This window comes from Curtobacterium sp. UCD-KPL2560, assembly GCF_001705035.1.
Lineage (GTDB): Bacteria > Actinomycetota > Actinomycetes > Actinomycetales > Microbacteriaceae > Curtobacterium.
The window spans coordinates 1-55152 of sequence record NZ_MCIG01000010.1; the positions used below are offsets into that span (position 1 = coordinate 1).

Below are 55152 nucleotides of genomic sequence, written 5' to 3' on the forward strand. Positions count from 1 at the left end.
GTCCTACGTTGGGACGTGGCCGCGCAGCCGCGGCCCACCCCACCCGGAGGAACCCCACGACTGCCATGCCCCCAGAAGCACCGGCCACCACCGCCGACGCGTACAAGGCCGCCTTCCGCGGTCACCCTGCCGGTGTCGCGGTCATCACCGCCGAGGGCCCCGACGGACCCACCGGCCTGACCGCCTCGAGCGTCGCGAGCGTGGCGGTCGACCCGCCCGTGCTCGTCTTCTCGCTGTCGACCAAGTCCGGCTCGGCCGGGGTCGTGCTCGGCGCCGACGTCTTCGTCGTGCACCTCGTCGACTCGCTCAGCGTCGGTCTCGCGAAGCGGTTCGCCGCGACCGGGAGCCCGGCCGCCGACGACCCGATGTGGGGCACCCTGCCGTCGGGCGAGCGCTACCTGCCGGGTGCCGCGACGGCCCTGCGCTGCCGCCCGCGGTCGACGACCGAGATCGGCTCGTCCACCGTCGTCGTCGCCGAGGTCCTCGACATCGTCGTCGGCCAGGCGCACGGCGAGCCGCTCGTCTACCACAACCGGGAGTTCCACTCCCTCTCCGAACGTTCCCGGCTCTCCTGAGCCGCGGAGCCCACACCGCCAACCCCAGATCGAAAGGACCTCGCAATGGCTGAGTACACCCTGCCCGAGCTGCCGTACGACTACGCCGCCCTCGAGCCGCACATCAGCGGCAAGATCATGCAGCTGCACCACGACAAGCACCACCAGGCCTACGTGACCGGTGCGAACACCGCGCTGCAGCAGCTCGGCGAGGCGCGCGAGTCCGGCAACTTCGGCGCGATCAACAAGCTCGAGAAGGACCTCGCCTTCCACCTCGGCGGCCACGTCAACCACTCGATCTTCTGGACCAACCTCGGCCCGGACACGAAGGTCCCGGAGGGCGAGCTCGCCGCCGCGATCGACGAGTTCTTCGGCTCCTTCGAGCAGTTCCAGGCCCAGTTCGCCGCCGTCGCGAACGGCATCCAGGGCTCCGGCTGGTCCGTCCTCGCCTGGGACCAGGTCGGCCAGAAGCTCGTCACGTTCCAGCTGTTCGACCAGCAGGCCAACGTGCCGCTCGGCGTCGTCCCGATCTTCATGCTCGACATGTGGGAGCACGCGTTCTACCTCGACTACCTCAACGTCAAGGCGGACTACGTCAAGGCCGTGTGGAACATCGTCGACTGGGAGAACGTCGCGGCGCGCTTCGCCAACGCGAAGTCGCAGTCGTTCGTCACGCTCTGACGTGACCCGGCGGGTCGCCTCGGGTGACCCACCACGGACGGGAGGCGCGGTGCCGGCTGGCACCGCGCCTCCCGTCCGTCGTCGTGGCGCGTGACGACCGCGACCCGGGTGCACTGACCGGGTCGCGTTCCGTCAGGCCGGCCGGGCCCTGCCCGCGCGGAGCGGCCGGGTCAGGCCGCCGTCAGGCGGGCGCCGGCCGTGACGTCGCGCGCGAGCGCGCGCAGTGCGGCGTCGACGTCGGTGTGCTCGGGGTCGACCAGCGCACCCCACTGGGCTCCGCGAGCCGCCTCGACCAGCGCGCGTGCGGTGCGTTCGGCCTCGTCCGGGCAGCGGCCGTGCGCCCGGCACCAGGCCGCGAGCTCGTCGACGCGACGGCGGTGGCAGCGCGACTCGTGGTCCCGGCCGTCCAGCGACTCGACACTGCCGAGCTCGAAGGTCAGGCGAGCGGCGAGGGCCCGCTCGCGGACGTCGAGGCCGCCGAACACGGCGACGAGGTGGTCGGCGAGGGCGTCGGCGTCGGCGCAGGGCTCGAGCGTGCGGGCCTCGACGTCGGCGGACAGGTGCTCGACGACGGCCTGGACGAGGGCCTCGCGCGACCCGAAGTGGTACACGATCGGGTACGCGCTCGTGCCGAGGACCCGCCCGAGGCTGCGGACCGAGACGTCCTCGAGCTTGGTGTCCAGGAGGTGTCGGGCGACCTTCTCGATGATCGCGGGCTTGAGCGTCGGGTCGGGCTTCCTGGGCATGGGGTCTCCGGAGGTCACGGCAGCGGATGCCCGACGGCGAGTGCGAGCATCTGAAATGTTACACGGCTCTGCCGGGGATCCGCTCCGCGCTCAGGACTCGGCGGGCTCGGCGGTGACCGTGAAGGTCTGCACGAGCCCGTCCGACGGGGGTGCCAGGGCGACGTCGACCCGCAGCCGTCCGGCGGTCCCGGGCAACCACCAGCGCAGGGACGACGGGGTCGCCGCGTGCTCGTGGACCGCGTCCGCGTGGAGGTCCGCGCCGACCCGGGCGACCGCCTCGGCCACGCGCCGACGGCGCTGCTCCCACGGCAGGTCCATCGGGACGTTCGGTGCGCACAGCTGCGCGGCGAGGACGTCGCCCCGTGCGGCCGCGTCGGCGTCGGCGGCCTGCCAGGTCCCGAGCACCTCGGTGACTCCGACCTGCGCCGCGCGGACGGCGGCGCGGGTGCGCTCGACGCCCGGCACGCGGCCGAGCGGTGCACCGGTGGGCGGCGCGGCGGTGTCGGACGCTGCGGCACGACGGCGGGCGTCGGCGAGCAGCAGGTCGAGGGCGCGCTCGGCCGGTGCGGACACCTTGGCGCGCGTGGCGTTCTCGAAGGCCACGACACCGAGTCCGGTCTCGGTGGACCACCGCACGTGCGCGGAGAACCCCGGGTAGCCGCCCGAGTGCGAGACGAGCTCCCCGGACTCCGCGTCCTGCTCCACGAACAGGCCGAAGCCGTACGCCGTCGCCCGGGTCGAGGACGGCACGACGCTCGGCGGCACGACCCGTGCGGCCTGCTGCGCGAGCCGTCGGTCGGCGGGGGAGAGCGGTCCCGGTTCGGGCTCGGTCGTCCACGCGGACGCGAGGTGCCGGGCCCAGCGCGCGAGGTCGCCGACGGTCGAGAACAGGCCGCCGATCGCCGAGAACGCACCCGGGCCGGTCATCGGCTGTGGGGTCCAGGAGCCGTCGTCGTCCCGGAACCCCGTGACGACGTACCCGCGCGCGTCCTCGGTGCGGAACACCGTGTCGTCGAGGCCGAGCGGGCCGAGCACCCGCTCGTGCGCCGCCCGCGTGAAGGACGTGCCCGCGACCGCGGCGACGGCACGTCCGAGCAGGGCGTAGCCGGTGTTCGAGTACGCGAACCGGGTGCCGGGCACGGAGTCGAAGAGCAGACCGCCGCGGAGCACCCGGTCGAGGTCGTCGTCGGTGATCGCCTCCTGCCGGTCTGCCCACGGGTCGTCGGTCGGCAGCCCGCCGGACATCGTCAGGAGCATCCGGAGCGTCGGCACCGGCGCGTCGTCGGACGGCAGCTCCACCGCTGCGAACGCGGGCACGAGGTCGGTGATCGGCGTGTCGAGGGTCACCCGGCCCTCCGCCACGAGGGTGAGCAGGGTCGCGGCGGTGATGCTCTTGGTGCAGGACGCGATCCGGTAGACCGTGTCGGCGTCGGGTGACCGGCCGTCACCCCGGTCGCCGTGGCCGCCCGAGGCGACGAGGCCGGTGCGGTCGAACACGCCCCACACGCTGCTCGGGGCGGTGCGTGCGGCGACCCTCTCGCGGAACAGCGCGTCGACCTGCCCGAGGACGTCGTCCGACGGGCTCATGCCCGGCGCATCTCGGCGTAGGCGTCGAGGGCGCGCTGCCGACTCGCCTTGAGGTCGACCATGGGCTCGGGGCGGTCCTCGTCGGCCGGGACCCAGCGCCGCACGTACTCGCGGTGCGGGTCGAAGCGTTCGAGCTGTCGGTCCGGGTTGAAGATGCGGAAGTACGGCGCCGCGTCGAAGCCCGAGCCCGCGACCCACTGCCAGTTCGCGGCGTTGTTCGCCGGGTCGGCGTCGACCAGGGTGTCCCAGAACCACTGCTCGCCGATGCGCCAGTCGACGAGCAGGTTCTTCACCAGGAAGCTCGCCGTGGCCAGTCGGACGCGGTTGTGCATGGCCCCGGAGTGCCAGAGCTCGCGCATGCCGGCGTCGACGAGGTCGATGCCGGTGCGGCCGTACCGCCACCGGTCGAGTTCGTCGTCGTCCACGTCGCGCCACGGGAAGGCGTCGAACTCGCGGCGGACGTTCACCGTCGCGATGTCGTCGCAGTGGAAGTACTCGTTCCAGTTGAACTCGCGCCACGCGAGCTGCCGCAGGAAGGCCGGGGCCTGTCGACGCTGCTCGGGTTCGAGCTCGCCGTGCAGGCGGTGCCAGACCTGGTACGGGCTGACCTCGCCCCAGCGGAGGTGCGGGGACAGGTCGCTCGTCGCGGCCATCGCCGGTTCGTCGCGCTGGTCGTAGTCCTCGAGCGACTCGTGCACGAAGTGCTCGAGCCTGCGGTGCGCACCGGTCTCGCCCGGCTCCCACGCGTCGCGGAGACCGCCGGCCCAGTCGGGGGCGGTCGGCAGCAGCCCCCAGTCGTCCAGGTCGTCGCTCGCCACGTCGGCGGGCGCTGGCAGGTCGCGGGGCTTCGGCAGCGGGTGCCGCGGCTCGGGCATGGCCTGGGCGGCCCGCCAGAACGGCGTGAACACCTTGAACGCCTCGCCCTGCCCGGTGAGCACCGTCCACGGCTCCCAGAGCAGGTTCGCCGCGAAGCTGTGGGCCTCGGTGCCGGCGTCGGTCAGGGCGGTCTTGATGCCGGCGTCCAGGTCGCGCTCGACCCGGCCGTAGCGGCGGTTCCAGTAGACGGCGTCGGCGTCGGCGTCGGCGACCAGGCGGGGGACGACCTCGGCCGCACTGCCGCGCCGCAGCACGAGACGCGACCCGCGTGCCCGGAGGTCGGCGTCGAGGGCGCCGAGGGACTGGTGCAGCCACCACCGGCTGGCGGCACCGATCGGGCGGATGCCGGGGGAGTCCTCGTCGAGGACGACCACCACGGTCACGGGGCCGCCGTGGTCGATCGCGGCGCGGAGCGCGGGGTTGTCGGCGAGGCGCAGGTCCTCGCGCAGCCAGACGAGCGCGCCGCTCATGCGACGACCGCGTCCGCCGTGGGACGGGTGCGACGGGCCGGTCGGTCACCGGCGGCGACACGGAGCTTCGTGCACAGCTCGGTGAGCGTCCGGAGCTCGTCGTCGTCGAGACCGGCGCCGACCTGGTCGGCGATGGTCTGCGCGTGCTGCACGGCCACCGAGCGGTAGACGTCGAACCCGTGCGCGGTCAGGGCGACGATGACCCCGCGGGCGTCGGACGGGTCCGGCTGCTTCTCGACGATGCCGCGAGCAGCCAGGCGTTCCACGAGGCGGCTGACGCTCGGCTGGGTGAGGAGCAGGTGCCCGGTGAGTTCGCGCATGCGGCAGCGGCGCTCGGGCTGGGTCGACAGGTTGAAGCACACGTCGTACTCGTTGAACGAGATCTCCCCGCCGGGGAAGTCGGCGTTGAGCGCACGCATCACCGTCACCTGCGCCCGGAACAGTGCTTCCCAGGCCGCGACGGCTGTCGCCTTGTCGCTGCGGCGTGACTCGTCCACGATCGCGTTCCCTCCGGTCCAACGGTCGTTCCACACTACCGAGGGGCGGGGACACGACACCCGGCTCGGCGCGGCGACGGGGGACAGGACCCGCGGGGACCGGAGCGGGACGCGAGCACGGGCACGACCGCGCGGCGGGGGCCGGGGCGTGACGGGACGACCGGCACGCGACGGGGCGGCCCGGGCCGTGACGGGGACCCCGGGACGTGACGAGGGCCGGTCGCCTTCTGAGCGACCGGCCCTCTCCCTTGCACCAAGAGTGTCCTGCAATCACATTCCACAGGCCGTGCCACAGCAAACACTGCCTGCGGAACCGACTGTATAACGCTGCGGTAACGGCGCGCCAGCCTTCGTGGCGGTCGTTCGCTGCGAGTTCACCGGGAGCGGCCCGTACGGACCATCAGCGCCCGGCCGCGTGCCGCCCACGGACCGTCGCCGAGCACGGCGGCGCACCGCGGGCAGCGATCGAGCGCGTCGGAGGTCGGCGGCTCAGAACAGGTCGGGGGACGGGGTGGAGGCGTAGCGCACCGCGACGTCCGCGTGCCGGTCGAAGCGGTAGCCCACGCCGCGAACGGTGCGGACGATCTCCTCGAAGGCGCCGAGCTTGGACCGGAGGCGTCGCACGTGCACGTCGATCGTGCGCTCGTTCGGCGTCTCGTCCTCGTCGTCCGACCACAGGCCCTCGATGATCGCGGCCCGGTCGACGGTCTGGCCCTCGCGCAGGACGAGGAACTGCAGGAGCTCGAACTCCTTGTACGTCAGCGGAGCGGCCTCGCCGTCGAGCGTGACGCGCTTGCGGGAGATGTCGATGACGACGCCCGTCTCCTCGGGCTCCGGCTCGACGGCCTGCTTGCGCGCGGCCACCGCGGACCGGTCCTGGAGCGCGAGGCGGACCACGTCGACGTCGCGGCCGCCGCTGCCCTCGGCGGCCACGGCCACCGCGGCGTACGTCTGCGCGGACGGCACGAGCTGCGCGGTCAGGGCCTTGAGCTGCTCGACCACGGCGGCGAGCGTCGTGCCGGCTGCGGCGGCGGCCGCCTCGTCGATGCCGACGTACAGCGCGAAGCCACGTGCCTCGGTCCCCTCGGGCAGGGCCCGGTTCCGCTGCGGTGCGACGACGGGGCTGGTGGGCACGGCGCTCGGTGCGGGCGGCGCGGCCGGCGTGCGGCGTGCGCGGATCGGCGTCACGGTGCCGAGGTCGGTCGCGGCCGGGGCTGCGGTGCGGAGGACGGTGCGGGGCTGGGTGAGCGTGAGCGACATGGTGGTTCTTCCCTGCGGGAGCTGCGCGGCGGTGCTGCGCGGCGGTGCGGATGCGTCGGTCCGGGTGCGGCTGGTCGCCGCGGTGCCCTGCGGTCCGGACGGGACCGGGGCACACCGGGAGTACGGGGACGGACCGACGTCGAGGATGGCTGTGGTCGGAGGACCGACGGCGTCGTCGAGGTGGTCGTCACCCGGGGATCACGCGCTCGCGACCGGGGTGGCGTCGCGGGGGATCCGGCTGGAACGGGTACCGATCAGGCACACATTCGACAACGCATGACCACCGTCGTCGGCATCATCGTGCCGACGGTCCCCTGTGCCTCTGGGAGGACGCGGGTGGACGGGTTCGCAGTCATGGGATGAGTATCGGCGGTATACCAACACGCTGTCAACCGTCCGCACGGACGGTGGGTGGGAGTGGACAGGGCCCCGTCCCGCAGGGCGGGAGGCGCGGGTGCGGCCCGCAGGGCGGGTCCGGACGGTGCGCGGACGGCCGGGAGGCGCAGGTACGGCCCGCACGGCGGGTCCGGACGGCGGGCGGACCGCCGGGAGGCGCGGGTGCGGTCCGCAGGGTCGGTCCGGACGCGCGCGGACGACGCAGGGCGCGTGGCGGACCGGCACCGCGCCTCCCGTCCGCCGCCACCGGGACCGCCGCCTGCGACACGGTGGGGGAGACGACGAACGCCCCGCGGCGTGCCGCGGGGCGTTCGTCCGGAACGGGCCGGGTGGTTACTCGGCGAGCCCGTAGAGGCGGTCACCGGCGTCGCCGAGGCCCGGCACGATGTAGCCGTTCTCGTCGAGCTTCTCGTCGAGCGCCCCGAGGACGATCGACACGTTGCGGTCGCCGACGGCCTGCTCGACGGCCGCGAGGCCCTCGGGCGCTCCGAGGATGCACACGCAGGTGACCTCTTCCGCGCCGCGTGCGAACAGGAAGTCGATCGCCGCGGCGAGGGTGCCGCCGGTCGCGAGCATCGGGTCGAGGACGAAGCACTGCCGGCCGGACAGGTCGTCGGGCAGGCGCTCGGCGTAGGTCTGCGGCTCGAGGGTGTCCTCGTTCCGGGCCATGCCGAGGAAGCCGACCTCGGCGGTCGGGACGAGCTTGACCATGCCCTCGAGCATGCCGAGCCCGGCGCGCAGGATCGGGACGACGAGCGGGCGGGGCTTCGCGATCGCGACGCCCATGGTGTGGGCGACCGGGGTGTCGATCGGGGTCGCGGTGACCCGGACGTTCCGCGTGGCCTCGTAGGCGAGGAGCGTGACGAGCTCCTCGGTGAGCGCGCGGAAGGTGGGGGAGGGTGTGGTCCGGTCGCGGAGCACCGAGAGCTTGTGGGTGATGAGCGGGTGGTCGGCGACGTGGACTCGCATGGTGTCGAGCGTACCGTGCCGATGGGGCAGGATCGACGCGTGGAAGACCCTGCCGCTCGTCCCTGGCTCGACGCGATGGACCGTGCACTCGACGAGGCGCGCGCGTGCCTGGCGACCGGCGACGTGCCCGTGGGCGCCGTCGTGCTCGACGCGGCTGGGCGGGTGGTCGCCACCGGCCGGAACGAACGCGAGGCGCGGCAGGACCCGACCGCGCACGCCGAGGTGCTCGCGCTCCGTGCAGCAGCGGCGGCGACGGGGGACTGGCACCTCGAGGAGCACACCCTCGTCGTGACGCTCGAGCCGTGCCCGATGTGCGCGGGAGCGGTCCTCGCCGCCCGGGTGCCGCGGGTCGTGTTCGGCGCCTGGGACCCGAAGGCGGGGGCGAGCGGGAGCGTCTACGACATCGCCCGCGACCGTCGGCTGCCGCACCGGTCCGAGGTGGTCGGCGGTGTCCGCGAACAGGCGTGCGCCGCGCTGCTCGACACGTTCTTCCGCGAGCGGCGCTGACCGCCGCGAGCGGCGCCGACCGCCGCGCGCGACGCTGACCGCCGCGGACCGCCCGGCGTCAGTCCGCCGCGCGGATGACGATCGCCTCGGTCGGCGGACGCGGTCCGGTGCGCTGCACGTCCGGCTCGACGTAGATCACCCGGGCAGCGGGGACGGCGGTGCGGATGCGCTGCTCGACCGCGTCGATGCCGGCGGCGACGTCACCGAGCCGTCGGTCGCCGTCGACGGCGACCTTCATGCCGACCATCAGCTCGTCCGGGCCCAGGTACAGGGTCTTCAGGTGCACGATCGCGTCGACCTCGGGGCCGTCGAGCACCGCGGCCCGGATCCGCTCGACGTCGCCGGGCGTCGCTCCCTCGCCGACGAGCAGGCTCTTCGTCTCCACGCCGAGCACGAGGGCGACCGCGATGAGCAGCAGCGCGATGAGGATCGTCGCGACCGCGTCGAACACCCCGTTGCCGGTCACGGCCGTCAGCCCGACGCCGAGCAGTGCGAACACCAGGCCGGTCAGGGCGGCGGTGTCCTCGAGGAGCACGACCGGGAGCTCGGGCGCCTTCGCCCGGCGCACGAACTGCACCCACGACTGCGTGCCCTTGTGCGGCCGGGACTCGCGGACGGCGGTGCGGAGCGAGAAGCCCTCGAGCCCGACCGCGACGACGAGCACCGCGACCGGCAGCCACCAGTTCTCGAGCGGGTGCGGGTCGCGGAGCTTGTCGATGCCCTCGAGGAGCGAGAACACACCGCCCACGCTGAACAGCACGATCGAGACGACGAAGGCCGACACGTAGCGCTCGCGGCCGTGGCCGAACGGGTGCTCCTGGTCGGCCGCCGCGCGCGCCCGGCGTCCGCCGAGGAGCAGCAGCAGCTGGTTGCCGGAGTCGGCGAGCGAGTGCACGCCCTCCGCCAGCATCGCCGCCGACCCGCTGATCGCCGCGGCGACGAACTTGACGACCGCGATGCCGACGTTCGCACCGAGTGCGGCGAGGACCGCGCGGTTGCCTCCGGAAGCGCTCACAGTGACCCCTGTTCTCGTGACCTGGTGCCCGATCCTAGGCGTGGGCCGTCGGTAGGGTCGGGAGCATGACGATCGAACTGCCCCGCACCGCCATGCTCGGCGTCGGCTCCATGTCCGGCGCGGTCCTCGACGGCCTCCTCGCGGCGGGGCTCGACCCCACGACGGTCGTGCTGACCACCCGGTCCGAGGCGTCCGCCGCCGCGCACCGGGAGCGCGGGCTCGCCGCGACGGCCACCGAGACGGACGCCGACGCGAACCGGGCCGCCGTCCGCGGGGCCGGGCTCGTCGTGCTCGGCGTGAAGCCGTACGCGATCGCCGACCTGCTCGACGAGGTCGCCGCGTCGCTCAGTCCGGGCACGGTCGTGGTGAGCGTCGCGGTCGGCACCACCCTCGCCGCGATGGAGGCCCGCGTGCCCGCCGGGGTCCGGGTCGTCCGGGCGCTGCCGAACACGCCGATCGGGGTCGGTCACGGCGTCACCGGCATCAGCGCGGGCGCGTCCGGCGACGAGGACGCGATCGCGCTCGCCTCGGCCGTCTTCGCCGCGTCCGGACGGGTCATCCGCGTTCCCGAGGACCAGCTCGACGCGCTCTCCGCGGTCTCCGGCTCCGGGCCGGCGTACGTGTTCCTGCTCGTCGAGCAGTGGCAGCGTGCCGCCGAGGCGCTCGGCTTCGACCACGACCAGGCCGCGACGATGGTCCAGGGCACGCTCCGCGGTGCGGTCGAGCTGCTCGCCGCCTCCGGTCGCGAGCCGGCCGACCTGCGCCGCGCGGTCACCAGCCCGAAGGGCACCACCGAGCGCGCGGTCGCCGTGCTCGAGGAGGCCGACCTGGCCGGGACGCTCGAGCGGGCGTCGCGCGCCGCGATCGCGCGTGCCGAGGAGATCGCCCGCTCCTGACGCGGCGCTGCCGCGCACCGTGCGGGCGTGCCCGCCGTCGTCGACGCGGGCGCCGGTCCGGGACGGGGCGCGGGACGGACGGGAGGCCCGTGGCGGGCCCGCCACGGGCCTCCCGTCCGTCCTGGGCTACTCCAGGGCGGCGAAGCGCTCCAGGTCGGTCTCGGTGCCGGAGACGATGATGACGTCGTCCTCGCCGATGACGCTGTCCGGGGTCGCCGGGACGAAGGCCTTGCCGGGCGTCTTGATGCCGAGGACGGTCAGACCGTGCCGCGTGCGGATCACCGTCGTCGCGAGGTCCTTGCCGCGGACCGCGCGCGGCGGGTGCATCTTGACCACCGCGAAGTCGTCGTCGAACTCGATGAAGTCGAGCATCCGACCGGACACCAGGTGGGCGGTACGCTCGCCGGCCTCGCGCTCCGGGTAGACGACGTGGTTCGCGCCGATCCGGGACAGGATCGTGCCGTGCGACCGGCTGACCGCCTTCGCCCAGATCTGCGGGATGCCGAGGTCGACGAGGTTCGACGTGATGAGCACGCTCGACTCGAGGTGCGAGCCGACCGCGACGACGGCGATCGCGAAGTCCTGCGCGCCGATCTGGCGGAGGGCGTCGATGTCGGTGGCGTCGGCCTGGACCGCGTGCGTGACGCGGTCGGACCACTTCTGCACCAGTCCCGGGTCGGTGTCCACGACGAGGACCTCGCGGTCCTGGCGCTCGAGCTGCCCCGCGGTCGCGGCGCCGAAGCGGCCGAGGCCGAGGACGAGGACCGGTGCGTCGTGGCTGACGGCACCGGTGGCGGGGTGCGGGGTACGGCGGTCGGCGCGTGCTGCGCGGCGGTCAGCCAACGATGGGCCTCTCCTCGGGACGACGGAACAGCTGTCGGCTCTGGCTGGCGGCCAGGGCGGCGGCGATCGTCACTGTACCGACCCGGCCCAGGAACATGGTGGCGGCGAGGACGTACTTGCCGGACTCGGGCAGTTCGCCGGAGATCCCGGAGGACAGCCCGCACGTGGCGAACGCCGAGATCACCTCGAACAGCACGCGGTCGAGCGAGTCCCCTGTGATCTGCAGCAGCACGACCGTGGCGACGGCGACGATCGTCGCACCCCAGAGCACGACGGCGACGGCGACGCGGAGCACGTCGGAGGGGATGCGTCGGCCGAACGCCTCCATGCTCCGGCGTCCGCGCGCCTCGGCCACGGCCGCGAGGAAGAGCACGGCCAGGGTCGTGACCTTGATGCCGCCCGCGGTCGACGCGGACCCGCCGCCGATGAACATGAGCATGTCGGTGACCAGGAGGCTCGCACCGTGCATCTGCTCGACGTCGATCGTGGCGAAGCCCCCGGACCGGGTCATGGTCGAGAAGAACAGCGCCTGGAACGCGGTGTGGCCGGCGCCCTCGCTGCCCAACGTGCGCGGGTTCGACGCCTCGAGCGCGGTGTAGACGATCGCGCCGAGCAGGAGCAGGACCGCGCTCGTGGTCAGGGTGAGCTTGACGTGGATGGGCCAGCGGCGCGGGGTCCGCAGCTGCTTCGTGAGGGTGCGGATCACCGGGAAGCCGATCGACCCGAGGACCACGGCCAGCATCAGGAGCGACAGGAACCAGTAGTCGTGGGTGAACGGCGCGAGGCCGTCGGCGTTCGGCGCGAAGCCCGTGTTCGTGAACGCCATCGCGGAGTAGTAGAACGCGTCGCCGACCGCGGTCCAGAACGGGTAGCCGGCGACGAGCACCGACGGCAGCAGGAGCAGGCCGACCGCGACCTCGATGGTCAGGGTGCTCACCGCGACGGTGAGCAGCAGCGTGCCGACCTCGCCGAGCCGCACGGCCTGGCCCTCGGGCACCGCGCCGTGGTGCGTGCGCAGCGGGTTCGAGTCCCCGGCCGCGATGAGCTTGGCGCGCAGCCCGAGCCGGCGCGTGACGACCAGTCCGAGGATCGAGGCGAAGGTCAGGACGCCGACCGCGCCGATCTGGGTGCCGATCACCACGAGGGTCTTGCCGAACACCGACCAGTGCGTCGCCATGTCGACCGTCGACAGCCCCGTGACGCAGACCACCGACGCGGCCGTGAACAGGGCGTCCGAGAAGTGCGTCGTGGTGCCGTCAGCCGCCGCGACCGGGGTCATGAACAGGAACGTGAACAGGAACACCAGCGCGATGAACACCAGGATCGCCAGCCGCGAGGGCGACGACCGCAGGACGGCCGCGAACCGGTTCGCCTGGGCCCGTGACGCGCTCACGTGCGGCGTCAGCGGCTCGTGCCGGTCGAGCATGCGTGCGTCTCCCGGGGAACAGGGGCGAGGACAGCGGCCATGGTACATGCGCTCAGGCCCGGATAGCCTTGCCGCCATGGCCGACATCTTCACCGTCGTGGCGGACCCGACCCGCCGCGAGCTGCTCGGCGCGCTGCTGGCCGCGTACGGCGCGGACGCCACCGGCGGGGAGCTCAGCGTCGGACAGCTCGTCGCGAAGCTCGGCGTGAGCCAGCCGACCGTGTCGAAGCACCTCCGCGTACTGCGCGACAACGGCCTGGTGTCCACCCGCGAGGAGGGCCAGCACCGCTTCTACCGCCTCGACCCGGAGCCGCTCGTGCGCCTCGAGGAGTGGGTGCTGCCGTTCACCGGGGCCGTGGACGCCGACGGGACCCCGGCGACGACCGCGTGGACGCTCGACGGGCAGCCGGTCTCGGTCCGACGCAGTGCGGGTGCCGGCAAGGCCACCGTCGAGGTCGGCACCGAGCTCGGGCGCGTGATGGCCGAGGCGTCGTACCGGGCCACGGCCGCGTTCTCCGGCGCGCAGCAGGGCTGGGAGCGCGTCGTCGAGAGCAGTCGGAAGCGGTTCACGCGACGCGGCGAGGACGACTGACCCGACGGTCTGGACGCGACCTCCGTGGTTCCTGGACACGGCGACCCGCGGAGCCCTACAGTTGCGGTGACCACACAGGTCACACCAACCCCGTGCACCGCACGGGTCACCCGAAGGCGGACCATGACCGGCAGTTTCGACGACGTGCGCTTCCTCACCGTCGCTGAGGTCGCCGAGATGATGCGGGTCTCCAAGATGACCGTCTACCGCATGGTCCACGCCGGCGAGCTCCCGGCGATCCGCTTCGGCCGGTCGTTCCGCGTGCCCGAGGCGGCGGTCGCCGAGATGCTCCGCGGCGGGGGCGTCGCCGACGTCGGCTGACGCTCGTTCGACACGGCCGCCGCGCTCCGCTAGACTCGGCCGGGTTGATTTTCCGCGGTCTCTTCGGGCCCGGTGTCCACACATCAGCATCGTTCCGAGCGAGGTCCACTATGGGTTCAGTCATCAAGAAGCGTCGCAAGCGCATGGCGAAGAAGAAGCACCGCAAGCTCCTGCGCAAGACGCGCCACCAGCGTCGCAACAAGAAGTAAGTCCCGAACTTGCACTCGAAGCCCCGGTCCGCCGGGGCTTTCGTGTTCCCGGGGGCGCTCCGTGCCGCCGACGGCCGCGGGCTAGGGTGGTGGACATGCCCGCCGTGACCCTGCTGACCAAGCCCGGCTGCCACCTCTGCGACGACGCCCGACCGATCGTCGAGCAGGTCGTCGCCGAGCACCCCGGCGTCACCCTCGAGGAACGGTCGATCCTCGACGACGACGCCCTGCGCGAGGAGTACGCCGAGGACATCCCGGTGGTCCTGGTCGACGGCCGCGTCCACAGCAACTGGCACGTCGACGCCGACCGGCTCCGCCGCGCCCTCGAGCAGGCGGGAGCCCGCGCATGATCCACCACGTCGTCTCCTGGACCCTGCGCGAGGACCTCGACCGCGCCGCGTCGATCGACCGCATCCGGACGCTGCTGACCGGCCTGGTCGGGACCGTCGGGTCGATCCGCTCCCTCGAGGTCGTCGAGAACGTGGCCTCCCCGGGGAAGAACCACGACGTGGCCGTCGTGGCGACGTTCGACGACCTCGCCGGACTCGACGCGTACCAGGTGCACCCCGAGCACCAGGCCGCGGCAGCCGAGATCCGCGGACTCGTGTCGCAGCGGGCCGCCATCGACTGGCGGAGCTGAGCCGCGCCTCCCGGCCCGGACGCGACAGCGGCCACCCTCCTGCCGGAGGGTGGCCGCTGTGTCGTGGTCCGGGGGACTACGGGGTCAGGCGCGTCGGGCCCCGGAACAGGTACGTGACCTCGCGGATCGACGGCTCGTGCAGGGCGAGCATGAGCACGCGCGCGAGGCCCATGCCGAAGCCACCGTGCGGCGGGACGCCGTAGCGGAAGAAGTCGAGGTACCAGCCGAGCTCCTCCGGGTCGAGACCCTTCTCGACGGCCTGCGCCTCGAGGGTGTCGACGCGGTGCTCGCGCTGCGCGCCGGTCGAGATCTCGGCACCGTTGAAGATGAGGTCGTAGCTCTTCGTGAGCGTCGGGTCGTCCTCGTGGCGCATGTGGTAGTACGGCCGGATCGAGGCGTCGTAGTCCGTCACGAAGACGAACTCGGAGCCGTGCGTCTCCTTGGCCCACGCGGCGACGCGACGCTCGCCCTCGGGGTCGAGGTCACCGTCCGCACGGACGACCTCGTAGCCGCTGTCGGCGACGATCTTCCGGGCGTCGGCCAGGGTGACGCGGGGGAACGGGGCGGTCGGGACGACGAACTCGAAGCCGAAGACCTCCTCGATGTCCTTGCCGTGCTTCTCCTTGACCGCGGTGAAGCCGGCGACCAGGAGCTCCTCCTGCATCGCCATGACGTCCTCGTGCGAGGAGATCCACGAGAACTCGGCGTCGACGCTCGTGAACTCGGTCGCGTGGCGGCTCGTGAACGACGGGTCGGCACGGAAGGCGTCGGCGATCTCGAACACGGCGCCGAAGCCGGCCGGCTGCGCCATCTGCTTGAAGTTCTGCGGCGACTGCGCGAGGTAGGCGGTCGTCTCGAAGTACTCGAGCTGGAAGAGCTCGGCACGCGACTCGGACGGCGACGCCATGAGCTTCGGGGTGTGCACCTCGATGTAGTCGCGCTCCACCCAGTAGGTGCGGAACGCGTGCTCCATCGTCGTCTGGATGCGGAAGATGAGGTTCTGCTTGCGGTTGCGCAGGTCGAGGAAGCGCCAGTCGAGGCGCTTGTCGAGCGAGGAGTCGTCGGCGATCGGCGTCTCCGGGATCGCCGCGCTGACGACCTCGAGCGAGCCGACCTTGACCTCGAGGCCGCCGAGCTTGACGCGCTCGTCGTGCTTGAGGGTGCCCTGCACGTGCACGAAGGTGCCGTGCGCCAGGCCGGAGATCGCGTTCGTCGTGGCGAGGGCGGCCTGGGCGGCGTCGTCGCCGTCCTCGGCCTCGCGCGTGGCGGGGTTCACCAGCTGCGCTGCGCCGGACTCGTCGCGGAGCACGACGAACTGGACCTTCTTCTGGTCGCGGACGGTCTCCACCCATCCGGCGACGGAGACGGGGCCCTCCGGGCGGGCGGCGAGGTCGGCGATGCGGGTGCGTTCGATCACGGTCGTCGAGTCTACGGCCTCCGTCCCGCCGTGGGCGCGGCCAGGGGTCGGCTGCGGCGGGTGCGCTCAGGGGAGGGCAGCGCGGAGCGTACCGAGGGTGCCGATGAACTCCTCGGCCATGCCGGCGCGCTCGACGAGCTTCGCGTGGCGTTCCCGGGCGTCGGCGAGGTACTCGTCGAGCCGGGCCGCGAGCGCGCGTTCCTCGGCCGGGCCCGCGGTGGCGAGCGCGTCGACGACGCGGAGCAGTTCGCGCATCTCGTCGAGCGTGAAGCCGAGCGGCTTCATCCGACGGATGACGAGCAGGCGCTCGAGGTCCTGCGCGGTGTACACGCGGAAGCCGCCGGACGTGCGGGCGCTCGGCACCAGGAGACCCACCTCGTCGTAGTGCCGGATCGTCCGGAGGGACATCCCGGCGCGTTCGGCGAGCTCGCCGATGTGCATGGTGTCCGTGCCGTGCTCGTCCTTCACGTCCGCCATCGTGGCAGACCTCCCTCCGTGCCCCGTCGACCGTGCCCGGTGGGGCCGTGCGCAACCCTACCCTCACGTGAGGGTAGGGTTGCGGGCGATGACCACGATCACGCACGCCCCCACCCCGCCGCGGGTCCTCGACGCCCTGCGCTCGCCGCGCCTGCTGACGCGGGAGGTCCTCGCCGGCGTCGTGACCGCGCTGGCCCTCATCCCCGAGGCGATCTCGTTCTCGGTCGTCGCCGGGGTCGACCCCGCGGTCGGCCTGTTCTCGAGCGTCGTCATCGCGGTCGTGATCTCGGTCGTCGGCGGTCGGCCCGCGATGATCTCGGCCGCGGCGGGCTCGGTCGCGCTCGTGATCGCGCCGCTCGTCCGCGACCACGGCATCGCCTACCTCGTGCCCGCGATCGTGCTCGGCGGCGTGTTCCAGCTCGTGCTCGGGTTCCTCGGGGTCGCCCGGCTGATGCGCTTCATCCCGCGGAGCGTCAACGTCGCGTTCGTGAACGCCCTCGCGATCCTCATCTTCACCGCGCAGCTGCCGAACCTGCTCGGGCACGACGTCCCGTTCGTCGTCTGGCCCCTGACCGCGCTCGGTGTCGGGATCATCGTCGCGTTCCCGTTCCTGACGAAGGCGGTGCCCGCACCGCTCATCGCGGTCGTCGTCGTCACCGCGATGACGATGGTGTTCGGCATCGCGGTCCCGACGGTCGGCGACGAGGGAACGCTGCCGACCGCCCTGCCCGGGTTCTCCGGGATCACGGTGCCGCTGGACCTGGCGACGCTGCAGGTCGTCGCGCCGTACGCGTTCGGCGTCGCGCTCGTCGGGCTCATCGAGACGCTCCTCACCGCGCAGCTCGTCGACGCGATCACCGAGACCCGGTCGAGCGCCTGGCGTGAGTCCTGGGGGCAGGGGATCGCGAACATCGCCTCGGCCTTCTTCGGCGGGACCGGCGGGTGCGCCATGATCGGCCAGACCGTCATCAACGTGAAGACCGCCGGGGCGCGCACCCGGGTGTCGACCTTCGTCGCCGGCGTGTCCGTCCTCGTGCTCACGATCGTGTTGCACGACGTCGTCGCGCAGATCCCGATGGCCGCGCTCACCGCCGTGATGCTCATGGTCTGCGTCGCCACCTTCGACTGGCACAGCATCCGGCCGCGGACCCTCGGGCGCATGCCGCTCGGCGAGACCGCGGTCATGCTCGTCACCGTGGTCGTGGTCGTCGCGACCGACAACCTCGCGACCGGCGTCCTGGTCGGCGTCGTCGTCGCCGCGCTCGTCTTCGCCCGTCGGGCCGCGCACGTGGTGTCGGTCGTCCGCGAACCCGTCGACGAGCACACCGTCCGGTACCGGGTGCGCGGCGCCCTGTTCTTCGCGTCGTCGAACGACCTCGTCACCCGGTTCTCGTACGCCGAGGACCCGGAGCACGTCGTCGTGGACATGTCCGACGCGCACGTCTTCGACGCCAGCACGGTCGCCGCCCTCGACGGCGTTGAACAGCGGTACGCGAAGCACGGCTCCACCGTCGAGGTCGTGCACCTGAACACGGCCTCGACCGCGCTGCACGGTCGACTCACCGGGCGGCTGGGCTGAGCGGTCCCGCATCCGGTGAATCCCCTGGGCGGCCGGTGGGAAGCGCAGACCGACCTAGACTGGAACCCATGCCCGCGTCACGGATCCACCTCGTCCGGCACGGCGAGGTCCACAACCCGGGGCGAGTGCTCTACGGCCGGCTCCCCGGCTTCGGTCTGAGCGAACTCGGTGCCCGGATGGCCCTCGCCTCCGCCACCGCCTGGAAGGACGCCGGGGTCGACGTCCGTCGGATCGTCGCCTCGCCGCTCCAGCGCACCCAGGAGTCCGCCGCGCCGTGGGCCGCCGCGTACGGCCTCGAGGTCGCCCTCGACGAGCGGCTCATCGAGCCGACGAACCGCTACGAGGGACAGCGACCGGGCTTCACGAAGCGCTCGATCGGCCGCCCCACGGAGTGGCCCTGGATCGCGAACCCGTTCCGCCCGAGCTGGGGCGAGGCCTACGAGTCGATCGCGAACCGCATGCTCGCGGCCGTCACCACGGCGTGGGAGAGCGTCGACGAGGGCGACGTCGTCCTCGTCAGCCACCAGCTGCCGATCTGGACCGTGCACCGCAAGCTCGCGGGGGAGCCGCTCTGGCACGACCCGCGCAAGCGCCGGTGCGACCTGTCGAGCATCACGACCGTCGAGCGTGCACCCGCCACCTCGCCCGGCCGCTTCACCGAGGTCGGGTACGCGGACCCGGCGTACGCGCTGCGTGCGTCCGCCGTCGACGAAGGAGCAGTCTGATGACCCCCCGCACGCGCATCGCCACCGTCGCTGCCACCGCACTGATCGCCGCGCTGGCGCTCGCCGGGTGCTCGTCGAACGACTCGCTGTCGAAGCAGTACGGCAGCGGGACCACGCAGAACTACATCTCCGGCGACGGCGCGGTGACCGAGGTCTCGGCTGCCGACCGGAAGGACCCGGTCGACTTCACCGCGAAGGACACCGACGGCGACACCATCTCGGCGAAGGACCTGCGCGGCAAGGTCGTCGTCCTGAACTTCTGGTACGCGGGCTGCCCGCCGTGCCGCGCCGAGGCGAAGTACCTCAACCAGGTGCACGACCAGTACCAGGGCCAGGACGTCGCGTTCGTCGGCGTGAACGTCCGCGACGAGGAGGGCTCCGCCGCCGCGTTCGAGCGCACCTTCGGGGTCGACTACCCGACCGTGCTCGACGCGAAGACCGGCACCGTGCAGCTCGCCCTGTCCGGCCAGATCGCGCCGAACGCGGTGCCCGCGACGATCGTGCTCGACAAGCAGGGCCGCGTCGCCGCCCGCGTGCTCGGCGCCGTCGACGGCCCGAGCATCCTGCAGACCCTGGTGGGCGACGAGCTCAGCGGCAAGGCCTCCTGACCCGTGTCCGGCAACCCCTTCGCCGACGCGATCCTCAGCGGGCAGATGCTCGTGGCGCTGCCCGTGGCCGCGCTCGCGGGCCTCGTCTCGTTCCTGTCCCCGTGCGTGCTGCCGCTCGTGCCCGGCTACCTCGGCTACGTCGGCGGCATCGCCGAGGGCGGGCAGCGTCGCGGTCGCGTCGTGCTCGGCGTCCTGCTGTTCGTGCTCGGCTTCACCGCCGTGTTCGTGGCCTACACGACCGTCTTCGGCGCGCTCGGCTTCTGGCTCGTCCGCTGGCGTGACCTCATCACGCAGGTGCTCGGCATCGTCGTGATCGCGATGGGCCTCGTCTTCGTCGGCCGGTTCACGTTCCTGCAGCGCACGATCAAGCCGTCGTGGACGCCCGCGACCGGGCTCGTCGGGGCGCCCCTGCTCGGCATCGTGTTCGGGCTCGGCTGGACGCCGTGCCTCGGCCCGACGCTCGCCGCGATCAACCTGCTCAGCGTGCAGACCGGCAGTGCCTGGCAGGGCATGTGGCTCGGCGTCGCGTACTGCATCGGCCTCGGTGTCCCGTTCGTCCTCGTCGCCGTCGGCGCCGGGTGGGCGACCGGGGCGATCCGGGTCGTCAAGCGCCACATGCGCACTGTCAACATCATCGGAGGAGCGATCCTGATCGTCATCGGTCTGCTCATGGTCACCGGGATCTGGTCGGCCGTCATGTCGAGCGTCGGGGCGGTGATCCAGAGCTTTGTCCCCGCAGTCTGACCGCGACACCGACACCGACGCCGGCCGCGGCGCCGACACCGGCCGCGACACCGACACCGTGTCCGGCGGCGACCCGATGCGGCCGTCCGACCACGTCGACAGCGCGGCCCCGACGGGCGGTGACGACGCCGGCGACGCCGGGGTGACCCAGCCGAAGCTGGGCTTCACCGGCTACGTCCGGTTCTTCTGGCGCCAGCTGACGAGCATGCGCACGGCGCTCTTCCTGCTCATGCTGCTCGCCCTCGCGGCGATCCCGGGCTCCCTCGTCCCGCAGCGCACGGCCGACCCGAACGGCGTCGTGCAGTACAAGGCCGACCACCCGCAGCTGTTCCCGGTGCTCGACACCCTCCAGGTCTTCGACACGTACACCTCGGTGTGGTTCTCGGCGATCTACCTGCTGCTCTTCGTGTCGCTCATCGGCTGCATCGTGCCGCGCACCCGGCACCACTGGCAGGCGCTCCGCACGCGCCCGCCGCGGACCCCGGCCCGCCTCGGTCGGCTCGCCGGCCACCGGTCGGTGCCGGTCGACGCGACGACCGTCACCGGCGCGACCAGCACCGCGACCGGTGCGACGGCGACCGGCGCGAACGCGGCGACCAGCACCGCCACCGGGGCACCCGCGACCAGCAGGACGGACGCGGGCGGCACTTCGGACGCGGCCACGGGCCTCCCGTCCGTCGACCACGCGATCACGCGCGCCGCGGCGCTCCTCAAGCGGTCCGGGTACCGCGTCGAGCGGTTCGGCGACTCGGTCAGCGCGGAGCGCGGCTACCTGCGCGAGACCGGCAACCTCGTCTTCCACACCGCGCTCGTCGGTGTGCTCGTCGCGGTCGGCCTCGGCGGCGGGTTCAGCTACACCGGACAGCGCCTGCTCGTCGAGGGGCAGACCTTCTCGAACGTGCTCGGCTCGTACGACTCGTTCAACCCGGGACGCTGGTTCACCCAGTCCGACCTGCAGGGCTACAACCTGACGCTCGACAAGTTCACGACGACGTACGAGGAGCGCAACCTCGACGCCCTCGGACAGCCGCTCGACTACACGGCCGAGGTGACCGCCCGCGAGAAGGGCGGCCAGGAGCGTACCGAGCGACTCGGCGTCAACGCGCCGCTGTCCGTCGGCGGGACGAACGTGTACCTGCTCGGCAACGGCTACGCGATGCAGGTCACCGTCCGTGACGGGGACGGCAACGTGGCGTTCAAGGACGTCGTGCCGTTCCTGCCCGAGGACTCGAACTACACCTCGACCGGCGTCATCAAGGTGCCGGACGCGAAGCCGTCGCAGCTCGGCATGGTCGGGTTCTTCTACCCGACGGCCTCGAAGCTCGGGTCGGGTGCGTTCGCGAGCGCCTACCCGGACGCGCAGAACCCGATGCTGACGCTGCAGGTGTACCGCGGCGACCTCGGGCTCGACAGCGGCGTGCCGCAGAGCGTCTACTCGCTCGACACCAGCGGGCTCGAGCAGATCGCCGGTCGGCAGTCGAAGACCGCGAGCATCGAGCTCAAGCCCGGTCAGACACAGCAGTTGCCGGACGGCACCGGGTCGATCACGTTCGACGGCGTCAAGCGGTACGTCTCCCTCGACGTGCACCACGACCCGTCGCAGGCCTGGGTCGCGGGCTTCGCGGCCCTGGCGGTGCTCGGCCTCCTCACCTCGCTGTTCGTCCCGCGCCGCCGCGTGTGGGTCAAGGCGGTGCCGCGCCGCGGTGCCGAGCACGGCGAGTACGACCTCGAGTACGCGGGCCTGGCCCGTGGCGAGGACCCCAACCTCGAGCGCGCGGTCGCGGACATCGCCCGGCGCCACCTGTCGGACCTCGGAGTTAGGATCCCTGCGTGAACGACTTGACGACGAACCTGGCGACGTACTCCGTCGTGCTGACGTACTCGGCCATGGCGGTCTACGTCATCGCCTTCATCTCGTTCGCGCTGGACATGGCGAAGCGTTCGGGTGAGGTCACCGCCGCGGCGGCCGGCCGTGCGCCCGCCGCCGAGCCCCGGACGGTCGCGACCGTCCAGGGCGGCACGGTCGTGCTGGAACGGGTCGACGAGACCACCGACGGCGGCCGGGGCGGACGCGGCACGAAGTTCGAGCGGGTCGGGATGGCGATGACCGTCCTGGCGCTCGTCCTGCACGTCGCGGCCGTCGTGCTCCGTGGCATCGCGGCCGACCGGGTGCCGTGGGGCAACATGTTCGAGTTCTCCCTGACGGGCACGGCGCTCATCACGCTGATCTTCCTGCTCGTGCAGTTCTGGCAGAACCTGAAGTTCCTCGGCGTCTTCATCAGCGGGCTCACGATCATCCTGCTCGGCATCGCGACGGTGAACTACTACGTCCCGGTCCGGCCGCTCGTGCCCGCGCTCGAGTCGTACTGGCTCGTCATCCACGTGTTCGTGGCGATCGCCGGCACCGGCTTCTTCGCCCTCGGCGCGGGGCTCGCGGTCGCACAGCTCGTGCAGACGTACCGCCAGGGGCGCCCGGTGTCGAAGCAGCTGCGGTTCATGGAGACCCTGCCCGACGCCGAGCGGCTCGAGGTCCTGACCTACCGCGTGCTGCTCGTCGGCTTCGTGCTGTGGACGTTCACGCTCATCGCCGGTGCGATCTGGGCCGAGCGCGCCTGGGGTCGGTACTGGGGGTGGGACACCAAGGAGGTCTGGACCTTCATCATCTGGGTCCTCTACGCCGGGTACATCCACGCGCGAGCGACCCGCGGGTGGCGTGGTGCGCGGTCGTCCTGGCTGGCCCTGATCGGCTTCGCCGCGGTGATGTTCAACTTCTCGGTCGTGAACGTGTTCTTCAAGGGGCTGCACAGCTACTCGGGTCTGTGACCCACACCGGTCGCTGACGCGACCCACCCCCGGACGGGAGGCGCGGTGCCGGTCGGCACCGCGCCTCCCGTCCGTCGTGTGGTGCGCGGGGCGCGGCGCGCGCGGGCGCGCGGGCGGCCGCGTTGAGCGGGCAGCACATGTCTGTCGGTGGGCGCGAGCGCGCCTTCTCGGGCCCACTCGGCGTGAGCCCGCGGCGTGTCCTGCCCATGTGGCGCAGGCCCCGCGGCGCGTCGTGCCCGGTCGTGGCGGTCCTCGCCGGGGGTCAGCCGGCCGCGAGCACCGCGTGCGTGCGTCGGAGCCGGTCCATCCACCAGGTTCGGCGCTCCGGAGCCGCGGCGTGCCGCTCGAGCAGGTCGCGTGCCACCTCGACCCGACGAACGGGGACGGCGCCGTCGACCGGCAGGAGCGGCGCAGCCGTCACGTCGCCCGTGAACATGGCGGCGGTGCCGAGACCGGCGGCGTACCCGGGGGTCATCGCCGCAGCCGCGAGGAACGCCCCCATGCCGAGTCCGACCGACGTGTCGAGCGCGCTCGAGACGACGCAGGGCAGTCCGGCCTCCGCGATGATGCGCCGTGCCGCGCTGATCCCGCCGAGGGGCTGGGCCTTGACGACCAGGACGTCGGCGGCCCCGGCGCGGGCGACCGCGAGCGGGTCGGCGGCCTTCCGGACGCTCTCGTCCGCCGCGATCGGCACGCCGAGCCCGGCCGTGCGCCGACGGACCTCGGCGAGCCCCTCGACCGTCGCGACGGGCTGCTCGGCGTACTGCAGGTCGTACGGGGCGAGCGCCTCGACGGCGGCCACGGCCTGCTCGACCGACCACAGGCCGTTCGCGTCGACCCGGACCGCGGCGTCGGGGCCCATCACCCGCCGGACGGCCGCGACCCGCGCGACGTCGTCCTCGAGGGTCGTCCCCGGCTCGGCGACCTTGACCTTCGCCGTGGTGCAGCCCGGGTAGCGCGCCAGCAGGTCCGGCACCTGGTCGGGGGAGACCGTCGGCACGGTCGCGTTGACCGGGACGGTCCCGGCCGCGGGTTCGTGCTCGGTCCAGCCGAAGTCGACGGTGGCACGGAGCCACGCGGCGGCCTCGGCGTCGTCGTACTCGACGAACGGCGAGAACTCGGTCCAGCCGGCCGGACCGCGCAGCACGAGGGCCTCGCGCGTGGTGATGCCGCGGAACCGGACGCGCATCGGCAGCGCGACGACGTGGGCATCGGCGGTGAGGTCGGCGAGGTCGGGGAGCACACCCCATCCTCACGCACGCGGCGACCCCTCGTCCGCTCGTCCTGTGTCGCCGTGGTCAGGGTCTCCGAGGAACCGGCGGGCCGGCCGGTCAGGCGTTCAGCCGGCCCGCCGGTTCCTCGGAGCCGACCGCCAGGGCCGGCCACTAGCATGCGACGGTCGGTCTCCGGATCGGCGGCCAAGCCGAACCAGGGCAGCACAGCACACCAGGACAGCACAGAGGGAGGGCCGGTGCCGGAACCGCACCAGCGCGCACCGCGTGCCACCGGCCCGTCGTCGACGAGCCGCACGAAGGCCACGGCCGCTCCTCGCCCCGACCCCGCCGTCCGACCGGACACACCGCAGCGCGCGGCCGCGCCCTCGACCGCTGCCGCCCGCGCCGCCGGACGGAACGGTGCCGCGGCGCGCTCGACGACCGGTCGGGCCACGGGGGACTTCGAGCGTCTGATGCAGCGGAACACCGTCGACACGCGCACCCTCGCCGCCGCGAAGCGTCGCCGGAACCCGATCGTGGGCAAGATCGCGCTGGGTCTGGCGATCGTCTCGGCTGCGGTCGACGCGAGCGCCTTCGCGGTGTTCATGGGCGGGGACACGACCTTCGCCTTCGGGATCTGCTTCGTCGTGGTGTTCCTGACGCTGGTCGCCGCCGTGCTCGGGTTCATCGCCGCCGTCGGGTCCTTCGGCCGGTGGTACGGAGCCGTCGGCGTGGTGCTGGCGTTCTTCGCGAACCCGGTGATCCTCATCGTCCTGCTCGTGGTCGTGGCCCCCGAGGCGCTCACCGGCATGTGACGCCGCGGGGCGTTCCTCCACAGGGTGCACGCGCCGCAGGCTCGTCCACAGCGTCCGTTCCCCACGGCTCGCGACCGTCGCCCGGCGATACGGTGGACGCATGGCTGCCCCCGTCTCCGACCTGTTCGACCCCGACGTCTGGACCGTGGCTCCGATCGCGGAGCAGTTCACCGACATCACGTACCACAAGCACGTGTCGCATGGCATCGTCCGCGTCGCGTTCGACCGGCCCGAGGTACGCAACGCGTTCCGGCCGCGCACGGTCGACGAGCTGTACCGCGCCCTCGACGACGCCCGCCAGGACCCCCGGGTCGGCGTCGTCCTGCTCACGGGCAACGGCCCCAGCCCGAAGGACGGCGGCTGGGCGTTCTGCTCCGGCGGCGACCAGCGCATCCGTGGGCGGAGCGGGTACCAGTACGTCGGCGACGACGGCGCCCCGCCCGAGGGCATCGACCCGGCAGCGGCGCAGGCCTCGATGGGGCGCCTGCACATCCTCGAGGTCCAGCGGCTCATCCGGATGATGCCCAAGGTCGTCATCGCGGTCGTCCCGGGGTGGGCAGCCGGCGGCGGGCACTCCCTGCACGCGATCTGCGACCTCACGATCGCGAGCGCCGAGCACGGGAAGTTCAAGCAGACCGACGCCGACGTGGGCTCCTTCGACGGCGGGTACGGCAGTGCCTACTACGCCCGTCAGATCGGACAGAAGCTCGCGCGTGAGGTCTTCTTCCTCGCCGAGGAGTACTCCGCCCAGCGCGCGTACGAGATGGGCGCGGTCAACAAGGTGGTCCCGCACGCCGAGCTCGAGCGCGAGGCGATCCGCTGGGGCGAGACGATCCTGGGCAAGTCGCCGACCGCGATCCGGATGCTCAAGTACGCCTTCAACGCCGTCGACGACGGCATGGTCGGGCAGCAGGTCTTCGCGGGCGAGGCCACGCGCCTGGCCTACGGCACGGACGAGGCGGTCGAGGGTCGCGACTCGTTCCTGCAGAAGCGCGAGCCCGACTGGACCGCCTTCCCCTGGCACTACTGATGACCCGTCCGCTGGTCGCGCTGAGCGCGTCGGATCCGCTGGCCGTCCTGCGCGGCCTGGAGGCGGCGCTCGCCGGCGGCCCCGCGCTGCTCCCCGTCGCCGAGGGCGGCCCGGCGCTGCCGAACCGGGCACCGGCCCACGTCGGGCAACGGGTCGCCCTGGTCGTCGAGACGAGCGGCTCGACGGGGACGGGCAAGCGCGTCGCGCTGTCGTCGGACGCCGTCCTCGCGGGCGCGGCGGCGGCCGACGCGGCCCTCGGCGGTCCGGGCGCGTGGCTGCTGGCGCTGCCGACGCACTACATCGCGGGCCTCAACGTCCTGACGCGCTCGATCACCGCGGGGACGACCCCGGTCGTGCTCCCGGCCGGGCACTTCGACGCCGGTGCCTTCGCCGACAGGGTCGCCCGGCTCGACGTCGGCCCGGCCGCGCCGCGCCGCTACACGTCGCTCGTCCCGGTGCAGCTCGCCCGGGTCCTCGACGACCCCCGCGCCACCGCCGCGGCAGCGACCCTCGACGCGGTCCTCGTCGGCGGCCAGGCCACACCGGTCCCGCTGCGGGAGCGCGCCCGAGCCGCGGGCGTCCGTGTCGTGACGACGTACGGCGCGAGCGAGACGAGCGGGGGGTGCGTGTACGACGGCGTCCCACTCGGGCCCGTCCGTGCCGCGGTCGACGACGGGGAGCTGCTGCTCGCGGGGCCCGTCCTCGCGGAGGGCTACCTCGACGACGACGAGCGGACGGCGCGCACCTTCACCGAGCACGACGGACTCCGGTGGTACCGGACGGGCGACGCGGGCGAGGTCGACGCAGGCCGGGTGCGCGTGCTCGGTCGGCTCGACGACGTCCTCATCTCCGGCGGCGAGAAGGTACCGCTCGGCGCGGTCGAGCGGATCGTCCGCGGGATCGCGGGACACGAGGGCGCGGTCGTGACCCGGCGCGCCTCGGGGGAGTGGGGCGAGGTGCCGGTCGTCGTGACGGAGCGGGCACTCGACCTCGAGACCGTGCGCGCCCTCGTCGGCGACGCCCTCGGTCGGGCCGCCCGTCCCGCCGACGTGCTGGTCGTGGACCGCCTGCCGATGCTCGCGTCGGGCAAGCCGGACCGCCGCGCGGTACGGGCGATCGCGGACCCGAGCGCCTGACGGGAGCGACGGCCGCTCGATCGCGACCGCGGTGCCGACCCGGTGGCGCGACGGACCGCCGGACGGGCTCGTCGGCGGCATGGGACAAGGTCGGTGGCGACGGCCCGGCTGCCTGACGGGGGCGACGGCTCGGCTGCCTGACGGGGGCGACGGCCTGGCCGCCTGACGGGGGCGACGGCCTGGCCGCCTGACGGGGGCAACGGCCCGGCCGTCCGACGGGGGCAACGGCCCGGTCGCCTGATGGGGGCGACGGCCCGGCCGCCTGATGGTGACGACGGCCCGGCCGCCTGATGGTGACGACGGCCCGGCCGCCTGATGGTGACGACGGCCCGGCCGCCTCATGGGGGCGACGGCCGTGACGGGCTGGTGCCGGGCCTCCTGGCCGACTCCGGGTGACCCGCTCGCCGGACCGGCGGCCGTCCCGCGGACGCGCCACGCCGGTGCCCGGGCGGCCCGACACCCGGGCGGCCACGGACGCACGGCCGACGTCGGTACGATGGTCGGCCGTGGCACGTACGAAGAACACGACCCAGTCGAAGGGCCGCAGCGGCAACCCCGCGAAGGCCGCCGCCCCGCAGCGCACGAAGCGGAAGGCGACCGCCAGCGACTGGATCGGCGGCGCCCGCCTGCGCACGCTGACCCTGGGCGTCGTCCCGGTGGTGCTCGGCACCGGTGTGGCGTTCGTGGACAGCGGCGAGCCCGGTGACTTCGGGTCCTACCTCGGGAAGGACCACCACCTCGCGGTGGCGCTCCTCGCCCTCGCCGTGGCGCTGTTCCTGCAGATCGGCGTGAACTACAGCAACGACTACTCCGACGGGGTCCGGGGGACCGACGAGTTCCGGGTCGGCCCGGCTCGACTCACCGGGGCCGGACTGGCGAAGCCGCAGACCGTGCTCGTCGTCGCGCTGACCTTCTTCGGCCTCGCGGCGCTCGCGGGGCTCGTCATCGTGCTGCTGACCGGGCTCTGGTGGCTGCTGCTCGTCGGTGCCGCCGCCATCGTCGCCGCGTGGTTCTACACGGGCGGCAAGAAGCCCTACGGCTACAACGCGCTCGGCGAGGTCTTCGTCTTCGTGTTCTTCGGCCTGGTGGCCGTCCTCGGCACCCAGTTCGTGCAGATCCGCGAGGTGACGACGAGCGGGTGGGCCGCAGCCGTCGCGGCGGGCTTCTTCGCCTGCGCCGTCCTCATGGTGAACAACATCCGCGACGTCGACGAGGACCGTCAGGCGGGCAAGCGCACCCTCGCGGTGGTCGTCGGCCGTCCCGTCGCACGGGTGCTGTTCGCGCTGTTCCTGCTGCTGCCGTACGTCGCGCTGCTCTGGTTCGTGCTGCTGTACTTCCGGACCGGCTTCGCGTACTTCTCGCTCCTGCTGGCCCTGCCGGCACTCGCGATCGGGGTGTCGTCCCGCAAGCCCCGTGAACTCATCACCGCGCTGCAGCTGTCGTCGTTCGCGTCGCTGGCGTTCGGCGTCGTGCTCGGGATCACGCTCGCGATCCAGCCGTAGCGCAGGGCCGGTCAGTCCGCGTCGCGGTCCGGGTCCGGGTCCGGTCCACGGTCACCGGTCGGTCGTGCGGCCTCGGTGTGCTCCGAGGACGCAGCCGGGGTGGTCGCGGACGACGCGGGCATCGCGGTGTCGCCCGGTGCAGCCGTGGTGGCCTCGGCCGAGGGCGCTCCCGGGACGGCCGGTTCGGTGTCCTCGGCGTCGACGAAGTCGTCCTCGAAGTCGCTGTCCGCGTCGCGAGCGGTGCGGCCACGGCGGGCGGCGATGCTCGCGGTCACCTGCCCGCGGAGCCCGGGGAGGGCGATGTACGACACGAGCAACCCGATGACCGCCGCGCCGATCGTCGCCCAGTACCAGGGGAGACCGACGACGAACAGGACGACGAGGGCCACGGCGAAGATGCCGAGCCGGGCCAGGGTGTAGACGAGCCACGCTTTCACCCGATGAGTCTACGGAACGTCGACCCCGTGGACGCTGACGGGCAGGGCGGTCCCAGGCGCGACTCCTAGAATCCGGGGATGGTCCGTGTGTGGTTGGTCGTCGTCGTCGCCGCCGTGGCCTTCACGGTCTACGCGGTCATCGACTGCGCGACCATGCCGCGCGACCGCATCCGGTCCCTCCGCCGCGGGTGGTGGATCCTCCTCGTCCTCGTGCTCCCCGTGCTGGGCGGCCTGCTGTGGTTCCTGCTCGGGCGCGCACCGGCGAACCGCGGACCGGGACCCCGGTACCGTGGTCCCGAAGACGACCCGGACTTCCTCGGCGGCCCCCGCGGCACCGAGCCGCCCCGCACCGACAAGGACCAGGACGACGCCACCCTCCGAGACCTCGAGGACCAGTTCCACGAACGAGACGACGACGGCCCCTCCGATCGCTGACGGCCCGCCCGGATCGGGCAGCCCGTCGACCGACTTCGCGCTGGCGCTCCTGCGCGAGCTGACGCGCGCCGGCGTGACCGACGTCGTGGTCAGTCCCGGCTCCCGGTCGCAGGCCCTCGCCCTCGCCGCGGTCGCCCTCGAACGTGCCGGTGGGATCACCGTGCACGTCCGGCTCGACGAGCGCACCGCGGGGTTCTTCGCGCTCGGCCTGGCCGTCGAGACCGGTCGCCCCGCCGCGGTCGTCACGACCTCCGGCACCGCGGTCGCGAACCTCCACCCGGCCGTGCTCGAGGCGCACCACTCCGGGGTCCCGATGGTCGTGCTCAGTGCCGACCGGCCCGAGGAGCTCCGCGGCATCGGCAGCAACCAGACCACCGTGCAGCCGGGGCTGTTCGGCCCGGCGGTCGACCACGTCCGCGACGTGCAGGCCCCGAGCTCGGGCAGCGTCGACGTCGCCACGGTCCGCGCACTCGCCCGCGAGGCCGTCGCGGTCGCGGCCGGGCACACCGGGCAGCCGGGCCCCGTGCAGCTCAACGTCGCCTTCCGGGAACCGCTCTCCGCCGGCCTCCGTGCGGAGGACGTCGAGGCCGTGCCCGAGGACGAGGTCGACCTCGACCACGCCCGGCGTCGCGCCCACACCGGGTTGCCGGTGGCCGAGCTCGAGCCGGACGCCGAGCCGGGCACCGTCGTCATCGCCGGACACGACGCCGGTGCGGACGCCGAACGGATCGCCTGGGAACTCGGTGCGCCGCTGCTCGCCGAGGTGTCGAGCGGTGCCCGGTTCGGCCGCAACCTCGTCGTGGCCTACCGAGACCTGCTCCGCGACCCCGCGTTCGGCGGCGCGGTCCGCCGCGCGGTCGTGGTGGGCCACCCGACCCTGAGCCGTGAGGTGCCCGCGCTCCTGCAGCGCGACGACGTCGAGACGGTCGTGGTCCGCGGACCGGCGGCCGACCCGTACGACCCGCGCCGCGCCTCCCGGTCGACCGCGGTGACCACCGTCGTGTCCGACGTCCGCGTGACGGGACGCACCACGGCTGCGCACCGTGCGTGGGTGGGGCGCTGGGTCGCGACGAGCCGCGCGCTCCTCGGTGACGGCGACGCAGGTCCGGACCTCGACGCCAAGCGGTCGACCGACCGCGGCGAGCGGAACCGGTACCTGCGCGACGAGGTCGCGCTGCGCCGCCGCCCCGTCGACCGGACGATGCTCGTCGACGCGGTGTGGGGCGCGACCTGGCCGCACGACCGGCTCGTGCTCGGCGCCTCGCAGCTCATCCGCGTCGCCGACGCGCACGTCGCCGGCAAGAAGCTGCGCGTCCACGCGAACCGCGGCCTCGCCGGCATCGACGGCACCGTGTCCACGGCCCTCGGGATCGCCGCCGCGCTCGAGGGCTCGACGGGGCTGATCGGCACCACGCGCGTGCTCGTCGGCGACCTGACGTTCCTGCACGACCTCGGCGCGCTCGTCACCGGGACCGAGGAGGAGACGCACCGCGTGCAGGTGGTGGTCGGCAACGACGACGGCGGCGCGATCTTCCGCGGGCTCGAGGTGGCGGAGACCACGCCCGACGAGGACATGCGCCGGATGATGACCACGCCGCAGCACGTCGACGTCGAGCGGGTCGTGACCGGGCTCGGGTGGGAGTACCGCCGCGTCGAGACGTGGGGCGACCTCGAGGCCGTGCTCACCGACCCGGCGGAGCGACTCGTGGTCGAGGTGCCGCTGGCCGAGTGAGGCCGCGGCCCGGGCACCGGGGCGGTGCGCGGGCCCGCGCGTCGGGCCGGCGTGCTTGGCCGGTGCGCCGGGTGGGCGTGTCCGGTGCACCCGGTGTGTCCGGCGCGTGAGTCGGGTCGGCGCGCCCGTCGGGTCGGCGCGCCCGCTCGGCGGGTCCGGCCCGTTCGTCAGGCCAGCGCGTCGCGGATCGGGCGGAACTTCAGCGCCGTCTCGGCGACCTCCCGCGCCGGGTCGGACCCGGCGACGATGCCCGCCCCGGCCCAGGCCCGGACGGTCCCGTCGGCGGAGACCTGCGCGCTCCGCAGTGCGAGCATCCACTCGCCGTCGCCGCTCGCCCCCATCCAGCCGACCGGGCCCGCGTAGCGACCGCGGTCGACGCCCTCGAGCTCTGCGACCAGGCGCACGGCGACGTCTGTCGGCGTGCCGGCGACCGCGGCGGTGGGGTGCAGGGCGTCGGCGACGTCGAGCGAGGTCGTCCCGGGCGGGAGCGTCGCGCGCACGTCGGTGGCGAGGTGCCAGAGGTTCGGCAGCTGCAGCCGGAACGGTTCCGGGTCGGCGCGGAGGTCGGAGGCGATCGGTCGGAGCGCCTCGAGCAGGCTGGCGATCGCGAAGCCGTGCTCCTCGACGTCCTTCGCACTCGCCGCGAGGGCCTCGGCGGCGGCACGGTCGGACACCGGGTCGTCGCCGCGCGCCGCACTGCCGGCGAGGACCCGTGCGGACAGCTCGGTGCCGTCGGTCCGGGCCAGGGTCTCCGGGGTGGCCCCGACGAGACCGTCCACGGCGAAGGTGACGCACTGCGGGTAGGCCGCGGCGAGGTCGAGCAGCACGGCACGCAGGTCGGCGTCCGGCGGCAGCGTGCCGACGAGGTCCCGCGCGAGCACGACCTTGTCGGCGTCGCCCGCGGTGATGCGTCGGACGGCGTCGGCGACCGCGGCGGCGTAGGCGTCTTCGTCGACGGCGCCCGGACCGAACGCGACGGAGACGTGCCCGCCGACGACGGGCACCGGGACCGAGGTGCGCGAGAAGGTCAGGGGAGCGGGGTCGGGTGTCGTGTCGACGGCGGTCAGCCAGGCCTTGCCCCGGCGTCGGCCGATCACCACGCGGGGGACGACGAGGACGCTCTGCTCGGCCGAGTCGTCGGCGAACGCGAAGGACCCGAACGCGACCAGACCGCTGCCGCGGAGCTGCACGGGGTCGTCGACCGTGGCGGCTGCGACCAGCTCGCGCCAGGCCGCCGACGCCTGGCGCATCCGGTCCGGGCCGCTGAAGGTCCACCGGTGTGCCTCACCGATCCCGACGATGCCGTCGCCGCCGCGGACGAAGGCGAGGGGCGCGTCACGCAGGGTGTGCCGGAGGACGTCGCCCGGGTCGTCCAGGATCCTGGTCGAGACCGTGAGCGCGGGGGTCGCCGTGGTGGTTCGGGGCACGGATCGATCGTACGCGCGCACGGGCCGGGCGCCCCGCCGGGCCCGGCGCGGACCRRGGCCGGGCGCCCCGCCGGGCCCGGCGCGGACCGGGGTCGGCCGCCCCGCCGCCCACGGGCGCACGGACCGGCGCGTGCGTCCGGGACACCCTCGGCCGCGACCTCTAGGATGGTGCGGTGAGCAGAGCGGACCTGAGCAAGCAGCCGGACGAAGTGGCGGCAATGTTCGACGACGTCGCCGCGAAGTACGACCTCACGAACGACATCCTCTCGGCGGGCAACGCCCCGCTGTGGCGTGTCGCGACGGTCCGCGCGATCGACCCGCAACCTGGGGAGCGCGTCCTCGACATCGCCGCCGGCACGGGCACGAGCGCCGCGGTGCTCGCCAAGAAGGGCGCGGAGGTCACGGCCCTCGACCTCTCCGCGGGCATGATCGCGGTCGGGCGGGAGCGGCACCCCGAGATCACGTTCGTCGAGGGCGACGCCGAGCACCTTCCCTTCGAGGACGACACCTTCGACGCGGTCACGATCTCGTTCGGGCTGCGCAACGTGAACGACCCGATGCAGGCGATCGGCGAGATGCTCCGCGTGCTCAAGCCCGGCGGCCGCGTCGTGATCTGCGAGTTCTCGACCCCGCCGATGGCGCTCCTGCGCCTCGGCTACGGGGCATACCTCAAGCGCGTGCTCCCGGGCATCGCACGGCTGTCCAGCAGCAACCCGGCGGCCTACCGCTACCTCGCCGAGTCCATCGAGGCCTGGCCCGACCAGCAGGTCCTCAGCCAGTGGCTCCGCGGCGTCGGCTTCACGATGGTGGCCCACCGCAACCTGACCGCCGGCATCGTCGCGCTGCACCGCGGCCGCAAGCCCGTCGCCGGGACCGTCCGTGAGTCGGCGGCCCGTCGCGCCAAGGCTCGCCGTGCCCACCAGCACACGGGTGAGCAGCCCGGCCTCGACCAGACCGGCACGACGTCCTCGGGCTCCGAGCCGTCCGGCGCCTGACGGCCCCGATCCTTCGAACACGGAGCAGCACTTGAACCCGAGCGTCCCGGTCGCACGTCGCGCACCGAGTCTCCGCAAGTCGTTGGGGATCGGCGAACGCCTGTTCGCCACCCCCGCCGACCGGCGCTTCATCGCCGCGGTCGACGACGGGCTCGAGCTCGTCGAGGAGGGCCTGGAGGTCGCCATGCGGTCGACCGACACCCTCGCCGACACGACCAGCCGGTACCTGCTGTCCGCCGGCGGCAAGCGCATCCGGCCGACCCTCACGCTCCTCATCGCCCAGCTCGGTCAGGGTGTCACGGACGCCGTGGTCAAGGCCGCGGTGAGCATCGAGACGACGCACCTCGCGTCGCTGTACCACGACGACGTCATGGACGAGGCGCCGGTGCGCCGCGGGGTCCCGGCCGCGCACGTGACGTACGGCAACAACGTCGCGATCCTGACCGGTGACCTGCTGTTCGCGCGCGCCAGTCTCATCACCGCCGACCTCGGTGCCGAGGGCATCCGGATGCAGGCCGAGACCTTCCAGCGGCTCTGCATGGGCCAGCTGCACGAGACGACCGGTCCGCAGCCGGAGGACGACCCCGTCGAGCACTACATCCAGGTCCTCAGCGACAAGACCGGCTCGCTCATCGCGACGGCCGCGCGTGCGGGCGTCATGTTCTCGGGCGCCGACCGTGCCTACCTCGACGCCGTCGGGACCTTCGGCGAGAAGGTCGGTGTCGCCTTCCAGCTCGTCGACGACGTCATCGACCTCGCCCCGGCGACCGACAAGACCGGCAAGATCGCCGGCAACGACCTGCGCGCCGGCGTCGACACGCTGCCCCTGCTGCAGCTGCGCCGCCTGGCCGGGTCCGACGCCGAGGCCGCGGCCCTGCTCGAGCGGATCGACCGCGACGTCAAGGACGCCCCGGACGAGGCCGTGCAGTCCGCGCCGTACCAGTCGGCGGTCGCCGCGCTCCGTGCGCACCAGGCGACGACGGCGACCCGCGCGGTCGCGGTGCGCTGGGCGGAGGAAGCGGTCGAGGCCCTCGCGCCGCTGCCCGACGGCACGGTCAAGCGTGCGCTCACGCGCTTCGCCGAGTCGGTGGTCGACCGCAGCCGCTGACGCTGCAGCGGTCGCGGGCTCCCGACGCCCGACGGGGACCGCGACACGGATCCACCAGCGGCCCGTCAGCACGTACCCTCGGACAGTCCGCCGGGACGCCCCCGGCCGAACGAACTGGAGACATCAGTGCCCACCCTCCGACTCGCCATCGTCGGCGCCGGCCCGGCCGGGATCTACGCGGCCGACATCCTCCTGCGCGAAGCCCACGGCTACGACGTGTCGATCGACCTGTTCGAGCAGCTCCCCGCGCCGTACGGGCTGGTGCGGTACGGCGTCGCGCCGGACCACCCCCGCATCAAGGGCATCGTCAACGCGCTGCGTGACGTGCTCGACCGCGGGGTCGTGCGGCTGTTCGGCAACGTGCGCTTCGGCGAGGACATCACCCTCGACGACCTCAAGCAGCACTACCACGCGGTGCTGTTCTCGACCGGCGCGATCAAGGACGCCGACCTCGACGTGCCCGGTGTCGAGCTCGAGGGCTCGCACGGCGCCGCGGACTTCGTCAGCTGGTTCGACGGCCACCCGGACGTGCCGCGCACCTGGCCGCTCGACGCCGAGAGCGTCGCGGTGATCGGCAACGGCAACGTCGCACTCGACGTGTCCCGCATCCTCGCCAAGCACGCCGACGACCTGCTGCCCACCGAGATCCCCGCGAACGTGTACGAGGGCCTCAAGGCGAGCCCGGTCACCGACGTGCACGTGTTCGGCCGTCGCGGCCCGGCGCAGGTGAAGTTCACGCCGCTCGAGCTCCGCGAGCTCGGCGAGCTCCGCGACGTCGACATGGTCGTGTACGACGAGGACTTCGACCACGACGAGGCGTCCCGCACCGCGATCCAGACGAACAAGCAGGTCATGGTGATGAACCGCGTGCTCGAGTCGTGGCGCGGCCGCGAGGTCGGTCAGGCGAGCCGCCGACTGCACCTGCACTTCTACGCGAAGCCGCTCGAGATCGTGGGGGAGGACGGCCACGTCGCCGCCCTGCGCTACGAGCGCACCCGTCCGGACGGCCAGGGCGGCGTCGAGGGCACCGGCGAGGTCCGCGAGGTCCCCGTGCAGGCCGTCTACCGCGCCGTGGGGTACTTCGGTTCGCCGCTGCCCGGGGTGCCGTTCGACGAGCGCTACGGCGTGATCCCGAACCACGAGGGCCAGGTCCTCGGCGAGGACGGCTCGCAGCTGCCCGGCGTCTACGCGACGGGGTGGATCAAGCGCGGCCCGGTCGGCCTCATCGGCCACACGAAGTCCGACGCGATGGAGACCGTGCAGCACATCGTGAACGACCAGGCCTCCTGGTGGACCCCGGCCGACCCGTCCCCGGAGGCGGTCCCGGCCCTCCTCCGTGCGCGCGGCGTCGCGTTCACCGACCTCGACGGCTGGCACGCCCTCGACCAGCACGAGATCGCCCTCGGTGCCGCCGAGGGGCGGGAGCGCATCAAGGTGGTCCCGCGCGACGAGATGGTCGACGTCTCCCTCCGCCGCGCGGACGCCCCGGCGAGCTGAGCCGACGCACCGCGATGACCGCCGCACACCCCGCACCGCCCGCCGCGATGCGGGGTGTGCTCGTCGCGCCCGGGCGTCTGCAGGGTGTCGACGTCGCGCGGGCGCTCGCCCTCCTCGGGATGATGGCCGCGCACGTCGGCGGTGTCGGCGAGGGGGTCGACTGGGGCGACCCGGCGACGTGGTCGGCGGTCGTGAACGGCCGGTCGGCGGCGCTCTTCGCGGTGCTCGCCGGGGTGTCGGTGGGGCTCACGAGCGGTCGGACGCGCCCGCCCGGTCCGCCCGCGATCGGCCGGGTGCGGGCACGGCTCGCCGTCCGGGCGGTCGTGGTCGTCGCGATCGGACTGCTCCTCATGGCACTGGACACGCCGGTGTACGTGATCCTGCCGACGTACGGGGCGCTGTTCCTGCTCGTGGTCCCGGTGCTGCGACTCCGCGCCCGCTGGCTCGTCGTCGTCGCGGCGGTCTGCGCCCTCGTCTCCCCGCTCGCTGCGCTCGCGGTCGTCCCGCTCTCCGCCGACGCCGACATGTTCGGGATCCAGCTCGGCCTGGTGTACCCCGTGATCACCTTCCTGGCGTACGTGCTCGTCGGTCTCGCGGTCGCCAGGGCCGGACTGGAGGCGCGGCGCACCCAGGTCGCGCTCCTCGCGTCCGGCACGCTGGCCGCCGTCACGGCCTACGTGGTCGGCGGTCTCCTCGCACCGGTACCGGACGAGGCCGCGCTCTACGGCTTCGCGGGCCTGCCGTTCCTGCCGGAGGACACCACGCCGGCGGGGCTGGTCGCGCAGCTGTTCCTCTCGCCGCGTGACCACTCCTCGTCGACGGTCGACGTGGTCGGCACGGCGGGCGTCGCCGTGGCCGTGATCGCGCTCTGCACGCTCCTGCTCGACGGGCGCGGGCGGGCGGTGTCCAGGGTCGCGTACCCGCTGGCGGCGGTCGGGTCGATGCCGCTCACGGTGTACGCCGGGCACCTCGTGGTCATCGCCGCCCTCGGGGAACTGCCCGCGTCGGGGACGGCGTGGGCGCTGTTCGCGATCGGCTCGGTGCTCGTCGCCGTGGTGTGGCGGGCGTTCCTCGGGCGCGGTCCGCTGGAACGCCTGGTCGCGCGCCTGACCGGGTTGGTGCCCGCCGGGCGGTGACCCGGGTGGTCGCGGCGTTCCGGACCAGGTCGCCGCCACGCGGACCGTCGAACGGACGGTCCGCCGCCCGCTGCCGTGCCGGCCCCGTGCACCCCGCCGAGCAGCGGGGCGGACGCGGGGCGCGCCTCCCGAACGGGGCTACTGCAGGGCGGCGGTGAGCCGCGCGACGTTGTCGAGCACCTGCGACCGGCGCGGTCGTTCGAGCCACGCGTCGAGCGTGAGCTCGAACGAGGCCTCCTTGTAGGCGTCCTGCACCCTGCGCAGGGCATCGACGAACGTGCGCCCGCGGACCATGACCGACACCTCGAGGTTGAGGCTGAACGAGCGCATGTCCATGTTGCTCGACCCGATCACCGACACGTCGTCGTCGATCGTGAAGTGCTTCGCGTGCAGGATCGTCGGTGCCCGGTACAGCCAGATGCGGACCCCGGCGCGGAGCAGCTCCTCGTAGTAGGAGCGCTGGGCGTGCCAGGTCATCGCGTGGTCGCCCATCTCGCCGACGAACAGCTCGACCGCGACGCCGCGCTGGGCGGTCGTCGTGATGGCGTACAGCATCGAGTCGTCCGGGACGAAGTACGGCGACGTGATCGACACCTTGTCCTGGGCGGCGTAGAGCAGCGCGTTGAACAGGCGCAGGTTGTTCTCGCCGTCGAAGCCGGGGCCCGACGGCACGACCTGGCAGTCCAGCGCGTCGTCGCGGTCGGCCCGGTGCACGGGGTCGCTCTCCCGGAGCAGGAGCTCGTCGGTCTCGCTGTACCAGTCGGTGACGAACAGGGCATTGAGTCCGGCGACCACGGGACCCTCGAACCGGGCGAACAGGTCCTTGTAGACCATCCCGCGTTCGATGTGCGACTTCAGGTCGTACGACGGGTCGATCAGGTTCTGCGAGCCGGTGAACGCGACCGAGCCGTCGATCACCATGATCTTGCGGTGGTTGCGGAGGTCGGGCCGCTGGAACTTCCCCTGGAGCGGCTGGAGGGGCAGCATCAGGTGCCACTCGATGCCGGCCTCGTCGAGGAAGGCCAGCGTCTCCTTGTAGCCCGGGTAGCCGCGGCTCGCCCAGTGGTCGAGCAGGAACCGGACCGTCACGCCGCGGGCCTGCGCACGGGCGAGGGCCTCGAAGTACGGGCGGGTCGTGTCGTCGATCGTCGCGATGTAGAACTCGACGTGCACGAAGCGACGCGCCTGGTCGATCGCGCGGGTCATCTCCTGGACGGACTCGTACGAGTCCGGGTAGAGCTCCGCGGAGTTGCCGCCGACGAGGGGCATCGACCCGAGCTCGCGGTTGAGCTTCGTGATGCTCTCGAGCCACGGCGGCCACGGGTGGTCCCGGCGGACACGCTCGATGCCCTCGGTCTGCTCGAGGATGTACGCGTTGATCTCGGTCTGCTTCTCACGCCGTGCCCGCGGCAGCTTCGTCGACCCGATCACCAGGAAGACGATGAAGCCGATGTAGGGGATGAGGAAGATCGCGAGCAGCCACGCGGTCGCGGTCTGCGGCTTCCGGTTGTACGGGACGTAGATGATCGAGAAGACGCGGATCGCCAGGTCGAGCAGGACCAGGAGGATCGTGAGTGCGACGCCGAGCCAGTGCTCCACGGGGCGGGGCGCTAGCGGAAGTTCACGAACTGCAGCGGCACGTCGAACTCTTCACCCTTGAGGAGCTGGATCGTGTTCTGCAGGTCGTCGCGGCTCTTCGAGGAGACGCGGAGCTCGTCTCCCTGGATCTGGCTCTTCACGCTCTTCGCGGCGTTGGCCCGGAGGAAGGCGCCGATCTTCTTGGCGACGTCCTGCTCGATGCCGTTCTTGAACTTCACCTCGATGCGGTACTCCTTGCCCGAGGCGAAGGGCTCGCCCGCATCGAGGCTCTTGAGGCTGATGTCGCGCTTGATCGCCTTGGTCTGCAGCACGTCGAGGACGGCCTTGGCGCGCTCCTCGGAGTTCGCCTTGATGAGGACGTCCTCGCCGCTGAACGCGACCGAGGCGCCGGCGCCCTTGAAGTCGTAGCGCTGCTCGATCTCCTTGGCCGCCTGGTTGACGGCGTTCTCCGCCTCCATCTTGTCGACCTTGCTCACCACGTCGAAGGAACTGTCTGCCATGCCGGACAGCCTAACTGCGCGCGGGTCGGCCGGTTCGGCCCGGTGGCGGGCCTGTGGAGGAGGCGGCTCCTGTGGCCCGCTGTGCAGGAAGGACCGTGCTCGTCGCCGCCCGGACGGTGGTCACGACCACCCTCCGCTATCCGCTATGCTCTTGGAGCGCCTTCGGTTGGTGATCACACGAGCCGGGTGCGCACATGGCGAGTTACCCAAGCGGCCAAAGGGATCTGACTGTAAATCAGCCGGCGTAGCCTTCGGGGGTTCGAATCCCTCACTCGCCACCACATCGAGTGCCTCGTCCGTCGGACGGGGCATTCGTCGTTCACGGGGTGTTCGTCGTTCCCGGGGCATTCGTCGTTCCTGGGGCGTTCGTCCTTCCCGGGGCCGTGTCGTGCCGATCGGGGCCGGGTCGACCGTGCGCGTCGGTCCTGCGTTCCCGCGCACCTGCGAGGGCATCCGGTGTCGCATCCGCGAGGATGGACCCATGCCCGAAGCACCCGCCCCGTCCTGGTTCGCCGACCTCGCCGAGACCATCGCCCTCGAAGCCGCCGCCCTCGCCGCGCGACACCGAGCCGCGGGGGTCGAGGTCGCCGACCGCAAGTCGAGCATCGTGGACGTCGTCACACCTGCCGACCGCGAGGTCGAGGAGCTCGTCCGGCGCCGCATCGCCGAGGCCCGTCCCGACGACGGCTTCCACGGGGAGGAGTCCGGCTCGGGAGCCGGCTCCTCGGGCTACACGTGGGTCGTCGACCCCATCGACGGCACGGTCAACTTCCTCTACGGCAGCGAGGCGTACGGCGTGAGCATCGGCGTCGTGCGCGGCGCCCCGGACCCCGCCACGTGGGAGCCGGTGGCCGGGGTCGTCGTCGTCCCCGCGACCGGCACCGTGTTCCGTGCCGCTGCGGGCGCCGGGGCGACCCGGGACGGCGTGCCGCTGCACGTCTCCGCCCCGCCGACCCTGGCCGAGACCCTCGTCGCCACCGGGTTCGGCTACACGGCCGACCGACGCCGGGAGCAGGTCGCCGTGCTCGCCGGGTTCATCGGTGAGGTCCGGGACATCCGCCGCGGGGGAGCGGCCTCGCTCGACTGCTGCGCGGTCGGTGCGGGCACCGTCGACGCCTACTACGAACGCGGCATCAACCCGTGGGACATGGCCGCCGGCGCGGTCGTCGCGGCCGAGGCCGGTGCGGTCGTGCGGATCTGGGAGGCCGGCGGGATCCGCTCCTTCCTGTTCGCGGCGCCGTCGATCGCCGACGCGCTCGAGTCGCTCGTCCGCGGGGCGGAGCGGGACGTCCTCGGCGACTGACCCGCTCCCGTCCCGGCACCCGACCGCGCCGCGCCGTGGCCACGGGGCACGATCGTGCACGGTCGTGCAGCGGACTGGCGAGGCGGGACGGCCCCTGCTAGCGTGCTCAGGTCCCGTTACCGGCTCGTTACCAACGAGCGCCTCGCGCCCCGATCAGGATCACCACCGAACCGCATGCCCCACGCTCCGCTGCCGTCCACCCGTCCCGACGCCACCACCGGCCCCGAGCCGGTCGTGCACCTCACCCGACGCGCTCGCATCGAAGCCGAGCGTCGGACGGCCGCCGTCCCGGAGACCGCGGCGTCCGACGAGGGCGGTCTCGACGCATCGGCGTTCGGTCGGACCACGTTCGACACCGGTGAGTTCGACCGTCTCGTCGCACCGGGAGCCCCCGCCGCACCGGGAGCAGCAGCCGCGCCGGTGTCCCCGGTCGACCTCGCGCCCGCGTCGCCGGTGCTGCCGGAGCCCGTGGTCGGGGCGGTCACGCCGCCGGCCCCCACGTCGCCCGTGCCCGCGCCGGAGCAGCACGTCGCTCCCGAGCGCACGGCCTCGCCCGAGGGCCGGACCTCGCCGGAGCGCCGGTCCGCGACCGACGCCGGCCCCCGCCGTGTCCTCGGGCAGGTCCCCGCGGGTCGACGCGCTGCCCGCACGACGTCCCCCGCGCCGGAACGTCGTCGTGGCACGGCTCCCGCGCGCACGACCCCGGTCGCGCAGTCGGCGGCACGTGGGACGTCCTTCCGTCGGAACGCCTCGCGGGTCACGGCCGTCGGTGCGCTCCTGTTCGCGGCGGGCCTCGTCGTCTCGACCTCGCTGCCCGCGCAGGCGCTCTGGGTCGCGAACGGCGACACGACCACCGAGCGCACCCCGGCCCGCGCAGCGCAGACGCTCAGCGTCGGCGGCAGCACCGCGGCAGCCGAGACCACACGCGACCAGTACTCGGTGTCGGCGACGACCCAGTACAAGAACGTCGACTCGTCGGCGTTCTCGAACGACCCCGGCGGCGCGATCCAGTGGCCGTTCCTGACCGGCGTGCCGATCACCTCGGGCTTCGGCGGGCGCCAGGTCGCCGGCTGCTCGTTCTGCTCCACGAACCACATGGGCATCGACTTCGCGCCCGGCGAGGGCACCCCGATCCGGTCCGTCGCGGCGGGCACCGTCATCAAGGTGCAGGCGCACGACGGCGGCTTCGGCAACGACGTCTGGGTGCAGCACGACGTCGACGGCAAGCGGTTCGTCAGCGTCTACGGCCACATGAAGGACAACACCTTCACGGTGGTCAAGGGGCAGGAGGTCGAGGTCGGCGACGTGCTCGGCCAGGTCGGCTCCACCGGCAACTCCACGGGACCGCACCTGCACCTCGAGATCCACGTCGACGGCGTCCCCGTGGACCCGCTGGCGTGGCTCAAGGCCAACGCGAGCTAGCGGGGGAGCGGCGGCACGCCCGGGCGTCTCGTCCGGTTCCTGACCACCGTCGCGAGTCTGCTACTCTCATCTGGTGCCGCCGAGCGGCACTCGCCCCGATAGCTCAGTGGTAGAGCACTTCCATGGTAAGGAAGGGGTCGTCAGTTCAATCCTGACTCGGGGCTCCGACCCGGAGCTGCTACCGCTCCGGATCTCTGGCGGGGTAGCTCAGTTGGTTAGAGCACACGACTCATAATCGTGGGGTCACGGGTTCAAGTCCCGTCCTCGCTACCACAAGCCCGGCGATCCGCTCGCCGGGCTTTCGCCGTTCCCGGGCGCGTGTCGTCCCCGGGCGCGTGTCGTCCCCGGGAGCGCGTCGTTCCCAGGTCCTGGTCGTTCCCGGGCGTGCGTCGTCGCCGACTGGCTCTTCCCGTTCGTCCGCGGTTCCCAGGCAGCGCACGCCGCTCAGCGCGGCGGCCCGGTCAGCCCCCCGGCCGACCGCAGCGCCCGCTCGAGCACCGCGTTGACCTGCTGCCACGCCGACCGTCGCCGCTGGGCACCGATGCCCCCGCCGGACACGGCCGTGCCGCTCCCGGCCGGCCGCAGCGTGATCGTGGTCGACGTCCCCGTGACGGTCGTCGACAGCTCGTAGCGTCGGAACTCCCGCGACGGGTGCACGAGCGCCCCGAGCAGGATCGTCAACACGCGGCTGCCCGCGGTGGCGGTGATCGTCCCGCCCGTGGTCTCGACCCGGTGGCCCGTCCGGCGCAGCGCAGCACCGGCCACCTCCATGGCCGCGCACCGGTCGCCGGTGTGGACCGCGAACTCGGTCGTCGTCTCCATCGTCCCTCCCCAACCGCAGAGCGCTCCCGCGTCTTCCCCGGGAGCCGCGACCTCCCCCGAAGTCGCGTTCCGAGCATATCCGACGACTCCTCGGCTCCAGCTGCGGCCCGGGCCGGGTGTCGCGGGCGCTCGGTAGACTCCCGCACGTGTCAGTGAACCCCGAGCTCGTCGGCAGGACGTTCCCGCCGGCCCAGCCCTACCTCGTCGGGCGCGAGAAGGTGCGCGAGTTCTCGCGCGCCGTGTTCGCGACGAACCCGATCCACCTCGACCCCGAGGCTGCCCGCGCCGCCGGGTACGCCGACGTCGTCGCTCCGCCGACGTTCGCCGTCGTCGTGCAGGAGGCGACCCTCGCCCAGCTCCTCGCGGAGCCGGACGCCGGGATCGACTTCTCGCGCGTCGTCCACGGTGAGCAGTCGTTCGCGTACGAGCGCCCGATCGTCGCCGGTGACGAGCTCACCGCGACCCTGACCGTCACGAGCGTCAAGACCCTCGGTGGCAACGCGATGGTGACCGCCGCGTCCGCCGTGGTCGACGCCGACGGTGCGCACGTCGTCACCGCCACGTCCACCCTCGTCGTCCGAGGAGATGACGCATGACCGCCTCCGTCCCCGCCGTCGAGGTCGGCACGGTCGTCGCCGAGCGCGAGGTCCACCTGACCCGCGACGCGCTCGTCCGCTACGCCGGCGCCTCGGGTGACTTCAACCCCATCCACTACCGCGACGACGTCGCCGCCTCGGTCGGGCTGCCCGGCGTCCTCGCGCACGGCATGCTCACGATGGGCCTCGCCGTCCAGCCGGTCGCCGAGTGGCTCGGTGACCGCGGCTGGGTCGCGCGCTACGGCGTCCGTTTCACCCGCCCCGTCGTGGTCGACCCGGAGCAGGGTGCGACCGTCGGCGTCGTCGCGAAGGTCGGCACCGTCGACGACGAGGGCCGACCGCAGCGCATCGACCTCACGGTCACCGCGGCCGGTCAGACCGTGCTCGGCAAGGCCCAGGTCACGGTGGTGTTCCACTGACCGTCTCGACGCGTCTCGCCGACCACACGACCTTCCGCGTCGGTGGGCCCGCGACGACGCTCCGCACCGCGGACACGACCGACGAGCTCGTCGCCGCTGTCCGGGACGCCTGGCAGGACGACGACTGGCTCGTCGTCGGCGGGGGGAGCAACCTGCTCGTCGCCGACGCGGGCTTCGACGGCACGGTCGTGCTCGTCCGCACGCGCGGCGTCGACGCGTCGACGGACGCCGACGGCGTCACGGTCCGCGTCGCGGCCGGTGAACCGTGGGACGCGTTCGTCGCGACGACCGTCGCGAACGGCTGGACCGGCCTGGAGGCCCTCAGCGGCATCCCGGGCACGGTCGGTGCCGCCCCCGTGCAGAACATCGGCGCCTACGGGGTCGAGCTGTCCGACGTGCTCACCGCGGTCGACCTCCTCGACGCGTCGACGGGGGAGCGCACGTGGGTGCCCGCGGCCGAGCTGGCGCTCGGCTACCGCACCTCGACGCTCAAGCACGGCCGTCGCGGTGTCGTGCTCGCCGTCGAGTTCCGGCTCGGCACGGCGCCGCAGGAGGGTGTGCCGGTCCGCTACGCCCAGCTCGCCGGTTCCCTCGGGGTCGACCTCGGCACGCCGGTGGCGCCGGAGACGATCCGCGAGACGGTCCTGCGGCTCCGCGGCGCGAAGGGCATGGTGCTCGACGACGCCGACCCGGACACCTGGAGCGCCGGGTCCTTCTTCACGAACCCGATCGTGTCGGCCGCCTTCGCCGAGACGCTGCCCGCCGAGGCGCCCCGCTGGCCCGCCGGCGACCAGGTGAAGCTCAGCGCGGCGTGGCTCATCGAGCACGCCGGGGTGCACCGCGGCTACGCGGTCCCGGGGTCCCGCGCAGCGGTGTCCACGAAGCACACCCTCGCGCTGACGAACCGGGGCGGCGCGACCGCCGCGCAGGTCGCGGAGCTCGCCCGGTACGTCCAGGTGACCGTGCTCAACCGCTTCGGCGTGACGCTCGTGCCGGAACCCGTCGTGGTGGGCGAGCTGACCGACTGAGGCGGTTCGCGCCTCCCGGCCGGACCCACCGTGCCGTCGACGCGACCGGACCGACGCTCAGGACGACACGAGGCGCCCCGCCGCAGCGGGGCGCCTCGTGTCGTCCGGAGCCGGGACGTGCCGTGCGCGACTAGGAGAACAGCCGTGCCAGGCGTGCGACGCCCTCGGCGATGTCGTCGTCGCCGAGTGCGTAGGACAGGCGCAGGTAGCCGGAGGGGCCGAAGGCCTCGCCCGGGACGACCGCGACCTCGGCCTGCTCGAGGATCAGGTCCGCGAGCTCGAGCGTGGTCGTCGGCGTGGACCCGGCCCACTCGCGGCCGAGCAGCGCCGTGACGTCCGGGTAGACGTAGAAGGCACCCTGCGGGGTCGGCGTCGTGAAGCCCGGGATGGCGTTGAGGCCCTCGACGATGGTGCGCCGACGACGGTCGAAGGCCGTGCGCATGGCCTCGACGGGCTCGGTCGGGCCGGTCAGGGCGGCGATCGCGGCCCGCTGCGACACGTTCGACACGTTCGACGACAGGTGGGACTGCAGGTTCGACGCGGCCTTGACGGCGTCGGCGGGGCCGACCATCCACCCGACCCGCCAGCCGGTCATCGCGTAGGTCTTGGCCACACCGTTCACGAGGATCGTCGTGTCGGCGAGGTCGGGGACCGCGTCGAGGATGCCGGTGAACCGGACGCCGTCGTACACGAGGTCCTGGTAGATCTCGTCGCTGATCACCCAGATGCCGTGCTCGAGCGCCCACTCGCCGATGGCCTTCGTCTGCTCTGCGGAGTACACCGAGCCGGTCGGGTTCGAGGGTGAGCAGAAGAGCAGGGCCTTCGTGCGCGGGGTGCGCGCCGCCTCGAGCTGCTCGACCGTGACGAGGTACTCCTGGTCGCTGCCGGCGAAGACCTCGACCGGGGTACCGCCCGCGAGCCGGATCGCCTCGGGGTAGGTCGTCCAGTACGGCGCGGGGAGCAGGACCTCGTCGCCGTCGTCGACGACGGTCTGGAACGCCTGGTACACGGCCTGCTTGCCGCCGTTCGTCACGATCACCTGTGCGGGGTCGACGGCGATGCCGGACTCGCGCGCGGTCTTGTCGGCGACGGCGCGCTTGAGCTCCGGCAGACCGGTCGCGGGCGTGTAGCGGTGGTTGGCCGGGTCCTGGGCAGCGGCGACCGCGGCGTCGACCACGTGCTGCGGCGTCGCGAAGTCCGGCTCGCCCGCGGCGAAGGAGATGACCGGGCGGCCGGCGGCCTTGAGCGCCTTGGCCTTCGCGTCCACCTTGAGCGTCGCCGACTCGGCGATCGCGGCGATCCGGCTCGCGATGCGCGGCCGGTCGGCGGCAGCGGCAGGGCTGTGGTCGGACCCGTGGCGGGCGGACTCGGGGGCGGTGGACTCGGGGCCGGGGGCTGCGGTGCTCACGGCGCCAGCCTACCGGCGCGGCACGCCGGGGCACCGCCCCGAGTGGACAGCGTGTGACGGACTCCCGTACACTCGACCACCGGTGCACGGAACGCCCAGCGTGCCGGCACCGCGGGGGATCCCACAGGGATCGTCTCCCTAGGGCGGTGGCTCAATTGGTAGAGCAGCGGTCTCCAAAACCGCAGGTTGCAGGTTCGAGTCCTGTCCGCCCTGCAAGTCTGGAAGGTGTGAAGTTGGCGAGCAAGGACATGGAAACGACGGCGGACGACGTCGTCGCGAAGGCGAAGGCCGACCGCGCCGCACGCGGTGGCCCCTTCGCTGCCATCGCCCTCTTCATCCGCCAGGTCATCGGCGAACTCCGCAAGGTCGTCACGCCGACGCGCAAGGAGCTCTTCAGCTACACCGGCGTCGTCCTGATCTTCGTGATCGTGATGATGATCCTGGTGTCGATCCTCGACTTCGTGTTCGGCCTCGGCGTCGGCTACGTCTTCGGCAACGGTCCGACGGTCTGACCCCGGCACCGCCCGGACCGCCTCCGGGCGACTCGGGCGTCGGCTGGCCTCCGCGGCTTCCGACAGGAGTACGGTCACCCGAGACGGCGCCGGACGCGAAGCGATCCGACCGCACCACCGATCCGCACCACCGAACGGAAAGAACCGCAGTGTCTGACTACTCCCGCGACGACATCGACCTCGCCACGGCTGCTGAGCAGTCCTCCGAGGTCGAGGAGAACCAGGAAGGCGACGTCGAGACCGCCGAGGGCCGTTCGGTCGAGTCGGCCGAGGAGCGTGCGATCTCCGTCGAGGACGAGGACGACGAGTCCCTCGGGCTGAGCGACGAGCCGGACGACGGCACCGTCGACACCTCGATCGACGAGGCGCTCACCGCCCTGCAGGAAGCCCGTGACCCCGAGGCGGACGCCGTCGTCGACGACGCCCTCGAGATCGACACCCCCGACGAGGCCGAGGCCGCCGTCGAGGCCGTCGAGGACGAGGAAGAGACCGAGCTCGAGGACGCCACCGCGGCCGAGGCCAACGAGACGCTCGCCGCCGACGAGGCAGCCGACGCGCTCGAGGACGAGGCCGAGGTCGACCCGTACGACGCCTTCAAGGCCGAGCTCCGGATGAAGCCGGGCAAGTGGTACGTCATCCACTCCTACGCCGGCTTCGAGCGCCGCGTGAAGTCGAACATCGAGAACCGCATGGTGTCGATGTCGATGGAGGACTCGATCTACCAGGTCGAGGTCCCCATGGAGGACGTCGTCGAGATCAAGAACGGCCAGCGCAAGCTCGTCACCCGCGTGCGCATCCCCTCGTACGTGCTCGTCCGCATGGACCTCAACGAGGACTCCTGGTCGGTCGTCCGGCACACCCCGGGCGTCACCGGCTTCGTCGGCAACGCGCACAACCCGACCCCGCTCCGCTTCGACGAGGCCTTCGGCATGCTGAAGTCCCTCGTCCAGGTCGCCGACGCCGCGCCCACCAAGGGCGGCGGCAAGTCCGGCGGTGCGCAGGCGCAGCCGCAGGCCGAGGTCGACTTCGAGGTCGGCGAGACGATCACCATCAAGGAGGGCTCGTTCGCGGGTCTGCCGGGATCGATCTCCGAGATCAAGCCGGAGAGCGGCAAGCTCACGGTCCTCGTCTCGCTCTTCGAGCGCGAGACGCCGGTCGAGCTGAGCTTCGACCAGGTCACCAAGCTCTAGCCCCTGTACCCGTCGGGTACACTGAACAGGTTTGGCCCCGCACGCTGAGCGTGCGGGGCTTCACCGCGGTCCGGATCCGCCGGGCCAGCGGGAGAGTGCACGGGTCCCCGTGCGTTCGATTCCAGGAGGAAAGCGAAACATGGCACCGAAGAAGAAGGTCACGGGCCTGATCAAGCTGCAGATCAACGCGGGCGCCGCCAACCCGGCCCCGCCGATCGGTCCGGCGCTCGGTCAGCACGGCGTGAACATCATGGAGTTCTGCAAGGCGTACAACGCGGCGACCGAGTCGCAGCGTGGCAACGTCGTGCCGGTCGAGATCACCGTCTACGAGGACCGTTCGTTCACGTTCGTCCTCAAGACCCCGCCGGCCGCCGAGCTCATCAAGAAGGCTGCGGGTGTGCAGAAGGGGTCCTCGACCCCGCACACGGTCAAGGTCGCGAAGATCTCGATGGACCAGGTCCGTCAGATCGCCGAGACGAAGCAGGCCGACCTGAACGCCAACGACATCGAGCAGGCCGCGAAGATCATCGCCGGCACCGCGCGTTCGATGGGCATCACGGTCGAGGCCTGAGCCTCCCTGCACCACACACCCCGACCCCTTCCGTGGGAGAGCCTCGCCGGCTCGTCAACCACGTAGCTCTGCAAGGAGAACACCATGGCGAAGAAGTCCAAGGCCTACCAGGCCGCGGCCGCGAAGATCGAGGCCGACAAGTTCTACACCCCGAGCGAGGCAGTCGCCCTCGCGAAGGAGACCGGCTCGGCCAAGACCGACTCGACCATCGAGGTCGCGCTCAAGCTCGGCGTCGACCCCCGCAAGGCCGACCAGATGGTCCGCGGTACGGTCATCCTGCCGCACGGCACGGGCAAGACCGCCCGCGTCATCGTCTTCGCCGTGGGCGCTGCGGCTGAGGCCGCCATCGCCGCCGGTGCCGACGAGGTCGGTGGCGACGAGCTCATCGCGAAGGTCGCCGAGGGCTACACCGCCTTCGACTCCGCCGTCGCGACTCCGGACCTCATGGGCAAGGTCGGTCGTCTCGGAAAGGTGCTCGGCCCGCGTGGCCTCATGCCGAACCCGAAGACCGGCACCGTGACCCCGAACGTCGCGCAGGCCGTCAACGACATCAAGGGCGGCAAGATCGAGTTCCGCGTCGACAAGCACGCCAACGTGCACTTCGTCGTCGGCAAGGCCTCGTTCACGCCGGAGCAGCTCGACGAGAACATCTCGACCGCGCTCGAGGAGATCGTGCGCCTCAAGCCGAGCGCCTCGAAGGGTCGCTACGTCATGAAGGGCGCCGTCTCGACGACCTTCGGCCCGGGCATTCCGCTCGACGTCAACGCGATCTGATCGACTGATCGACCGATCCACCAGGAGGGCCCGCACCGGGAACGGTGCGGGCCCTCCTGCGTGTCGGGCATCGTGTCCGGATAGCGTGGTCGGGTGCGGACCCTCGTCAACTCCCTCCGGCTGATCGTCGTCATCGCCGTGGTCGCCGCGATCCTCGGGCAGTGGCTCGTGAGCATGCGGGCGCCCGACTACTCGCCGTTCGACTTCTTCGGGTACTTCACCATCCAGTCGAACGTGTTCGTCGGAGTGGCGTTCGCTGCGACCCTCGTCGCGGCGGCCCGGCGGAAGCGCTCGGCCCTCCTGCTCAGCGGGATCCGTGGCGCGGCGACGGTGTACATCGCCACGACCGGCGTCGTGTACAACACCCTGCTCGTCGGCGCGGCGGTCGAGAACACCGTGCCGTGGTCGAACGACCTGCTGCACCGGTGGATCCCGCTGTACGTGGTGCTCGACTGGCTGCTGTTCTCGGACCGGGCCCGGCTGCTGCTGCGGCACGTGTGGTGGTTCCTGCTCTACCCGGCGGTCTGGCTCGGCGTCGTGCTGGTCCGAGGGGCGACCGACGGGTGGGTGCCGTACCCGTTCCTGGACCCGTCGCTCGGGTACGGCGTCGTCGCCCTGTACTGCCTCGGCGTCGCGGTGTTCATCGGCCTGATGGGCATCCTGGTCGTGGGGATGAGCCGGCTCCGTCTGGTGCGGGTGTAGCCGGGAACCCAGCGCGGCCGGCAGCGTGGTGCGGTGGTGCGGTGGTGCGGTGGTGTCGGGCCCGGCCGGACCTAGACGCGGAAGGCGCGGAGCTTGTCGAGGACCATGTCGGCGAGCTGCACGAGGCCGCGGATCTGGTCGTCGTCGCGGTCGACCCAGCGGCACTCCGGCTCGTCGGCCACGGGCACGAAGTCGTCATGGCGCTCCCAGACGAACAGCGTGCGGTCGGCCCCGAGCACGTACTGCTGCCACCAGACCTGCCGGAGGTAGTGCCGGGGGATGCTCCGCCAGCCCTTGCCCGTCGTCTTGATCTCGGCGAGGACGAGCCGCTGCGAACCGTCGAGGCCGACCCCGTCCGGGGTGGCGAGGTGCGCGCGGTTCGTGCTGGCGTGGAACAGGTGCGCCGAGGGCTGGATGCCGTGCGTCGCGGCCACCCACGCGGCGATCGCCGGTTCGCGGTCCTTGCCGTGCTCGGTGTACGCGTTGCCCGAGAACCGTGACCCGTACCGCTTGTCGGTGACGACGGCCTCGACCGCGCGGAGCGAGGCGAGGCGGGCGACGTCGGTCGCGGTGATCCCCATCGCGCGGGCGCGGAGCCAGGCGACGCGGTCCGATGAGTGCGCGACGATCCGCTCGGTGTGTCCACGGAGCGCGGTGAACGCGTCGTGCGCCGCAGTCGCGGCGGGGGCGCCGGACGGGGCGGCGGCGGCCGTACCCGACGGGACGGTGGACGCGTCGGCCGTGCGGGGCGTGGCGGCGGTGTGACGCGCCTCCAGGCCGGGGGTGGGGTCGGGCCGGAACGACGGAGTCGACCCGCGGGGTGCCGGGACGACCGGGTCGAAGCCCGGGTCCAGGTCGCCCCACAGGGTGGGCTGCACGATCGTCACCGTACGATTGTCACCCCGCACGCCGACAGGACGCGAACCGACGCGCCTCGACGCCGGCGTGGTCCGCCGTGAGCGGACGGGACCGTGAGCAGACGGGGCCGTGATGGACCGGACCTCGGTCAGGAGACGAGCGCCCGGCCCTCGGCGAAGGTGACGAGCTCGTCGACGCCCGCGGGGGAGAGGGCGTACCCGATCGCGAGCGCCGCGGCCCCCTGCAGCGCAGCGAACGAGCCGGCCCGGGACTGCGCGATGACGAGGTGTTCGGTGGCGAGCGGCATCGAGCGGGAGTAGACGACCTCGCGGACGCCGGCGAGCAGGTGCTCCCCGGCACGGGTGATCGAGCCGCCGAGCGCGATCACCGAGGGGTTCATCAGCGAGACGCACGTGGCGAGGACCTCGCCGATGTCCCGTCCGGCCTGTCGCACCGCACCGATGGCGTCGAGCTCGGCGCGGTTGACGAGGTCGATGACGTCGCCGCTGGTGTGCACGTCGTGGCCCTTGGCACGGAGCGCGCGGGCGATGGCGGGGCCGGACGCGACCGCCTCGAGGCAGCCGGTGTTGCCGCAGTGGCACGGGACGTCGCCGGCTCGGGACACCCGGACGTGGCCGATGTCGCCCGCGGTGCCCTGCGCGCCACGCTGGAGCTCGCCGTCCGAGACGATGCCCGAGCCGATGCCGGTGGCGACCTTGACGAAGAGCAGGTGGTCGACGTCGGGCCAGCCGTGCTGGCGCTCCCCGAGGGCGGCGATGTTCACGTCGTTGTCGAGCAGGACGTGCGCGGGGACGTGGTCGTGCAGCCACGCGGGGACGTCGAACCCGTCCCACCCGGGCATGATCGGCGGGTTCGCGGGGCGGCCGGTCGAGAACTCGACCGGCCCGGGGACGCCGATGCCGATCGCGACGACGTCCTCGCGGGACCGACCGACCTCGTCGAGCAGGTCGTCGATCGTCTCGACCAGCCAGGTCAGGGTGGGCACGGGGCCGGCGGCGATGTCGACGGCGGCCTCGCGGGTGGCGAGGGGGGTGGCGACCAGGTCGGTCACGGCGACGCGGCCGTGCGAGGCGCCGAGGTCGGCGGCGACGACGAGCCGGGCCCGCGGGACGAGCGCGACCTGGGCGGGGGGACGGCCGCCGGTCGACGCGGCGGTGTGCACGGGGCCGACGAGGCCGACGTCGATGAGCGCGTCGAGGCGCACGGCGATCGTCGAGCGTGCGAGTCCCGTCAGGGCGGCGAGCTCGGCGCGCGTCCGCGGCACACCGTCGCGGAGGATCTGGAAGAGCTCGCTCGTCCCGACCGGAGGCGACGCTGCCGTCCGTGTCAAGTCGACCATGTCGGGAGTGAACCACAGTTCGAACGCGCCACGCAACGAACCTCGTCGAAGCGGTTGCAACTTTTGCTTGACCGCCGACAGAAGGTGGTCATAGTGTGACGCTCGATCAGCGACGATCCATCATCTCGACGAGGAGAACACCCGGTGACCCAACCCCTGTCGGTCCAGCTCTACACCGTGCGGGACGCCCTCTCGGCGGACCTGCTCGGCACGCTCCAGCGCATCGCGGCCATCGGCTACACCGACGTCGAGGCCTTCGGCTTCGTCGACCGCGCCGAGGCCCTCCGCGACGCCCTGGCCGAGGCCGGCCTCCGGAGCCCGAGCGGCCACGCCCGTCTGCTGGACGCCGGCGAGCAGGACCTGGAGCAGATCTTCCACGCGAGCACGACGATCGGCCTCGGCACCCTCATCGACCCGCACATCGACGAGTCGCGCTGGACGACGCGCGAGGACGTCGAGGCCGCCGCCCGCGAACTCAGCGCCCTCGCCCCGCGCGCCGCCGACCACGGTCTGGTGCTCGGCTACCACAACCACGCGTTCGAGTTCTCGAACCGCATCGACGGCGTCTCGGCCTACGAGGTCTTCGCGGACGCCCTGTCCGACGACGTCGTGCTCGAGCTCGACACCTACTGGGTGGCGGTCGGCGGGGACGACCCCGTCGCGGTCATCCGGAAGTACGGCGACAAGGTGCGCTTCCTGCACGTCAAGGACGGCGACGGCTCGCACGACGACAAGCGGCAGGTCGCCGTGGGGAACGGCGTCATGCCGATCCGCGAAATCGTCGCCGCGGCACCCGACGCGCAGCACGTCGTCGAGCTCGACGACCACGAGGGCGACGTCCTGCAGGCCGTCGCCGACTCCTACACGTTCCTCGAGGGGGCCCGCGCATGACCACCACGGACACGACCGCCGACCAGCACGCCGCCGGGGCGACCCGGACCGGCCCCGTCGGCGTCGGCGTCATCGGCGCCGGGGTCATCTCCGATCAGTACCTGTCGAACCTCACGGTGTTCCCCGACCTCGAGGTCCGGTTCATCGCCGACATCGACGAGCCCCGCGCCGCCGCGCAGGCCGAGAAGTGGGGCGTCCCCGGGTCCGGCTCGGTGGCGGAGCTCCTCGCCGACGACGACATCGAGATCGTCGTCAACCTGACCATCCCGGCCGCCCACGTCGAGGTCGCCCTGCAGGCCCTCGCCGCCGGCAAGCACGTGTGGGGCGAGAAGCCCTACGCCCTCGACCGGGAGAGCGCCGCGCAGCTCCGCGACGCCGCTGCCGCCGCCGGGAAGACCGTCAGCGTCGCCCCGGACACGTTCCTCGGCGCTGGCCTGCAGACCGCCCTCCGCACCATCCGCGAGGGTCGGATCGGTACGCCGCTGAACGGGCTGACGCTCTTCCAGAGCCCCGGCCCCGAGTCGTGGCACCCGAGCCCCGAGTTCCTGTTCGCGTACGGTGCCGGCCCGCTGTTCGACATCGGCCCGTACTACATCACGACCCTCGTGCAGGCGTTCGGCCCGGTGGCGAAGGTCACCGCGACGGCGTCGAGGTCCCGTGCCACGCGGACGATCGGATCGGGTCCGAAGGCCGGCACCGAGTTCCCGGTCGACGTGCCGACGAACCACTCCGCGCTCATCCAGTTCGAGGGTGGCGGGAGCGCCCAGAGCGTCTTCTCGTTCGAGTCGGACCGCGGCCGGACCGGCTTCGTCGAGGTCGCGGGGGAGACCGGCACGGTCGTGTTCCCGGACCCGAACGAGTTCGACGGCGACACCCGGCTCTTCGCGCACGGCGCCGAGGAGCCCGAGACGATCCCCGCGGTCGGCTCCACCTACTCGCGCGGGACGGGCGTGGTCGACCTGGCCCGCTCGCTCCGCGCCGGCCAGGACAACCGGGTCCCCGGTGCCCTCGCCTTCCACGTCCTCGACGTGATGGTCTCCATCGCCGAGGCGGCAGAACGTGGCGAGACGGTGCTCGTCCAGAGCACCGTCGAGCCCTCCCCGACCCTCCCCGAGGGCTGGGACCCCGCGGAGCAGACCCTGTCCTGACCGGACGGGGCGCGCACCGCCGCAGGCCGGCACCGACGTCGGCCCGCACGCACACAGCAGCACCCGACACGCACCACCCTCAGCACCATCTCAACGACGAGAAAGTAGAGAGTCATGCGCACTGCCATCCGCGCACTGGCCATCACAGCGGCCGCGGCACTGACCGTGACCGGCCTGGCGGCCTGCTCCTCCGGCGGGTCGTCCGGTTCCTCCGGCGACACGAAGACGCTCACCTACTGGGCGTCGAACCAGGGCACCTCCCTGCAGAACGACAAGGAGGTGCTCACCCCCGTGCTCGAGAAGTTCACCAAGGAGACCGGGATCAAGGTGAACCTCCAGGTCATCGGCTGGAACGACCTGCAGAACAAGATCCAGACCGCCGTCACCTCGGGCCAGGGCCCGGACGTGGTGAACATCGGCAACACCTGGGCGACCTCGCTCCAGGCCACCGGCGCCTTCCAGGAGTTCGGTGACTCGGAGATGAAGGCGATCGGCGGCGCCGACAAGTTCGGCAAGGTCGCACTGTCCACCGGTGGCGCCCCCGGCAAGACCGTCACGAGCGTCCCGCTCTACGGCCTCGCCTACGGCCTGTACTACAACAAGCAGATGTTCAAGGACGCCGGCCTCGAGGCACCCACCACGTGGGAGGACCTCACCGCCGACGCGAAGAAGCTCACCTCGGGCGACAAGTACGGCTTCACGATCGCGGGCGGCTCGTACACCGAGA

Annotated in this window: 58 protein-coding genes and 4 tRNA genes (1 of these 62 only partly in view); 42 read left to right on the plus strand and 20 right to left on the minus strand. The window is 72.7% G+C overall.

All coding sequences use genetic code 11. From position 1 onward, the window contains the following. Positions 1–65: 65 nt before the first annotated feature. Together BEP24_RS04450 and BEP24_RS04455 are read left to right on the plus strand one after the other, a co-directional pair. Positions 66–575 (plus strand): flavin reductase family protein, encoded by a 510-nt coding sequence (locus tag BEP24_RS04450; RefSeq protein ID WP_065960717.1) that lies wholly within the window; start codon positions 66–68, stop codon positions 573–575. A 45-nt stretch (positions 576–620) separates the two neighbouring features. Continuing rightward, on the plus strand, positions 621–1235 hold the full coding sequence (locus tag BEP24_RS04455) for a superoxide dismutase (protein WP_065960721.1): 615 nt from the start codon (positions 621–623) through the stop codon (positions 1233–1235). Positions 1236–1405: 170 nt separating this feature from the next. On the opposite strand, the gene BEP24_RS04460 is transcribed toward BEP24_RS04455, so the two are convergent. The 6 genes from BEP24_RS04460 to upp form a co-directional block, all read right to left on the minus strand. Next, positions 1406–1981: a TetR/AcrR family transcriptional regulator gene (locus BEP24_RS04460; protein WP_065960723.1), complete on the minus strand. Its 576-nt coding sequence runs from the start codon at positions 1979–1981 to the stop codon at positions 1406–1408. A 90-nt stretch (positions 1982–2071) separates the two neighbouring features. Beyond that, the gene (locus BEP24_RS04465; protein ID WP_065960725.1) at positions 2072–3568 is read right to left on the minus strand and encodes a serine hydrolase domain-containing protein; all 1497 of its coding nucleotides are present in this window, start codon (positions 3566–3568) and stop codon (positions 2072–2074) included. Next, entirely contained in the window at positions 3565–4914 is a 1350-nt protein-coding gene (locus BEP24_RS04470; RefSeq protein ID WP_065960727.1) for a deoxyribodipyrimidine photo-lyase, read from the minus strand. Before BEP24_RS04470 ends, BEP24_RS04465 begins: the two co-directional genes overlap by 4 nt. Beyond that, entirely contained in the window at positions 4911–5411 is a 501-nt protein-coding gene (locus tag BEP24_RS04475) for a MarR family winged helix-turn-helix transcriptional regulator (protein WP_139197289.1), read from the minus strand. The genes BEP24_RS04470 and BEP24_RS04475 overlap by 4 nt, the downstream gene beginning before the upstream one ends. 489 nt (positions 5412–5900) lie before the next feature. Then, the gene (locus BEP24_RS04480) at positions 5901–6671 is read right to left on the minus strand and encodes a winged helix-turn-helix domain-containing protein (RefSeq protein ID WP_065960731.1); all 771 of its coding nucleotides are present in this window, start codon (positions 6669–6671) and stop codon (positions 5901–5903) included. Between the two features lie 729 nt (positions 6672–7400). Next, entirely contained in the window at positions 7401–8036 is a 636-nt protein-coding gene (gene upp / locus BEP24_RS04485; protein WP_065960733.1) for a uracil phosphoribosyltransferase, read from the minus strand. Positions 8037–8111: 75 nt separating this feature from the next. Between upp and BEP24_RS04490 the strand changes: the two genes are divergently transcribed. Next, complete coding sequence (locus BEP24_RS04490) at positions 8112–8543, plus strand: nucleoside deaminase (RefSeq protein WP_065960735.1); 432 nt, start codon at positions 8112–8114, stop codon at positions 8541–8543. A gap of 58 nt (positions 8544–8601) precedes the next feature. Here BEP24_RS04490 and BEP24_RS04495 read toward each other — a convergent pair whose 3' ends face one another. Further along, complete coding sequence (locus BEP24_RS04495; protein ID WP_065960737.1) at positions 8602–9558, minus strand: cation diffusion facilitator family transporter; 957 nt, start codon at positions 9556–9558, stop codon at positions 8602–8604. Between the two features lie 65 nt (positions 9559–9623). Here BEP24_RS04495 and proC point away from each other — a divergent pair, with 65 nt between their 5' ends. Next, complete coding sequence (gene proC, locus BEP24_RS04500; RefSeq protein WP_065960738.1) at positions 9624–10454, plus strand: pyrroline-5-carboxylate reductase; 831 nt, start codon at positions 9624–9626, stop codon at positions 10452–10454. A gap of 126 nt (positions 10455–10580) precedes the next feature. Here proC and BEP24_RS04505 read toward each other — a convergent pair whose 3' ends face one another. Together BEP24_RS04505 and BEP24_RS04510 are read right to left on the minus strand one after the other, a co-directional pair. Continuing rightward, positions 10581–11297, minus strand: coding sequence for a TrkA family potassium uptake protein (locus BEP24_RS04505; RefSeq protein WP_065960740.1), 717 nt, complete (start codon positions 11295–11297; stop codon positions 10581–10583). Continuing rightward, positions 11290–12723, minus strand: coding sequence for a potassium transporter TrkG (locus BEP24_RS04510; protein WP_065960743.1), 1434 nt, complete (start codon positions 12721–12723; stop codon positions 11290–11292). The genes BEP24_RS04505 and BEP24_RS04510 overlap by 8 nt, the downstream gene beginning before the upstream one ends. A 76-nt stretch (positions 12724–12799) precedes the next feature. On the opposite strand from BEP24_RS04510, the gene BEP24_RS04515 reads away from it, so the two are divergent. The 5 genes from BEP24_RS04515 to BEP24_RS04530 all read left to right on the plus strand — a co-directional run bounded on the left by BEP24_RS04515 (position 12800) and on the right by BEP24_RS04530 (position 14485). Further along, positions 12800–13315: a metalloregulator ArsR/SmtB family transcription factor gene (locus BEP24_RS04515; protein WP_083230077.1), complete on the plus strand. Its 516-nt coding sequence runs from the start codon at positions 12800–12802 to the stop codon at positions 13313–13315. Between the two features lie 123 nt (positions 13316–13438). Then, positions 13439–13636 carry a helix-turn-helix domain-containing protein gene (locus BEP24_RS04520; RefSeq protein ID WP_065960746.1) on the plus strand — a complete coding sequence of 66 codons (198 nt, stop codon included), beginning with the start codon at positions 13439–13441 and terminating at the stop codon, positions 13634–13636. 110 nt (positions 13637–13746) lie between these two features. Beyond that, complete coding sequence (locus BEP24_RS16410; protein WP_003792170.1) at positions 13747–13845, plus strand: AURKAIP1/COX24 domain-containing protein; 99 nt, start codon at positions 13747–13749, stop codon at positions 13843–13845. A gap of 95 nt (positions 13846–13940) precedes the next feature. Continuing rightward, positions 13941–14195 (plus strand): glutaredoxin family protein, encoded by a 255-nt coding sequence (locus BEP24_RS04525; protein ID WP_065960748.1) that lies wholly within the window; start codon positions 13941–13943, stop codon positions 14193–14195. Further along, entirely contained in the window at positions 14192–14485 is a 294-nt protein-coding gene (locus BEP24_RS04530) for a Dabb family protein (RefSeq protein ID WP_065960751.1), read from the plus strand. Before BEP24_RS04525 ends, BEP24_RS04530 begins: the two co-directional genes overlap by 4 nt. A gap of 76 nt (positions 14486–14561) precedes the next feature. Here BEP24_RS04530 and aspS read toward each other — a convergent pair whose 3' ends face one another. Both aspS and BEP24_RS04540 read right to left on the minus strand, forming a co-directional pair. Further along, the gene (gene aspS, locus BEP24_RS04535) at positions 14562–15902 is read right to left on the minus strand and encodes an aspartate--tRNA(Asn) ligase (protein WP_065960752.1); all 1341 of its coding nucleotides are present in this window, start codon (positions 15900–15902) and stop codon (positions 14562–14564) included. 66 nt (positions 15903–15968) lie between these two features. After that, the gene (locus tag BEP24_RS04540; RefSeq protein WP_253181569.1) at positions 15969–16343 is read right to left on the minus strand and encodes a MerR family transcriptional regulator; all 375 of its coding nucleotides are present in this window, start codon (positions 16341–16343) and stop codon (positions 15969–15971) included. Positions 16344–16467: 124 nt separating this feature from the next. Here BEP24_RS04540 and BEP24_RS04545 point away from each other — a divergent pair, with 124 nt between their 5' ends. The 6 genes from BEP24_RS04545 (at position 16468) to ccsB (ending at position 22858) form a co-directional block, all read left to right on the plus strand. Beyond that, complete coding sequence (locus tag BEP24_RS04545; RefSeq protein ID WP_065960755.1) at positions 16468–17958, plus strand: SulP family inorganic anion transporter; 1491 nt, start codon at positions 16468–16470, stop codon at positions 17956–17958. Between the two features lie 68 nt (positions 17959–18026). Beyond that, on the plus strand, positions 18027–18683 hold the full coding sequence (locus BEP24_RS04550) for a histidine phosphatase family protein (protein WP_065960757.1): 657 nt from the start codon (positions 18027–18029) through the stop codon (positions 18681–18683). Beyond that, positions 18683–19291 (plus strand): TlpA disulfide reductase family protein, encoded by a 609-nt coding sequence (locus tag BEP24_RS04555; protein WP_065960758.1) that lies wholly within the window; start codon positions 18683–18685, stop codon positions 19289–19291. Before BEP24_RS04550 ends, BEP24_RS04555 begins: the two co-directional genes overlap by 1 nt. Before the next feature lie 45 nt (positions 19292–19336). After that, the gene (locus BEP24_RS04560) at positions 19337–20035 is read left to right on the plus strand and encodes a cytochrome c biogenesis protein CcdA (RefSeq protein ID WP_065960822.1); all 699 of its coding nucleotides are present in this window, start codon (positions 19337–19339) and stop codon (positions 20033–20035) included. Positions 20036–20111: 76 nt separating this feature from the next. Continuing rightward, complete coding sequence (locus BEP24_RS04565) at positions 20112–21869, plus strand: cytochrome c biogenesis protein ResB (RefSeq protein WP_141693351.1); 1758 nt, start codon at positions 20112–20114, stop codon at positions 21867–21869. Continuing rightward, positions 21866–22858 (plus strand): c-type cytochrome biogenesis protein CcsB, encoded by a 993-nt coding sequence (gene ccsB, locus BEP24_RS04570; protein WP_253181565.1) that lies wholly within the window; start codon positions 21866–21868, stop codon positions 22856–22858. Before BEP24_RS04565 ends, ccsB begins: the two co-directional genes overlap by 4 nt. Positions 22859–23120: 262 nt before the next feature. Here the strand turns inward: ccsB and BEP24_RS04575 are convergent, their stop codons facing one another. Continuing rightward, positions 23121–24101: an o-succinylbenzoate synthase gene (locus BEP24_RS04575; RefSeq protein WP_065960763.1), complete on the minus strand. Its 981-nt coding sequence runs from the start codon at positions 24099–24101 to the stop codon at positions 23121–23123. A 228-nt stretch (positions 24102–24329) separates the two neighbouring features. On the opposite strand from BEP24_RS04575, the gene BEP24_RS04580 reads away from it, so the two are divergent. The 4 genes from BEP24_RS04580 to BEP24_RS04595 all read left to right on the plus strand — a co-directional run bounded on the left by BEP24_RS04580 (position 24330) and on the right by BEP24_RS04595 (position 28555). Continuing rightward, positions 24330–24887 carry a hypothetical protein gene (locus BEP24_RS04580; protein ID WP_065960766.1) on the plus strand — a complete coding sequence of 186 codons (558 nt, stop codon included), beginning with the start codon at positions 24330–24332 and terminating at the stop codon, positions 24885–24887. A gap of 100 nt (positions 24888–24987) precedes the next feature. Next, the gene (locus BEP24_RS04585) at positions 24988–25917 is read left to right on the plus strand and encodes a 1,4-dihydroxy-2-naphthoyl-CoA synthase (RefSeq protein ID WP_065960767.1); all 930 of its coding nucleotides are present in this window, start codon (positions 24988–24990) and stop codon (positions 25915–25917) included. After that, positions 25917–27053: an AMP-binding protein gene (locus tag BEP24_RS04590; protein WP_065960769.1), complete on the plus strand. Its 1137-nt coding sequence runs from the start codon at positions 25917–25919 to the stop codon at positions 27051–27053. The genes BEP24_RS04585 and BEP24_RS04590 overlap by 1 nt, the downstream gene beginning before the upstream one ends. Positions 27054–27559: 506 nt before the next feature. Then, complete coding sequence (locus tag BEP24_RS04595) at positions 27560–28555, plus strand: 1,4-dihydroxy-2-naphthoate polyprenyltransferase (protein WP_065960771.1); 996 nt, start codon at positions 27560–27562, stop codon at positions 28553–28555. Positions 28556–28566: 11 nt separating this feature from the next. Here BEP24_RS04595 and BEP24_RS17800 read toward each other — a convergent pair whose 3' ends face one another. Next, positions 28567–28992, minus strand: a complete 426-nt coding sequence (locus BEP24_RS17800; RefSeq protein WP_065960773.1) for a DUF4229 domain-containing protein — start codon at positions 28990–28992, stop codon at positions 28567–28569. Between the two features lie 78 nt (positions 28993–29070). Here BEP24_RS17800 and BEP24_RS04605 point away from each other — a divergent pair, with 78 nt between their 5' ends. Further along, positions 29071–29427: a PLDc N-terminal domain-containing protein gene (locus BEP24_RS04605; RefSeq protein ID WP_065960775.1), complete on the plus strand. Its 357-nt coding sequence runs from the start codon at positions 29071–29073 to the stop codon at positions 29425–29427. 49 nt (positions 29428–29476) lie between these two features. Then, entirely contained in the window at positions 29477–31159 is a 1683-nt protein-coding gene (menD, locus tag BEP24_RS04610; protein WP_366556878.1) for a 2-succinyl-5-enolpyruvyl-6-hydroxy-3-cyclohexene-1-carboxylic-acid synthase, read from the plus strand. Positions 31160–31326: 167 nt separating this feature from the next. Here the strand turns inward: menD and BEP24_RS04615 are convergent, their stop codons facing one another. After that, positions 31327–32586 (minus strand): isochorismate synthase, encoded by a 1260-nt coding sequence (locus tag BEP24_RS04615; protein WP_065960777.1) that lies wholly within the window; start codon positions 32584–32586, stop codon positions 31327–31329. 173 nt (positions 32587–32759) lie between these two features. Between BEP24_RS04615 and BEP24_RS04620 the strand changes: the two genes are divergently transcribed. The 4 genes from BEP24_RS04620 to BEP24_RS04635 all read left to right on the plus strand — a co-directional run bounded on the left by BEP24_RS04620 (position 32760) and on the right by BEP24_RS04635 (position 37322). Continuing rightward, positions 32760–33581, plus strand: coding sequence for a demethylmenaquinone methyltransferase (locus BEP24_RS04620; RefSeq protein WP_065960778.1), 822 nt, complete (start codon positions 32760–32762; stop codon positions 33579–33581). A 31-nt stretch (positions 33582–33612) separates the two neighbouring features. Beyond that, positions 33613–34689 (plus strand): polyprenyl synthetase family protein, encoded by a 1077-nt coding sequence (locus BEP24_RS04625; protein ID WP_065960780.1) that lies wholly within the window; start codon positions 33613–33615, stop codon positions 34687–34689. Between the two features lie 126 nt (positions 34690–34815). Next, positions 34816–36186 carry an FAD-dependent oxidoreductase gene (locus BEP24_RS04630; protein WP_065960784.1) on the plus strand — a complete coding sequence of 457 codons (1371 nt, stop codon included), beginning with the start codon at positions 34816–34818 and terminating at the stop codon, positions 36184–36186. 14 nt (positions 36187–36200) lie between these two features. Further along, positions 36201–37322: a heparan-alpha-glucosaminide N-acetyltransferase domain-containing protein gene (locus BEP24_RS04635; protein WP_083230079.1), complete on the plus strand. Its 1122-nt coding sequence runs from the start codon at positions 36201–36203 to the stop codon at positions 37320–37322. Between the two features lie 138 nt (positions 37323–37460). Here the strand turns inward: BEP24_RS04635 and cls are convergent, their stop codons facing one another. Together cls and BEP24_RS04645 are read right to left on the minus strand one after the other, a co-directional pair. Continuing rightward, positions 37461–38921 carry a cardiolipin synthase gene (gene cls / locus BEP24_RS04640; RefSeq protein ID WP_065960786.1) on the minus strand — a complete coding sequence of 487 codons (1461 nt, stop codon included), beginning with the start codon at positions 38919–38921 and terminating at the stop codon, positions 37461–37463. A gap of 11 nt (positions 38922–38932) precedes the next feature. Beyond that, a complete protein-coding gene (locus tag BEP24_RS04645; RefSeq protein ID WP_065960788.1) occupies positions 38933–39421 on the minus strand; it encodes a YajQ family cyclic di-GMP-binding protein in 489 nt (162 codons plus the stop codon). 196 nt (positions 39422–39617) lie between these two features. Between BEP24_RS04645 and BEP24_RS04650 the strand changes: the two genes are divergently transcribed. The 5 genes from BEP24_RS04650 (at position 39618) to BEP24_RS04670 (ending at position 42419) form a co-directional block, all read left to right on the plus strand. Next, a tRNA-Tyr gene (locus BEP24_RS04650) sits at positions 39618–39702 on the plus strand. A 200-nt stretch (positions 39703–39902) separates the two neighbouring features. Then, entirely contained in the window at positions 39903–40724 is an 822-nt protein-coding gene (locus tag BEP24_RS04655; RefSeq protein ID WP_065960830.1) for an inositol monophosphatase family protein, read from the plus strand. A gap of 174 nt (positions 40725–40898) precedes the next feature. After that, positions 40899–42146, plus strand: coding sequence for a M23 family metallopeptidase (locus BEP24_RS04660; RefSeq protein WP_065960790.1), 1248 nt, complete (start codon positions 40899–40901; stop codon positions 42144–42146). A 92-nt stretch (positions 42147–42238) separates the two neighbouring features. Continuing rightward, a tRNA-Thr gene (locus tag BEP24_RS04665) sits at positions 42239–42310 on the plus strand. Between the two features lie 32 nt (positions 42311–42342). Next, positions 42343–42419: transfer RNA gene (locus BEP24_RS04670), tRNA-Met, on the plus strand. A 171-nt stretch (positions 42420–42590) separates the two neighbouring features. Here BEP24_RS04670 and BEP24_RS04675 read toward each other — a convergent pair. Next, positions 42591–42968 (minus strand): hypothetical protein, encoded by a 378-nt coding sequence (locus tag BEP24_RS04675; protein WP_065960791.1) that lies wholly within the window; start codon positions 42966–42968, stop codon positions 42591–42593. 146 nt (positions 42969–43114) lie between these two features. Here BEP24_RS04675 and BEP24_RS04680 point away from each other — a divergent pair, with 146 nt between their 5' ends. From BEP24_RS04680 to BEP24_RS04690, 3 genes are read left to right on the plus strand one after another with little or no spacing between them, the layout of a single operon-like run. Next, positions 43115–43564: a MaoC family dehydratase N-terminal domain-containing protein gene (locus tag BEP24_RS04680; RefSeq protein WP_065960793.1), complete on the plus strand. Its 450-nt coding sequence runs from the start codon at positions 43115–43117 to the stop codon at positions 43562–43564. Then, positions 43561–43983: a MaoC/PaaZ C-terminal domain-containing protein gene (locus tag BEP24_RS04685; protein WP_065960794.1), complete on the plus strand. Its 423-nt coding sequence runs from the start codon at positions 43561–43563 to the stop codon at positions 43981–43983. The genes BEP24_RS04680 and BEP24_RS04685 overlap by 4 nt, the downstream gene beginning before the upstream one ends. Next, complete coding sequence (locus BEP24_RS04690; RefSeq protein WP_065960796.1) at positions 43980–45011, plus strand: UDP-N-acetylmuramate dehydrogenase; 1032 nt, start codon at positions 43980–43982, stop codon at positions 45009–45011. The genes BEP24_RS04685 and BEP24_RS04690 overlap by 4 nt, the downstream gene beginning before the upstream one ends. A gap of 130 nt (positions 45012–45141) precedes the next feature. Here BEP24_RS04690 and BEP24_RS04695 read toward each other — a convergent pair whose 3' ends face one another. Further along, complete coding sequence (locus tag BEP24_RS04695; protein ID WP_065960833.1) at positions 45142–46323, minus strand: pyridoxal phosphate-dependent aminotransferase; 1182 nt, start codon at positions 46321–46323, stop codon at positions 45142–45144. Between the two features lie 236 nt (positions 46324–46559). Between BEP24_RS04695 and BEP24_RS04700 the strand changes: the two genes are divergently transcribed. From BEP24_RS04700 to BEP24_RS04725, 6 genes are all read left to right on the plus strand, one after another. Further along, positions 46560–46632: transfer RNA gene (locus BEP24_RS04700), tRNA-Trp, on the plus strand. A gap of 14 nt (positions 46633–46646) precedes the next feature. Continuing rightward, the gene (gene secE / locus BEP24_RS04705; protein ID WP_139197545.1) at positions 46647–46931 is read left to right on the plus strand and encodes a preprotein translocase subunit SecE; all 285 of its coding nucleotides are present in this window, start codon (positions 46647–46649) and stop codon (positions 46929–46931) included. A 149-nt stretch (positions 46932–47080) separates the two neighbouring features. Next, positions 47081–48121, plus strand: a complete 1041-nt coding sequence (gene nusG / locus BEP24_RS04710; protein ID WP_065960801.1) for a transcription termination/antitermination protein NusG — start codon at positions 47081–47083, stop codon at positions 48119–48121. Positions 48122–48260: 139 nt separating this feature from the next. Further along, positions 48261–48692, plus strand: a complete 432-nt coding sequence (rplK, locus tag BEP24_RS04715) for a 50S ribosomal protein L11 (protein ID WP_017888638.1) — start codon at positions 48261–48263, stop codon at positions 48690–48692. Positions 48693–48776: 84 nt separating this feature from the next. Next, positions 48777–49466, plus strand: coding sequence for a 50S ribosomal protein L1 (rplA, locus tag BEP24_RS04720; RefSeq protein WP_065960804.1), 690 nt, complete (start codon positions 48777–48779; stop codon positions 49464–49466). A gap of 93 nt (positions 49467–49559) precedes the next feature. Further along, a complete protein-coding gene (locus tag BEP24_RS04725) occupies positions 49560–50168 on the plus strand; it encodes a Pr6Pr family membrane protein (protein ID WP_065960805.1) in 609 nt (202 codons plus the stop codon). 71 nt (positions 50169–50239) lie between these two features. Here the strand turns inward: BEP24_RS04725 and BEP24_RS04730 are convergent, their stop codons facing one another. Both BEP24_RS04730 and BEP24_RS04735 read right to left on the minus strand, forming a co-directional pair. Then, a complete protein-coding gene (locus BEP24_RS04730) occupies positions 50240–50797 on the minus strand; it encodes a YqaJ viral recombinase family protein (protein WP_065960835.1) in 558 nt (185 codons plus the stop codon). A 377-nt stretch (positions 50798–51174) separates the two neighbouring features. Next, positions 51175–52386, minus strand: coding sequence for an ROK family transcriptional regulator (locus BEP24_RS04735; protein WP_171898724.1), 1212 nt, complete (start codon positions 52384–52386; stop codon positions 51175–51177). A gap of 144 nt (positions 52387–52530) precedes the next feature. Between BEP24_RS04735 and BEP24_RS04740 the strand changes: the two genes are divergently transcribed. From BEP24_RS04740 to BEP24_RS04750, 3 genes are all read left to right on the plus strand, one after another. Then, entirely contained in the window at positions 52531–53277 is a 747-nt protein-coding gene (locus tag BEP24_RS04740) for a sugar phosphate isomerase/epimerase (protein WP_065960807.1), read from the plus strand. Further along, positions 53274–54425, plus strand: coding sequence for a Gfo/Idh/MocA family oxidoreductase (locus BEP24_RS04745; RefSeq protein WP_065960809.1), 1152 nt, complete (start codon positions 53274–53276; stop codon positions 54423–54425). Before BEP24_RS04740 ends, BEP24_RS04745 begins: the two co-directional genes overlap by 4 nt. Before the next feature lie 114 nt (positions 54426–54539). Beyond that, on the plus strand, positions 54540–55152 hold the start of the coding sequence (locus BEP24_RS04750; protein WP_065960810.1) for a sugar ABC transporter substrate-binding protein. It continues 692 nt past the right edge of the window; 613 of the gene's 1305 nt are visible here — the first part of the coding sequence; it begins with the start codon at positions 54540–54542; its stop codon lies off the right edge, out of view.

Excerpts from the sequence above, each read along its gene's own strand:
- BEP24_RS04450 (WP_065960717.1), top strand. The coding sequence starts at position 66 with ATGCCCCCAGAAGCACCGGCCACCACCGCCGACGCGTACAAGGCCGCC.
- BEP24_RS04455 (WP_065960721.1), top strand. The coding sequence starts at position 621 with ATGGCTGAGTACACCCTGCCCGAGCTGCCGTACGACTACGCCGCCCTC.
- BEP24_RS04460 (WP_065960723.1), bottom strand. The coding sequence starts at position 1,981 with ATGCCCAGGAAGCCCGACCCGACGCTCAAGCCCGCGATCATCGAGAAG.
- BEP24_RS04465 (WP_065960725.1), bottom strand. The coding sequence starts at position 3,568 with ATGAGCCCGTCGGACGACGTCCTCGGGCAGGTCGACGCGCTGTTCCGC.
- BEP24_RS04470 (WP_065960727.1), bottom strand. The coding sequence starts at position 4,914 with ATGAGCGGCGCGCTCGTCTGGCTGCGCGAGGACCTGCGCCTCGCCGAC.
- BEP24_RS04480 (WP_065960731.1), bottom strand. The coding sequence starts at position 6,671 with ATGTCGCTCACGCTCACCCAGCCCCGCACCGTCCTCCGCACCGCAGCC.
- upp (WP_065960733.1), bottom strand. The coding sequence starts at position 8,036 with ATGCGAGTCCACGTCGCCGACCACCCGCTCATCACCCACAAGCTCTCG.
- BEP24_RS04490 (WP_065960735.1), top strand. The coding sequence starts at position 8,112 with ATGGACCGTGCACTCGACGAGGCGCGCGCGTGCCTGGCGACCGGCGAC.
- proC (WP_065960738.1), top strand. The coding sequence starts at position 9,624 with ATGACGATCGAACTGCCCCGCACCGCCATGCTCGGCGTCGGCTCCATG.
- BEP24_RS04510 (WP_065960743.1), bottom strand. The coding sequence starts at position 12,723 with ATGCTCGACCGGCACGAGCCGCTGACGCCGCACGTGAGCGCGTCACGG.
- BEP24_RS04515 (WP_083230077.1), top strand. The coding sequence starts at position 12,800 with ATGGCCGACATCTTCACCGTCGTGGCGGACCCGACCCGCCGCGAGCTG.
- BEP24_RS04520 (WP_065960746.1), top strand. The coding sequence starts at position 13,439 with ATGACCGGCAGTTTCGACGACGTGCGCTTCCTCACCGTCGCTGAGGTC.
- BEP24_RS16410 (WP_003792170.1), top strand. The coding sequence starts at position 13,747 with ATGGGTTCAGTCATCAAGAAGCGTCGCAAGCGCATGGCGAAGAAGAAG.
- BEP24_RS04525 (WP_065960748.1), top strand. The coding sequence starts at position 13,941 with ATGCCCGCCGTGACCCTGCTGACCAAGCCCGGCTGCCACCTCTGCGAC.
- BEP24_RS04530 (WP_065960751.1), top strand. The coding sequence starts at position 14,192 with ATGATCCACCACGTCGTCTCCTGGACCCTGCGCGAGGACCTCGACCGC.
- BEP24_RS04540 (WP_253181569.1), bottom strand. The coding sequence starts at position 16,343 with ATGCACATCGGCGAGCTCGCCGAACGCGCCGGGATGTCCCTCCGGACG.
- BEP24_RS04545 (WP_065960755.1), top strand. The coding sequence starts at position 16,468 with ATGACCACGATCACGCACGCCCCCACCCCGCCGCGGGTCCTCGACGCC.
- BEP24_RS04550 (WP_065960757.1), top strand. The coding sequence starts at position 18,027 with ATGCCCGCGTCACGGATCCACCTCGTCCGGCACGGCGAGGTCCACAAC.
- BEP24_RS04555 (WP_065960758.1), top strand. The coding sequence starts at position 18,683 with ATGACCCCCCGCACGCGCATCGCCACCGTCGCTGCCACCGCACTGATC.
- BEP24_RS04560 (WP_065960822.1), top strand. The coding sequence starts at position 19,337 with ATGCTCGTGGCGCTGCCCGTGGCCGCGCTCGCGGGCCTCGTCTCGTTC.
- BEP24_RS04565 (WP_141693351.1), top strand. The coding sequence starts at position 20,112 with ATGCGGCCGTCCGACCACGTCGACAGCGCGGCCCCGACGGGCGGTGAC.
- BEP24_RS04585 (WP_065960767.1), top strand. The coding sequence starts at position 24,988 with ATGGCTGCCCCCGTCTCCGACCTGTTCGACCCCGACGTCTGGACCGTG.
- BEP24_RS04590 (WP_065960769.1), top strand. The coding sequence starts at position 25,917 with ATGACCCGTCCGCTGGTCGCGCTGAGCGCGTCGGATCCGCTGGCCGTC.
- BEP24_RS04605 (WP_065960775.1), top strand. The coding sequence starts at position 29,071 with ATGGTCCGTGTGTGGTTGGTCGTCGTCGTCGCCGCCGTGGCCTTCACG.
- BEP24_RS04635 (WP_083230079.1), top strand. The coding sequence starts at position 36,201 with ATGACCGCCGCACACCCCGCACCGCCCGCCGCGATGCGGGGTGTGCTC.
- BEP24_RS04645 (WP_065960788.1), bottom strand. The coding sequence starts at position 39,421 with ATGGCAGACAGTTCCTTCGACGTGGTGAGCAAGGTCGACAAGATGGAG.
- BEP24_RS04655 (WP_065960830.1), top strand. The coding sequence starts at position 39,903 with ATGCCCGAAGCACCCGCCCCGTCCTGGTTCGCCGACCTCGCCGAGACC.
- BEP24_RS04660 (WP_065960790.1), top strand. The coding sequence starts at position 40,899 with ATGCCCCACGCTCCGCTGCCGTCCACCCGTCCCGACGCCACCACCGGC.
- BEP24_RS04675 (WP_065960791.1), bottom strand. The coding sequence starts at position 42,968 with ATGGAGACGACGACCGAGTTCGCGGTCCACACCGGCGACCGGTGCGCG.
- BEP24_RS04685 (WP_065960794.1), top strand. The coding sequence starts at position 43,561 with ATGACCGCCTCCGTCCCCGCCGTCGAGGTCGGCACGGTCGTCGCCGAG.
- rplK (WP_017888638.1), top strand. The coding sequence starts at position 48,261 with ATGGCACCGAAGAAGAAGGTCACGGGCCTGATCAAGCTGCAGATCAAC.
- rplA (WP_065960804.1), top strand. The coding sequence starts at position 48,777 with ATGGCGAAGAAGTCCAAGGCCTACCAGGCCGCGGCCGCGAAGATCGAG.
- BEP24_RS04735 (WP_171898724.1), bottom strand. The coding sequence starts at position 52,386 with ATGGTCGACTTGACACGGACGGCAGCGTCGCCTCCGGTCGGGACGAGC.
- BEP24_RS04745 (WP_065960809.1), top strand. The coding sequence starts at position 53,274 with ATGACCACCACGGACACGACCGCCGACCAGCACGCCGCCGGGGCGACC.